Below are 57,671 nucleotides of genomic sequence, written 5' to 3' on the forward strand. Positions count from 1 at the left end.
GCCCTCACTGCTGTGAAACATTATATAGCATTCGGAGTTTGTCAGGAATTGGTAGGCGGTGAAGCCCCCGCATCCAATCAGTAGCTCTACCTCTATATAACTTTATGCACAGCGCTGCACCTAAATGCATTTCGGGGAGTACGAGCTATTTCCGAGTTTGATTGGCCTTTCACCCCTACCCACAGGTCATCCGAAGACTTTTCAACGTCAACCGGTTCGGTCCTCCACTGTGTGTTACCACAGCTTCAACCTGCCCATGGGTAGATCACACGGTTTCGCGTCTAACACTACTGACTAAAGCGCCCTATTCAGACTCGCTTTCGCTACGGATCCGTGGCTTAACCACTTAACCTTGCCAGCAACGTTAACTCGTAGGCTCATTATGCAAAAGGCACGCCGTCACCCCACGAAAGGGCTCCGACCGCTTGTAAGCGTATGGTTTCAGGATCTATTTCACTCCGTTATTCACGGTTCTTTTCACCTTTCCCTCACGGTACTGGTTCACTATCGGTCTCTCAGGAGTATTTAGCCTTAGCGGATGGTCCCGCCAAATTCAGACAGGGTTTCACGTGCCCCGCCCTACTCAGGATACCACTATCTATTACACTTGTTACCCATACGGGACTATCACCCTCTATGGTGCCGCTTTCCAGCAACTTCCGGTTCCTTGTGCATAAAATGTCGTGGTCCTACAACCCCAGCATTGCCGTAACAACACTGGTTTGGGCTAATCCGCGTTCGCTCGCCACTACTTACGGAATCACTTTTGTTTTCTTCTCCTCCGCCTACTTAGATGTTTCAGTTCAGCGGGTTTGCCCACCTATCGGTGTACTATGTCTTCAACATAGTGGGTTGCCCCATTCAGGTATCTGCGGATCAATCGGTGTGTGCCCGTCCCCGCAGCTTTTCGCAGCTTATCACGCCTTTCATCGCCTCTGAGAGCCAAGGCATCCCCCATACGCCCTTATTTTGCTTATTGTACCAATCATAAAATCAATTATGACCGTTTTTTTTGTCTTTTACAATAAATTGTAAAAAACGCTTTCTACTTTTTATTATTTTCTTATCTCAATATGTCAATGAACTTTATTTAGTCGAAGCTCAAAAGTCAAAAGTCGTCAAGTGAATCACTTTGGACTTTATAACTTTAGACTTTATGACTAAAATCGTGGAGAATAACGGAGTCGAACCGTTGACCTCCTGCGTGCAAGGCAGGCGCTCTAGCCAGCTGAGCTAATCCCCCATTTTTCAATCTTAGATTGTAGAATTCAGATTTTAGATTTCTTGAGTTCTTCTCTAATTTCCTGTGGTGAATCCCAACTTCCAGAATTTCCTTTTTTAAGCTTAACTTTAAATCTAAAATCTATAATCTTAAATCTAAATTTTAGTAGTCCCGGGCAGACTCGAACTGCCGACCCCTACATTATCAGTGTAGTACTCTAACCAGCTGAGCTACGAGACTCTGTTTTACTTAAAATTTATTATTTGAACTAACAGCAAGAGTAAAATAGCCTTGAAATCAAAACCCATAAAGCTTCTTCTTTTTTCCCCAGCGTGTGTTTCCACTAACACTAAGGCTCTAGAAAGGAGGTGTTCCAGCCGCACCTTCCGGTACGGCTACCTTGTTACGACTTAGCCCTAGTTACCAGTTTTACCCTAGGCAGCTCCTTGCGGTCACCGACTTCAGGCACCCCCAGCTTCCATGGCTTGACGGGCGGTGTGTACAAGGCCCGGGAACGTATTCACCGGATCATGGCTGATATCCGATTACTAGCGATTCCAGCTTCACGGAGTCGAGTTGCAGACTCCGATCCGAACTGTGACCGGTTTTATAGATTCGCTCCTGGTCGCCCAGTGGCTGCTCTCTGTACCGGCCATTGTAGCACGTGTGTAGCCCAAGGCGTAAGGGCCGTGATGATTTGACGTCATCCCCACCTTCCTCACAGTTTGCACTGGCAGTCTTGTTAGAGTTCCCGACTTGACTCGCTGGCAACTAACAACAGGGGTTGCGCTCGTTATAGGACTTAACCTGACACCTCACGGCACGAGCTGACGACAACCATGCAGCACCTTGTAAATTGTCTTGCGAAAGTTCTGTTTCCAAAACGGTCAATCTACATTTAAGCCTTGGTAAGGTTCCTCGCGTATCATCGAATTAAACCACATGCTCCACCGCTTGTGCGGGCCCCCGTCAATTCCTTTGAGTTTCATTCTTGCGAACGTACTCCCCAGGTGGGATACTTATCACTTTCGCTTAGCCACTGAAATTGCTTCCAACAGCTAGTATCCATCGTTTACGGCGTGGACTACCAGGGTATCTAATCCTGTTCGCTACCCACGCTTTCGTCCATCAGCGTCAATCAATTAGTAGTAACCTGCCTTCGCAATTGGTATTCCATGTAATCTCTAAGCATTTCACCGCTACACTACATATTCTAGTTACTTCCTAATAATTCAAGTCTAACAGTATCAATGGCCGTTCCACCGTTGAGCGATGGGCTTTCACCACTGACTTATTAAACCGCCTACGGACCCTTTAAACCCAATGATTCCGGATAACGCTTGGATCCTCCGTATTACCGCGGCTGCTGGCACGGAGTTAGCCGATCCTTATTCTTACGATACCGTCAAGCTGCTTCACGAAGCAGTGTTTCTTCTCGTACAAAAGCAGTTTACAATCCATAGGACCGTCATCCTGCACGCGGCATGGCTGGATCAGGCTTGCGCCCATTGTCCAATATTCCTCACTGCTGCCTCCCGTAGGAGTCTGGTCCGTGTCTCAGTACCAGTGTGGGGGATCTCCCTCTCAGGACCCCTACCCATCGTTGCCTTGGTAAGCCGTTACCTTACCAACTAGCTAATGGGACGCATGCTCATCTTTTACCGTTGTGACTTTAATAGTTCAGCCATGCGGCCGTACTATACTATGAGGTATTAATCCAAATTTCTCTGGGCTATCCCTCTGTAAAAGGTAGATTGCATACGCGTTACGCACCCGTGCGCCGGTCTCTAGCTCCGAAGAACTATACCCCTCGACTTGCATGTGTTAAGCCTGCCGCTAGCGTTCATCCTGAGCCAGGATCAAACTCTTCATCGTATATTGTTGATCTCAATTAATCAAGATCGTATTGTTATTCGAATCAGTCTCTATCGGTTCTTTTTAATCTCTCGATTATCTTACTCTTATTCTTTTGCTCTAACATCTCTGTTAAAGCGGCTGTCAATTCAATATGTCTACGAACGTGTATTTCTTTTTAGTCTCGCTTGTGTTTCAAAGCGGGTGCAAAAGTAGAAAACTTATTTCTTACTGGCAAATGTTTTTTGAAGTTTTTTTTGAGAAATTTTCATTCCCTTTTTCCTTCCCAAACCTTACCAATCTATCAATGAACTTTCCGTGTTTTGCGGGGTGCAAATGTAACATCTGTTTTCAAATCTCACAAGCTTTTTTTAATCTTTTTTGAAAATAAATTTTCCTTCCGATTGTATTTGCCTGCCAGTATTTCAGTGAACGCCCGTCGTTGTTGCGGGTGCAAAAGTAGCACCTTTATTTACATTTACAAGCCTTTTTTTTATATAATTTCAATCTTTTTTATAACTCGCTGGTATAACGTTTTTTACAACCCGAAGTTTTTTTATGGCTATCCTGCTTTTGACGGGGTTTGCCTGTTTTGGGTAGTTTGCTCGCAAAGGCGCTAAAACGCAAAGTTTGTTTTTACTGGGTTTTATGAATCGCGCAAAGGCGCAAAGTCGCCAAGTTCTGCTTTTTCCTGCTCTTTATACTAAATGTTTCTTCTCAAAACCGCTGCCTGGCCCCGATAGTCCCGAAGCTTCAGAAGGAAATCCTTTTGGTTTTTTCTTTAAAAAAGCAAAAAATTGAAACGGATAGCGGGAAATGGCTCCTGATTCAAATTATAATAAATGCGTATCAATAGTAAACCCGACAGGTTTTAAAAACCTGTCGGGTTTGGTAAAGTAATTTGCTCCTAATTATAGTAGCAAAATGTACCTTATATATAGGTAGGTTATTTTTTGTTGAGCGTTTTTGCTTTTTCTTCCCAATGATTCATTAAATCATCATAGTTAACCGGTTTTGCAGGTTTTTGATTTATTAATCTTCCGGATTCAAATGCCCTAACCAAAATTGTCTCTATTAAATAATCTTCGTTGACTTCATAAGGTTTATATTCTGTCTTTAAACTTATATCAAATAAATTCGCCGTCGTATTTGATACGAAAGCCTTGAAACCACTTTTTAAAGTTCTGATTAATTCATAGGTTGTAATTCCGGTTTGGCGATGAATTAGCTTTACAAGAATCTGACCTTGCTTTCTGGAGAGCTTTTTAAGTCTTTCTTCGAATTCATTATTAAGGTAGTCTTCTACAATTTTGAAATATTTCTTTTTTTCACGATTGGTTTTTAAACGTGCCATACCCTGATTTAAAGCTGTCAATCTATCTGATGCTAATTTTGCATACGGATAGGTTTTATAAACCCTGTTTTGAAGAATCAAAAATTGCTTTTGCGTTTCGGGATCCAGCTTTTCTTTAGATATAATAATCTCAGGCAACTCGATTGTATCATTGAGGATAGAATCCTGTTCGGTTAATTTATAACCCATTTCCTGATTTTCTTTGGGAGTAACCTGGGCTTGACTTGTGAAAGAAATCAATATAAAAAATAAAACAAAGCTTGTAAATCTCATAGAGTCATAATTTAAATGTAAAATTATATATTTATACACAACTCTAATACCAAATTTATAAATTAGCGCAAAAATATTTTTATGAGCACAAAATCTATCTTAAAAGATACCTCTATTACTTTTCTTGAAAGCTACCTAAATAATGCCTCTCCTACCGGTTACGAAAGTGAAGGTCAAAAACTTTGGATGAATTATCTAAAACCTTATGTTGATACTTTTATTACGGATACTTACGGAACGGCTGTTGGAGTGATTAATCCGGATGCTCCTTTTAAGGTGGTGATTGAAGGACATGCTGACGAAATTTCGTGGTATGTAAATTATATTACTGATGATGGCTTATTATATGTTATTCGCAATGGTGGTTCTGATCATCAGATTGCGCCTTCTAAAAGGGTTCATATTCATACTAAAAAAGGGATTGTAAAAGGTGTTTTTGGATGGCCGGCAATTCATACCAGATTACGTGATAAGGAGGAATCTCCAAAACTTAGCAATATTTTTATCGATTTGGGCTGCGAAACTAAAGAACAAGTCGAAGCAATGGGCGTTCATGTTGGATGTGTGATTACATATCCTGATGAATTTATGATTTTGAACGAGAATAAATTTGTCTGCCGCGCAATCGATAACAGAATGGGCGGTTTTATGATTGCAGAAGTTGCCCGTTTATTACATGAAAACAAAAAAACGCTTCCGTTTGGATTATATATTGTAAACTCAGTTCAGGAAGAAATTGGTTTACGTGGCGCAGAAATGATTGCACAAACGATTAAACCAAATGTCGCCATTGTTACAGATGTTTGCCACGACACCACTACTCCAATGATAGACAAAAAAGTAGAAGGTGATCTTAAAATGGGACGAGGCCCGGTTATCGCTTATGCGCCTGCTGTTCAAAATAAATTACGTGATTTAATTGTAGATACTGCCATAGAAAATGAAATTCCATTTCAGCGTCACGCAAGTTCAAGAGCTACAGGAACTGATACTGATGCTTTTGCTTATAGTAATGGCGGCGTAGCATCGGCACTGATTTCTTTGCCACTGCGTTACATGCATACCACTGTAGAAATGGTACATAAGGAAGATGTAGAAAATGTGATTCAGTTGATTTATGAGTCATTATTGAAAATTGAAAACAATGAAACTTTTTCTTATTTTAAATAAGAAATAATTTAAAACGTCGGTTCAGCTATTTATTAGCCGAACCGACAAATAAAAAACAGCATGAAAATTTTACTACTCGAAGACGATTTTACTTTATCTAAAGAAATCTCAACATTCTTTACCTTAAAAGAATTCGAGTGTATTCCTTATTATGATGGTTCATTATTATTGAAAAAATACTTTCCTTATGAGTATGATTTAATCATTCTTGATATAAATGTTCCCGGTATAAACGGAATTGAGGTTTGCAAAGGCATTCGTGAAGTCGACAAAAAGACTCCTATTATTATGTTAACCGCTTTTAGTGAGATTGAAGATAAATTAGCTTCTTTTGATAATGGTGCCGATGATTATTTGGTTAAGCCTTTTCATTTTGAAGAATTGTATGCCCGAATTTCATCTCTTTTAAGACGAAAAGAAATTCCGCAGCAAACAGACAACAAAATTGTTCTTGAGGATTTAGAAATTCTGGAGGATGAAATGAAAGTATTTCGCTCTGGTGAAGAAATCAAATTAACACCAAAAGAGTTTAAACTCATTTTAATTTTAGCTCACGCCAAAGGAAAAGTATTGTCTAAACAATTTATTGCCGAAAAACTTTGGGATTATCATATAGAAACCAATCAAAATACAATAGAGGTTTATATTAATTTTTTAAGAAAGAAAATTGATAAAGACCATGAAACAAAATTAATTCGAACAAAAATTGGTTACGGATATTATTTAAGCGATCAGGAATGACATTAAAAAATCGAATATCACTTTTAGTAAGTTTATTATTTACAATCCTTTTTGGGTTGGCTTCGACATTGATATTTGTTTTATACTCGAATTTTAGAAAAGAAGAATTCCGGGATCGGTTAGAAATTAAGGCACTTTCAAATATAAAGCTTTTAGTAAATGTAAAAGAAGTCGATGATGAGCTTTTAAAAGTGATTGATCAAAATTCGATTAATAAATTGTATGATGAGAAAACATTGGTTTTTGATTCTCATTACAAACTTATTTATAGCAGTATTGATGATGCTAAAGTTAACTGGTCGATTGATGATTTAAAATATTTAAAGAAAAACAAAACCTTCTTTAAACAACAAGGCGATTATGAAGTTTATGGTGTTTTTTATGATACTAAAGACAAAGATTTTTATGCCCTTATATCTGCTACAGATAATTATGGTAAACGAAAATTGCTTTTTCTTAGATATACTTTAATTATATCGTATATCTTTTTTACCTGTATTTGCTGGGTTCTAACTTCATTTATGGTAAAAAAAGCAATGAACCCTTTAAATGTATTTCATCAAAAAATTAAAAATATAAACGAGAATAATCTAGACACTCGTATTGCATCCAAAAGCAATAAAAATGAAATTGACCTAATTGCAAATGAATTCAATTTTATGATGGATCGTATCGAAATCTCCTATCAAAAACAAAAAGAATTTACTGCACACGCTTCACACGAACTTAGAACTCCCCTATCGCGAATTACTTCTCAAATTGAGAATACAATCAACGATCCTGCAACATCTATAAAAGGCAAAAGCTTTTTAAAAACGATTTTATCTGATGTAAATCAATTAACAGAATTGATTAATTCACTATTGATCCTGTCTAAAATTGACAATAAAAATCAGGAGAATCATGAAGTTCAAAGAATGGATGAAATTTTATTTTCTGCTATTGAGAGTTTAAATAAAAGTTTTCCTGATTTTGTTATTCTTTTTGAAATGGAAGAAAATGAAAATCTGGATACAGCTTTAGAAATAAAAGGAAATAAAAACCTGCTTGAAATTGCAATAAGCAATGTTTTAAAAAATGCCTGCGTTTACTCTGATAATAAACAAGCTAATGTAAAAATCAGTACTGAAAACGACAATCTTGTTATTTTAATTTCTAACACAGGAAGGACACTAACTGAAAACGAGCAAAAAAATCTATTTCAGCCATTTATGCGTGGCAAAAATTCAAAAGGAACTTCTGGCTTTGGGCTTGGTTTACGTATTGTTCAGCGTATTCTTAATCTTCATAACGCATCTATAACTTACAGTATTCCAGATATTAACACGAATTTATTTCGGTTATTTTTTCATTCGTAATTATTTTTAAGCTAATTTTAAGGTAGATTTTAAGGTGTCTTAAAGTCTGCTGATAGCATATTTGTACAAATTAAAATTGATACAATGAAAAAACTATATGCATTATTGTTACTTGCATTATTCAATCAGGTAATTATGGCACAAAAAACAGTTACACTTCAAGACTGTGAAAGCCAATTTCTTAGTAAAAATCTTTTTTTGTTGGCATCTCAATATAATATAGATGCTTCAAAAGCATTAACGATTCAAGCCAGAATTTGGGATAATCCCACAATTACTGCCGAATTAAATGCTTATAATCCTGAAAGAAATCAATATTTTGATATTGGAAAAGAAGGACAAAAAGCATTTGGTGTTGAACAGCTTATTTATTTAGGCGGGAAAAAACGCAATGAAATAAAGCTCGCGCAAACCAATGAAAAACTGGCTGAATTACAGTTTAATGATCTTTTAAGGACACTGAAACTTCAATTGCGCAAAAGTTTTTATACTGTTTATTACAATACAAAAAGCCTTGAAACGACAGATAACCAACTTACTCATATCGAAGATTTAATCAATTCATATACCGTTCAGGTACAAAAAGGAAATCTTCCGCTAAGAGATCTTGTGCGCTTGCAATCGCTTTATCTGAATTTTAAAAATGAACGCATGGAAGTTGTCAATGATAATATTGAAGAACAGGGAAATCTGAAATTATTACTGAACTCACAAGAAAATGTGGTTCCTGAAGTTTCAAAAGAAGAATTTGATAAATACCTAAAAACCATTCCTTTTGATCTTAAAGCATTTGAAGATGAAGCTATTGTAAATCGTCCCGATTATTTAGCCAAACAAAAAGATATTGAAGCAAATGAATTGAATGTAAAATGGCAAAAATCACTTTCTGTTCCTGATATTACTGTAGGCGCAAATTACGACCAACGAAGCGGCGCTTTTAATAAAGAAGCAAACTTAACACTTGGAATTCCGTTACCACTTTGGAACAAAAACAAAGGAAATATTAAATATGCTCAAACTATTTTAGAACAGTCGAAAGTTGAAAAACAAAATTTTGACCTGCAATTGCAAACCGAAATCACATCGGCATGGAATAAATGGGATGAATCCCGTAAAAACTACATTGTTATTAAACCAACTGTAAATTCAGATTTTGAAGCTGTGTACAACGGAATTTTAACCAATTTTCAAAAACGAAATATCAGTTTACTGGAATTTACAGATTTTATGGAAAGTTATAATCAGGCAGCTGTTCAGTTAAACGAACTCAAGAAAAAAGTAGCACTTTCCGGCGAAGAATTAAATAGTACAATCAACAAAGACTTATTTTAAAACTAAATAAAATGAAATATAAACTAATTATAGGAATTGCTCTTGTGAGTTTATCAATTACAAGCTGTAAAAAGGAAGTTGAAAATCCTGAAACCAGTACCTCTTTTGCATTAAGTGACGCCATGCTAAAAACCACTACAACGGCTGTAGCACAAACGCAGCCCGTAAAAAATGAATTAAGTTTTTACGGAAAAATTACAGCCGACAATAATAAAATGATTGATGTATACCCGCTTGTAGGCGGAAATGTAGTAAAAGTAAATGTAGAACTTGGAGATTATGTACGTAAAGGACAAGTTCTGGCTACCATAAAAAGTACTGATATTGCTGATTTTGAAAAGCAGTCTATTGATGCAAAAAGTGATTTATTAGTAGCAAAAAATGGTTTAAAAGTAGCTCAGGAATTATTTGACGGAAAATTAAATTCAGAAAGTGATGTACTTCAGGCAAAATCAGAAGTGAACAAAGCACAGTCTCAATTGAATAAAATTCAGGAAACCTATAAAATCTATAATATTAAAGCCGGATCTATTTATGAGGTTACGGCCCCAATTAGTGGTTTTATCATTCAAAAAAGCATCAATCAGGATATGCTTTTAAGAAACGACCGCTCTGAGAATATATTTGATATTGCAGAAATCAGCGAAGTTTGGGCATTGGCTAATATTAATGAAATTGATATTAACAAAGTAAAATTAGGAATTGATGCTGATGTAACCACTTTAAGTTATCCGGATAAAGTTTTTAAGGGAAAAGTAGATAAAATCTTCAATGTTATTGATCCGGAAACAAAAGCAATGCAGGCACGTATAAAACTAAAAAATCCGGATTTTATGCTAAAGCCGGACATGAATGCCAATATAAAATTGTCATTTAATGAAAATCAATCCATGATTGCAATTCCAAGCAAAGCCATTGTTTTTGATAAAAGTAAAAACTTTGTAATGATATTTAAAGACCGTCACAATATCGAAACCAGACAAGTTGAAGTTTACAGACAAGTTGGTGACGTAACTTATATTTCCAGCGGATTAAAAGAAAACGAGAAAGTTATTACAAACAATCAGCTATTTATTTATCGCGCTTTAAACGAATAAGACATGAACAAATTCATACGAAATATTATTGCTTTTTCACTAAAGAATAAAGCATTTACCTTCTTTTGGGTTGGATTATTGGCTGTTGCAGGATTTATTTCTTTTAAAAATATGCCTATTGATGCATTTCCTGATGTAACGAATACTCAAATTATTATCATTACACAATGGAACGGAAAAAGTGCCGAAGAAGTAGAACGTTTTGTTACTTCGCCTATAGAAATCTCTATGAACTCGGTACAAAAAAAGACCAGCGTTCGCAGTATTACCATGTTTGGATTATCCGTAATTAAAATCATTTTTGATGATGGTGTAGATGATACTTTTGCACGTTTTCAAGTAAACAATTTATTAAAAAATGTTTCGCTGCCAGATGATGTCGAACCGGATGTTCAGCCGCCTTACGGACCAACTGGTGAAATTTTCAGATATATTGTGAAAAGCAACAGTCGCGATAGTCGGGAATTATTAACGTATCAAAACTGGGTTATTGACAAACAACTTCGTTCAGTTCCGGGCGTTGCCGATTTAAATGTTTTTGGCGGTCAGACAAAAACGTATGAAGTTGGAGTTGATCCTATTAAATTAGCAAAATACAATATTACACCACTTCAGGTTTACAATGCTGTCAATGCAGGAAACTTAAATGTGGGTGGAGATATTATCGAAAAAAACGGACAAGCTTTTGTTGTGCGTGGCGTGGGACTTTTAAAATCGATTCAGGATATCGAAAACATTATTGTAGATGATGCCAACGGAAATCCAATTTTAGTAAAAAACCTGGCTTCTGTTTACGAAAGTTCAATGCCAAGAGTTGGACAAACTGGTTTAGGCAATAATGATGATGCCGTTGAAGGTATTGTTGTCATGCGTAAAGGAGAAAATCCGCAGGAAACACTGGCTTTGATAAAAGATAAAATAAAAGATTTAAATGATAATGTTCTCCCGAAAGACATAAAAATTGAAACTTTTTACGATCGTGATAACTTAATGAATTTCACGACAGAAACAGTAATGCATAACTTATTTGAAGGCATTATTCTGGTTACATGCGTCGTATTTCTTTTTATGGCCGACTGGAGAACCACTTTTATAGTTTCAATTGTTATTCCGTTATCGTTATTGTTTGCCTTTTTGTGCCTGAAAATGATGGGAATGAGTGCAAACCTATTGAGTTTAGGTGCAGTCGATTTCGGAATTATTATTGATGGTGCGGTGGTGATGGTCGAGGGATTGTTTGTCGTTTTAGACCACCGTGCACATCAATTAGGAATGACGGCGTATAATAAAATTGCAAAAGGCAGTTTGATTAAAAAAACCGGAGCTGAAATGGGAAAAGCCATTTTCTTCTCTAAATTAATTATTATAACGGCTTTATTACCAATTTTCTCCTTTCAAAAAGTAGAAGGAAAAATGTTCTCGCCTCTCGCCTATACTTTAGGTTTTGCATTAATGGGAGCATTACTTTTTACTTTGACTTTAGTTCCGGTTTTATCACATATTCTTTTAAACAAGAATGTAAAAGAAAAAAACAATCCTTTTGTTAACTTCTGGGATCGAATTGTGGGTAAAAGTTTTGCCTGGACATTCAAACATAAATCAAAAACATTAATTGCCTCAATAGCGGTTTTGGTAACCGTATTTTTCTCGGCTACGTTTTTAGGAACCGAATTTTTACCACAATTAAATGAAGGTGCTTTATGGGTAACGGCAGAATTGCCAATGAGTACTTCTTTGCCTGAAAGTGTAAAAACAGCGGCAATGATTAGAAAAGATCTCGAAAGTTTTCCGGAAGTAAAAAATGTTCTGTCGCAAACCGGTCGAAGTAATGACGGAACTGATCCGAATGGATTTGGATTTATACAGCTTCAGGTCGATTTAAAACCAAAATCTGAATGGACCCGAAAAATTTCAATGGATGATTTGATCAATGAAATGGATCAGAAATTAAAAGTGCATCAGGGAATTACTTATAATTATTCGCAGCCTGTAATTGACAACGTTGCAGAATCTGTTGCCGGTTTTAAAGCTTCAAATGCCGTCAAAATATATGGCGATGATCTTGATAAACTGGATGAATTATCAAACGAAGTTTTAAAACAAATCAAAGATATTCCGGGTATTAAAGATGTTGGAATTTTACGAAATGTTGGACAGCCTGAAATTAGCGTAATTCTGGACAGAGATAAAATGGCTGCTTACGGAGTGACGTTAAGTGATGCCCAAGCGGTTTTAGAACTTGCCTTTGGAGGAAAAACAGCAACAGAAAAATATGAAGATGAAAAGAAATTTGATGTAAGAGTTCGTTTTTCTAAAGAATATCGTAAAGATGAAAATGATATTGCCGAACTAAAAGTGCCAACAATTAGCGGCATTAAAATTCCGTTGAAAGAAATTTGCGATTTAAAAACAATTACCGGTCCTGCTTTTATTTACAGAGATAATACCAAACGTTTTATTGGCGTAAAATTTTCTGTTCGTGATCGCGATTTGGGAAGTACAATTGCCGAAGCACAGGCAAAAGTTGCAAAAATGAAACTTCCGGCAGGATATACTGTAGGCTGGACAGGAGAATTCGAAAATCAGGTTCGTGCCAGCGCACGTTTGGCGCAGGTTGTACCAATAAGTTTAATCGGGATTTTTGTACTTCTGTTTATTTTATTCGGAAATATTAAAGATTCATTACTTGTTTTGGCGAATGTTCCATTTGCTATTATTGGCGGAATTATGGCGCTGCACATTACAGGAATGAATTTTGGAATCTCGGCTGGAGTCGGTTTCATTGCCTTATTAGGAATTTGTATTCAAAATGGTGTGATTTTAATTTCAGAATTTCATCATAACCTGAAAGCAAAATTCTCCCTCGAAGAATCCATTTTTAGAGGCGTAAAAGCAAGAACAAGAGCAGTAGTTATGACAGCACTTATGGCGTCGATTGGTTTAATGCCGGCAGCAATTTCAACAGGAATTGGTTCTGAATCCCAAAAACCATTAGCAATCGTAATCATTGGAGGATTAGTTACAGCAACTATTTTAACGCTTTTAGTATTCCCGATTATCTTCTGGGTATTCAATCGCAAAAAACATGTTCCTATAGAATAGTGATTTTAAAAATAAATTAATTGATTGGTTAGATTAATTTGGTTTGGTTTTAAAAGAAAAAGCATTCACCGCGGTGAATGCTTTTTTAATTCTATACTTTACGATTTATCATAAAATAAAAAAAACGACCTTCTGCTCAAAGAAGATCGCTTTTATATACTAACTCAAACTTTTTTTAAACTCTTATTTTAAATCTTTCAAAAGTGCAATAGCTTCTGTTGCATTTGATAATTGTGCATATTTTAAAGCTGTATATCCTTTTTCGTTTTTGTCACCAGGACGAGCGCCGCTAGCTAATAAAACTTTGATGATTTCAACTTTGTTGTAACGTGCTGCAGTCATTAAAGGAGACATATCGTCTGACTTTTCATTTACATTAGCACCATATTCAATAAATTTTTTAACTACTTCGATGTCACCTTTACTAACAGCAACATTTAGCGGAGTTGCGTCCCAAGCTGAAACTTCAACTGGTTGTTTTACTACTAATTGTTGATTTGAAGCCATTGATACATTTGCAAATGCTACTAAAGCTAATCCTAAATAAATTACTGAATTTTTCATAATGATTTTTTGTTAAATTGATTGATAAATATTTGATTGATAATGGGTTGTTCTAAATTCTTGTACAAATGTAAATTAAAATTCGATACTTTGCATTACAAGGTACTATGTTTTAACCAATTATTAACGTTTTGTTAATAGACTCATAATATCAAGAACGTTTAATTGATGTTTCCGTATAATAGACGCAGCAAAAGTAAAAATGTTACACTTAATTGAATATTTTATCAAAAATTAATCTCAAAATCTTCACAAAATCCAAAAGCAATCCTCTACCTTTTTAACTTTACTTTAAAATTAACTGTAGAAAAAGCCCGAAAAATAAATTAAAACCAAATAAATAGGCTGGAAAATATAAATTAACAATCTAAATATGTCAATTTAAAAGAAAATACAAAAAGAAAGAAAATACATCTGTTCTTAAATTGATATTTTAACATTTTTAAAATAAACAGCAAATAACAACATTAAGGAATACACTTTTAACCAAAAAGTAACTAACAAATGATCTTGAATTGGAGAATCATAAGCATTAGAAAACGTCAAAAAAGATTTTAGAAAGAGAGAATAAAAAAAGCCACAGATTACAAGATTAAAACGATTATTAAAAAATCAGGTTAATCAGGCAATCTGTAGCTTAAATATTTTTTATTTATTTTTAAGAAGAATCTCTAAAATAAAATAAAGTACTTATTTTTTAGAACTAAGATATTCTACCACATTTTTTTCAATACGCTGATCAATATTAGCGATATCAGCTTTCACAAATTTTTCTCCTAAGATATTCTCGTATAATTCAATATATCTTTCAGAAACCGACTCAATATAAGCGTCTGTCATTTCCGGAATCTGCTGTCCTTCCTGACCTTGAAAACCATTTTCGATCAACCAGCGACGAACAAACTCTTTAGACAATTGTTTTTGCTCCTCCCCTTTTTCCTGTCTTTCCTGATAACCGTCAGCATAAAAATAACGAGAAGAATCAGGCGTATGAATTTCATCAATTAAAACAATAACGCCATCTTTTGTTTTACCAAATTCGTATTTAGTATCAACTAAAATTAAACCGCGAGAAGCAGCAATTTCAGTTCCTCTCTGAAACAAATCACGAGTAAATTTTTCTAAAACGATATAATCTTCTTCAGAAACAATTCCTTTTGCTAAAATATCTTCACGAGAAATATCTTCATCATGAGAACCGTTATCCGCTTTTGTAGTTGGTGTAATAATTGGCTCAGGAAATTTATCGTTTTCCTTTAAACCTTCAGCCATTGTTACACCGCAAATTTGTCTTTTTCCAGCAGCATATTCTCGTGCAGCATGACCAGAAACATAGCCACGAATGACCATTTCAACTTTAAAAGGCTCACATAAATGTCCCACAGCAACGTTTGGATCCGGAGTTGCAATTAACCAGTTTGGAACAATATCTTCTGTTAATTCCATGAATTTTGTCGCAATCTGATTTAGAATTTGTCCTTTGTATGGAATTCCTTTAGGTAAAACCACATCAAAAGCCGAAAGTCTGTCGGTTGCAACCATTACCAAAAGTTCGTCGTTTATATTGTAAACTTCTCTAACTTTTCCGCGGTAAACTGATTTTTGATTCGGGAAATTAAAATTTGTAGTTGTGATCGTATTGCTCATTATCCTTAGTTGTGTTGTTTTTTATGATTGCAAATTTAAAACTATTTCAGAGAGTTTCATAATGAAAACAAAGAGATAAGTTAAGAAATATCATAATTTGCAGTTTTGTACTCTTTAATTAGAAACAAAAAATCCCAAAAGAAAAATCTTTCGGGATTAAATTATCTGTGTAAACAAAAGTTTATATGTCAATTATGCGACAAATTCTTTATTCAAAATTTTCGATGAAATATATTTTGCAACGCCATCTTCGGCATTTGTTTTTATAACTTCTAAATCAGGCAAAGTTTCTTTTAATAAAGCGGGAGCATTTCCCATAATTAATCCTTTTCCTGATGCCGATAACATTTGAACATCGTTGAAACCGTCACCAAAAGAAACAACTTCATCTAAAGTAAAACCTTCTTTTTCTAATACTCTTTCAATTGCAACTGCTTTATCTATAGATTTATCCATAAATTCTAAACAAGTTGGCAAGCTAAAAGCATGATGCAAATGTTCTGAAGAATTTTCTAAAATTGCATCTTTTAATTTTACTAATTTTTCGTGATCATCACAAGAAAAGAAAATTTTAATTGCTCCAAAATCTTCCAGATTTTTATAATCAACCAATTCCGGATGGTATTTTAATTCAGCCTGAAAAGCATTTAATTTTTCACTGATTCTATTCGTTTGCCAAACATTTTCCTTAAATAAAACAACCGTAATTTCAGGATCAATCTCAACATTTAAGGCTGCTTTTACAACATCACTATCCAAATTAAATGAAAATAATTCTTCTTTTTCCGGCGAATGAATTCTGGCTCCGTTTGAACTTACCAGATAAACCGGCACTTCCAGCGTTTCTATAATTGCCATAGCATCAAGATGATGACGGCCTGTGGCGACAACGATAAGATAATTTTGATTGTGAAGTTCCTGAAAAATTGATTTGGTATAATCGGATATTTTGTGCTGTGGGTTGAGTAAAGTTCCATCTAAGTCACTTACAACAACTTTTATATTCCTAAGTTTTGAAGTCATATTAAAAATCAAGTATTTATGATATGCAAATTTAAGGTTTTAAGCTCAGTTGAGCAAAGAATCAAAGACCTGAAAGCTCGAAATGATGCAAGTTTATTATATATTTAACTATTTCTTCAAAAACTAAATTATTAATAATTTAAACTTTAATAATTCCTGATTTATACAAATTCAAAGCTTTCTGTAAAACCATTTCGATTTTCTCTGTGGGCAAATCTTGTTCAGAATCAAGTAACATAATTTTCATTCTGGAACGGGATTCCTGAATTAAAAATGGCTCATCAAAATATTTTCCTTCAACGATACCAATATACGGCTGTTTGAGTTTTTTATGAATCCATAAATAACAAAACATTTTTCCTTTAAAACAAAAAAACGGCATTCCGTATTTTAGAACATTTGTAATGTCTTTGTCTTGCTTTAGAATAATTTCTTTTAATGCCAAAAGTGCACCTTTTATAGGTTCTTCCTGTTTTAAGTAGAAATCATCTAGTTGTTTCATTTTTTTTGAATTTCTAAGATAAAAAAATATTCGTTTTACACATGTCAATAAAAAGAACATGAATAAAACGAATATTAATAAATGTCAAAACACATTTCACGATTTACATTTGACACTCTATAAAATTAATCGTGATTTTCTATTTGTTTATAAGCATCGATTACCTTTTTCACTAATCTGTGACGCACGATATCTTTATCATCAAGATAAATAATTCCAATTCCGTCAACGTCTTTCAGAACCAAAATTGCTTCTTTCAGACCAGAAATAGTTCTGCGTGGTAAATCGACCTGTCCAGGATCGCCCGTAATCATAAATTTGGCGTTTTTTCCCATACGAGTCAAAAACATCTTCATTTGTGAGTGGGTTGTATTTTGCGCCTCGTCCAGAATTACAAAGGCATTATCAAGTGTGCGCCCACGCATAAATGCCAGTGGCGCAATCTGAATAATTCCTTTCAAAATATAATCTTCGAGCTTTTCATTAGGCAGCATATCGCGCAAAGCATCATAAAGAGGCTGCATATAAGGATCCAGTTTTTCTTTCATATCGCCGGGTAAAAAACCAAGATTTTCTCCTGCTTCTACCGCCGGACGCGTTAGTATGATCCTTTTTACTTCTTTTTCTTTAAGCGCTTTAACCGCCATTGCCACACCTGTATACGTTTTTCCTGTTCCAGCGGGACCAACCGCAAATACCATATCGTTTTTCTTGATGGTATCTACCAGTAATTGCTGGTTAGGCGTCATGGCTTTAATTATTTTACCGCCAACACCGTGCACTAAAATTTTGTCATGATCGTAAGATTTTCTTTCATCCTGACCATCACTCATAATTACACGTTCGATAACATTATCATCAATGTTGTTGTATCTGGTAAAATGAAGCATTAGCCTTTGAAACCTTTTTTCGAATTCATCTAAAACTTCTTTTTCGCCAAACGCTTTCAAAGTAGTACCTCTCGCAACGATTTTAAGCTTTGGATAATACTTTTTAATTATTTCAAGATGAGTGTCCTGAGCGCCCCAAAAGTCTTTTGGAGCGATGTCTATGAGCTCGATTATTCTTTCGTTCAAATGAGGTAGTTTTAAATTAAAAATAAATTTGTTTTTGTAAATCTATTGCTGTCGGGTTGTTTTTTTAGTTTACAGTTTCCTGTCGCAGATATCAGTTCTGTCACCTTTTTTCAAAGACTAAAAACTGAAACTGATTACTGAGACTATTGAAACAGTTACTTTGTTTTAAAAAATGCAAATTGTCTTTTCTTTCTTTCAATTTGTATTTAGTATTACTAGATTTGCATATCTCAAATTTAATGAAAATTAGATTTAAAAACTACCAATAGTTATAAACAAAATTATGTCAATAATTACCCTTACTACCGATTACGGCTTAAAAGACCACTTTGTTGGTTCGCTAAAGGGTAAAATATTATCTGAATATTCAGAGGCTCAAATTATTGACATTTCGCACGATATAGATCCGTTTAATACTGCCGAAGCAAGTTACATTGTTGGAGCATCGTATTTAAGTTTCCCAAAAGGAACCGTACACCTTATTGGTGTTGACATTGAGCGCAATAAAGAGAACCAGCATATCGCCATGCAATGGAACGATCATTACTTTATTTGTGCCGATAACGGAATTTTAAGTATGCTCACGCAGAAAATCGTTCCGGAGAAAATTGTTGCAATTAATATTCACGATCGTTTTCCGCCGGAATCCTCAGATATGGATATTTTTATACAAGTTGCCTGCCATATTGCAAAAGGCGGATTATTGAATGTAATAGGAAAAGAAATTACTGCTATCAAAGAAATAACCGAATTGCAGGCAGTAGTTTCAAATGATGGAAATTCACTAAAAGGATATGTAATTTATATTGATCATTTTGGAAACATTATAACTAATATTTCTAAAAACCAATTTCTGGAAGTCGCAAAAGGGCGTCCGTACGAAATTGTAATGAAACCGAAAAGCATCAAAACGATTCTTCCTAATTATTCTGACATTGCAACTTCTGAGAAATATCCAATTAAAACGTATGAAGGCGAAAAACTAGCGATTTTTAATGAAGCAGGATTTCTTGAGATTGCTATATTTAGAAGCAATCCTTCAAAAGTAGGTTCTGCAAACAGTTTGCTGGGATTAAATTATCGTGATGTGATTACTGTGCAGTTTTTGTAATGATTATAGATTTTAGATTGCTGATTTTAGATTTTAGATTTTGACTTTGATTGTCACTCTGAGCGAAGTCGAAGAACACAAAGTTTGTCCGTTTAGTTTGTCATCCTGAGGAACCAACGAATCACTTGTAATCGATAAAGATTGGAGATTTTCTTTGCGGAGTTCCTGGTGTGATCTCTCCTCCGTCGAGATGACAATATTGTGTCAAAAGCATGAGAAAATAAGCTTATCATAATATTTTAAATTTTCCTAAAAAGAACAATCTATTTTGGTATTTTTGCGCACCTGAAAAGGTTTTCAATCTAAAATCTAAAATCAGAAATCTAAAATTAAAATATGTTTGTCAGAATAGTAAAAATGAGTTTTCACGAAGAAAAAATCCCTGATTTTCTGGAGAATTTTGAATCCGTAAAAGACAAAATACGAAATGCAGAAGGAAATCGTTTTTTAGAATTGTATCAGGATAAAAATGACAAATGCATATTTTTCACATATAGTTATTGGGAAACAGAAACTGATTTAGAAAATTACAGAAAATCTGAATTATTCAATACCGTTTGGGATTTTACAAAAAAGCTATTTAATGCAAAGCCCGAAGCGTGGAGCGTTGACAAAGTGGTTTCTTTGGCATAAATTGTTTCAGGTTTCAGGTTTCAAGTTTCATGTTTCAGGTTATATGACGGGTCTGAAAATTGGAAATGAATTAACCACGAAGAGCACAAAGAATATATTAAAGATTTTAGAAATCGTAAAGGTCGCAAAGCTGGTCGAACCTGAAACCTGAAACCTAAAACTTGAAACAAATAAACAAAGAAACGATTAAACGAATCAAACAAATAAACGATTAAACAGTTCAAACGATTAAACAAAAAATAAATGAAATCAATCATTTTAAGAGAAATAAAGTCCTTTTTTGGTTCTCCTATTGGCTATTTGGTCATTGCTATTTTCTTAATTAGCAACGGACTATTTTTATGGGTTTTTGAAGGAGATTACAATATATTGAATACCGGTTTTGCCGATTTGACTCCGTTTTTCACTTTAACACCGTGGATTTTGATTTTCCTTATTCCGGCGGTAACAATGAGAAGTTTCTCTGATGAAAAAAAACAAGGAACACTTGAATTGCTTTTAACCAAACCATTATCAATTTGGGAAATCGTAAACGGAAAATTTTTAGGTTCTCTATTTCTGATTATTTTAGCAATTATTCCAACCTTTATTTACGTAAAAGTAATTTCGAATTTAGGTTTACCGGAAGGAAATATCGATATGGGAAGCACGATTGGTTCTTACTTCGGATTATTATTTTTAATTGCTGCTTATTCTGCTATCGGAATCTTTACTTCTACCCTGTCTGAAAATCAAATTGTCGCTTTTATAATTGCGGTTTTTTTATGTTTCTTTTTTTATTTTGGTTTTGAAGGTATCGCAACATTAGTTCCTGGTTTCAACAATATTATTCCCGTTTTAGGAATGCAGGATCATTTTAAAAGTATGAGTCGGGGCGTTATTGATACTCGTGATGTTATTTATTTTTTAAGCATCACCGTATTATTTTTGTCGTTTACCGTTTACCAATTAAAATCTTTTAAAGCCTAATGAAAGCATCTAATCAACAAAATATTAAAAAATTAGGTATTACGGTTTTGGTTTTAATCGTTTTAAATCTATTGGGAAGTTTGTTTTTCCACCGCTTTGATTTGACCAAAGATAAACGATATACCTTATCCCAAACTTCTTTAAATATTGTAAAGCAAGTTAAAAATCCATTATCCATAAAAATTTACATGCAAGGCGATTTGCCTGCAGATTTCAGACGTTTACAGCAGGAAACCAAACAATTACTAGAAGAATTTCAGGCGTATAACAGCAATATTGTTTTCGAATTCGTAAATCCAATGGAAAACGAAGACGAAAGCATGGCAGTTATAAAATCACTTTATCAAAAAGGCTTAACGCCAATAAACATCACTGTTGACGATAAAGGAAAACAATCACAAGCAATGGTTTTTCCGTGGGCAGTTGCCGTATATGACAATAAAGAAGTTAATATTCCTTTGTTGAAAAATATTATGGGCGCTTCGACAACGCAAAAAGTTGTGGGTTCTATTCAGCATTTAGAATATTCGATTGCTGATGCGATTAATAAAATCACCAAAGCCAAACAAAAGAAAGTAGCTATTATAAAAGGAAATGGCGAAATAAACGAAATTCATATTGCCAAAATGCTGATGCAAATTCGCGAAAGCTATTATATTGGTCCTTTTACATTAGATTCTGTCGCTAAAAATCCAACAGGAAGTTTAGAAGCTTTAAAGAAATATGATTTAGCCATAATCTCAAAACCAACACAAACTTTTTCTGACGAAGAAAAGCAGGTTTTAGATCAATTTATCATGAATGGAGGAAAAACATTATGGTTAATCGATCAGGTTGCGGCCGATATGGACAGTTTATACAATCAATCAGGAGCTACTTTGGCGTATCCGAGAGATTTGAATTTGAATGATATGTTCTTTAAATACGGTTTCAGAATTAATCCTGATTTGGTAAAAGATGAACAAGGAAGTCCGATAAAATTAGCAACCGGAGAACAAGGAAGCGCAACTCAATATCAGGATTTTATATGGAAATTTGCACCACTGGTTTATCCAACAAGCAAACATCCAATCGTGAAAAATTTAGGCGGAATCAGGTTTGACTTTGCAAGCCCGATTGATACTTTGAAAAACGGAATTAAAAAAACAGTTTTACTGCAATCGTCTCCCTATTCTAAAACAATTGGAACTCCGGCAGAAATCAACCTGAATACGGTAACCGAAAAAACGGCTACACAGGATTATTTAAATAAAGGAAATTTACCGCTTTCGGTTTTATTGGAAGGGAATTTCCATTCGGCTTTTGAGAATCGTGTTTTGCCTTTTAAAGATAATGATTTCATTGCAAAAGGAAAACCAAACAAAATGATTGTTATTTCTGATGGGGATTTAGCAAGAAATCAATTAGATAAAAATATGATGCCGGTAGAATTGGGTTATGATCAACGCACAGGAAACTTGTATGATAACAAAGATTTTATGATGAATTGTATTAATTATTTGCTGGATGATACCGGACTTATTAACATTAGAAGCAAAGATGTTGAGCTGCCTTTACTTGATAAAGAAAAAGTTTACGAAAATTACAGCATAACACAATTCATAACTATCGGACTTCCAATTGCAATTTTATTGGTTTTCGGACTTGCATTTACTTACATTCGAAAAAGAAAATACAGCAAATAGATGTTAATAAAAAAATTGCAAAACTAAGATTGTTTACGATATATTTGTAAAACGTATCTTAGTTGAATAAAAACTAAAGAAAAGAGCAAAAAAATAAAACAAAAGACATGAAATTTATAGTATCGAGTTCGTACTTATTAAAACAATTACAAGTTTTAGGTAGTGTAATCAACAGTAACAATACGTTGCCTATTTTAGATAACTTTCTATTTGAACTAGACAATGATGCGTTGACAGTTTCAGCTTCAGATCTTGAAACCACAATGTCTGCTACATTATCTATCGATTCTAAAAGTAAAGGAAGCGTTGCTGTTCCTGCTAAACTTTTGCTTGAAATTTTAAAAACGTTTCCGGAACAACCTTTAACTTTTACAGTTGAAGATAATAATACTGTTGAAATTAGTTCAAATTCAGGAAAATATGCCTTAGCGTATGCTGCCGGAGAAGAATTTCCAAAAGCTGTACATCTTGAAGATCCATCTGTAACACTTGTTCCTGCTGATGTTTTGGCAACTGCTGTAAGCAAAACTATTTTTGCTGCCGGAAACGACGATTTACGTCCGGTAATGTCAGGGGTTTTCTTTCAGTTTTCACCAGAGGGATTAACTTTTGTTGCAACAGATGCTCATAAATTAGTAAAATATGCCCGTACAGATGTAAAAGCATCTCAGGTTGCAGATTTTATTATGCCTAAAAAACCTTTAAATATCTTAAAAAGTATTTTAGGATCTTCTGATGCAGAAGTAAAAATTGAATACAACGATTCGAATGCGACTTTTTCATTCGATAATTATATTTTAATGTGTCGTTTAATCGACGGAAAATACCCAAATTACGAAGCGGTAATTCCAAAAGAAAATCCAAATAAATTAATGATCGATCGTGCTTTATTTTTAAGCTCTGTTCGTCGTGTTGCGATTTTCTCAAACAAAACAACACACCAAATTCGTTTAAAAATTGCAGGAGCTGAATTAAATGTTTCTGCCGAAGATATCGATTACTCTAACAAAGCCGAAGAAAGATTAACTTGTGATTATCAAGGAGATGATCTTCAAATTGGTTTCAACTCACGTTTTTTAACGGAGATGCTGACCAACTTACAATCAGATATGATTATGTTAGAGATGTCATTGCCAAACAGAGCCGGGATTCTTACCCCTGTTGATGGCTTAGAAGAAGGAGAAACGGTTACCATGTTGGTAATGCCCGTAATGTTAAATAGTTAACATCAAAACTTCTTTTTGTTACAGGGATTTTTTTTAGTTTCAAATTAAAGACATATCATTGTAAAAAAAAACATCGCTATTAACCAACCATTTTTTATACCTGGAAACCGCAATTCTCATAAAGAGTTGCGGTTTTTTATTTTTAACCTTTTTTAAGTCATTGCGAGGAATGAAGCAACCGCATTTGCTGAATCCATAAAGTGTTTTTAAGTGTGGTTGCTTCGTTCCTCGCAATGACAAACTAACTTGACGATGATATAAACCCGACAGGTTTTAAAAACATGTCGGGTTTGGCGTTCAGTGAAAACCTGAAACATGAAACCTGAAACTTTAAACTTGAAACCTGAAACTTTAAACCCAAAACATTTTTTTTCTAACTTTGCAAAATGAAAATAGAAATTTGGTCGGACATCATGTGTCCGTTTTGTTATATCGGAAAAAGACAACTGGAAACTGCTTTAGCTGAATTTCCAGATAATGAATTTGAAATTGAGTGGAAAAGCTTTCAACTTGATCCAACCATTACGCCACAATCAGGAAAAGACGTTTATACGTTTCTGGCTGAGCGAAAAGGTATTTCTGTTGAACAATCAATAGAAATGCATAAAGGTGTTGTAGAACGCGCAAAAAGCGTTGGTTTAGATTATCATTTTGATAAAGCTATTATCTCCAATTCACTTACCGCACATCGCATTATACATTTGGCAAAAGCTAAAAAGCTAGGCGACGAAATGGAAGAAATTTTCTTTAAGGCTTACTTTACTGAAGGAAAAGATTTAAACGATCCTCAAACTTTAATAGAATTAGGCGTAAAAGCAGGTTTAGATTCTAAAGAAGTGCAAGAAGTTACAGAAAATGAAAACCTTTATTTAAGCGATGTAAAAAGCGATATTAGAGAAGCACAGGAAATTGGCGTGCAAGGAGTTCCGTTTTTTGTTTTTGATCGAAAATATGCAGTTTCAGGAGCGCAGCCGGTTGAAGCTTTTGTAAATACGATTAGAGAAGTGCAGAAGTAGTAATTTTAGATTTTAGATTGCAGATTTTAGATTGCAGATTTTAGATTGCAGATTTTAGATTTACACACAATCTTGTCATCCTGACGGAGGAAGGATCTTCGTAAGAGACTCCGCAGAGTTAAAATACAATCTTTGTCGAGCTACTTGTGGAGATCCTTCCTCCGTCAGGATGACAAACTAAACGGTGACAAACTAAGTTAAATCTAAAATCTACACTCTAAAAATCTAAAGTCTAAAGTCTAAAGTCTAAAATCTACACTCTAAAAATCTAAAATCTAAAAATCTAAAATTAAATAACTCCCATTTTCTGCATTAAAAAAGTGGCGCTTTTGTTTTTACAAATTCCGTTACGGAGTTTGTAATCAAAATGGAGTTCGTTGTTTTTAATTTCGACTTCAAAACATTGATTGGTTAAAATATCAGGATATTCATTTGTTGTTAAGCAAACCTCGATATCGTGTGTTGCGATTGCGCCAATTGCTTTTTTTGCAATTATCTTTTTTACTACTTCAATTGTTCCGTTTCGTTTGTCGTCAGAATTTGTTCCTCTTAAAATTTCGTCTAGTAAAACAAAAGCCGGTTTTTCTTCAAGAGCGTCCATAATTTGCTTTAAACGCTTAATTTCGGCAAAGAAATACGATTCGCTATCTGCTAAAGAATCAGATAATCGCATTGAAACTAAAACTGGAAGTGGGTGAATGTTAGCTTTTGAAGCACAAACCACTGAACCAATTCCGCCTAAAACCATATTTACTCCCAAGCTTCTTAAAAAAGTACTTTTTCCGGACATATTGGAGCCTGTTAAAATCATGAAAGATTCAGGATAAAAATGCGTATCATTCCCTACTCTGGTTTCGGGATTTAATAATGGGTGACTCAAATCTTTAAAGCTAATTTTATACTGGGAATTGATTTCCGGAAAAACAAAATCAGGATTATTATAAGCCAGATTTGCTAAACTGTTCAGGGCTTCAAATTCACCAATAATATCGATCCATTTTTCAAGTTCTTCAGAATAGTTTTGTTTCCATTTTAAAAGTGCTTTTAAAACATGCAGATTAAATAGAAAAGTTCCGTTGAACAAAATTGCCGTAACAAAATTGCTAATAGTATCCATTCTCGAAAACAGTTCAGACAGATCTTTTAAATGTTTGCTTGCCGTTGCATTTTTAAAAATAAGCTTTTGCTGCAGATCGATTAATTTTTTGGATTGAAAATTTTCTGTTTCTATTTTCTCGACTAATAAACTGTATTGTCTGATGATTTTATCAACGTTATCTGCTTTGGCAATTTCCGATTGAATTCGTTTTAATGATCTTCCCAAAACAATCATATTTGCAATAAAAATATACGTGAGATACGATAATAAAATTGTTTTTGAAGTAATAAAGTAGGCTGCTAAAAACCCAAAAAACAAAGCAGGAAGAATAATTGAAAGTGCAATTAAAACTTTAGGTAAGGAATTATTTTTAAATGAATTCCAATAGATTATAGAATCATACGATTTTTTAGAATCATTACTAACCATTGCTAAAGCCAAAAAATCCTGTCGCCAGTCTATTTTTGTTTTAAGTTCATGAATAGCTTGCTGATTTTCTAAAATGGTTTCATTAGAAAACTGTTTCAATAATTGATTTGCGAGTGTTTTTTTTCCGACGAAAGTCGCTGTTCTGTTTAAATTCTGAAACAGGGAGTGTTCGCCAAAAATATCTAAATCGTACGCATACGGATGATGAAAATCATTAAATTCGATTCCGTTTTCAAAAGGAAGCTTTTCTCTTTTTAAAAATGAAATTTCATTTTCATTGATTTGTAAAAGTGCTGTTGTAATTTGTTTTTGAAATGATAAACGGGAATGAATTCTCATCAAAAAAATAAAACCAACAAAAGATAGAAAAGCAAAAACTACGTACAGCATTTCATTTGTTCTGATGTAATAAAACATCAAAAATAAACAAAGAAAAACACTTAAAAGCCGCAGTAAACTTATACTATTGTACCTTTTATTGATTTTACTAAAAAGTTCAGAATAATGGGTAATTTTATTTTGATATGAATTCATTTTATTGATTTGATGAAATACAAATATAGCTTTTAGATCATAAAATCAATATTAAAAAAAGACTGAATTTAGTCTTCATGCATGATTAAAACAGGCACAGAAACTTCTTTGGTGATTTTTTTTGTAAAACTGGATTCGAAAATACTTTCAAAGAAAGATTTTTTATGCGTTATGGTTGTTAATATATCAATGTCTTTATAAAGTATAAAATCAAGAATAGTTTCTTTTACTTCATCGCTTGGCAAAACCAGAAATTCTATGTTTTCGCCGGCAAATTCCATTTCCCACTCTTTAACGGTCGCATCAGAAACATCTGAATTTGAAGTTTTAACATACAAACTTTTTACTTTTGCATTTGTTTTCTTTGCGATTTTCAGTACTTTTTTAAGTTCCTTTTTATCCTTATCACGATAACGGGTTGTAAATCCAATTGTTTTAATTTTCTTGAAATTTGCATTTACAGGAACGCATAAAACCGGAACCTGAACTCCTGAAATTACGGAGCTTGTATTTGAACCCAGGAAAAATTTTGTCCAGTCTGAACTGCCTGTTGTTCCCATAATTACAAAATCAATCTGATCTTCTTCAACAGCATTTTTGAGGTTATATAATAAATCTCCATCCATTAAACGGTGTTTTATAACTATATCGCTTAAATTTCGCTCTGCTGCAATGGATCGTAATTTTGGAATTTCATCTTTAAACATTTCAAATTTTGCTAATTCTATCGAGCTATAAATTGAAGCATAGTTTTCAGGAAAAAATTGACTATCGTACACCGGAATCTCAAAAGTATGTAACAAAATAAGCTCGGCGTTCACAATTTTTGCAAATTCTAATGCGTGCACAAAAGCATTTGTGGCGGCATCAGAAAAATCGGTAGGGAATAATATTTTTTTCATTTTGTTTCAGTTTATAAAGTTCTTCTCTCAAATTTACTCATTCTAAAAACAAAACACTCTGATAATTATCAGTAATTTAACATTTAATAATTTCTCAAAATAACGATTGTGCACGCACTTCTGTCTTCGGAAATTTGTGCCTTTTTTTATACCTTTGCAACATGATAAATCAAGATTCTATAGTTGCATTAGCAACGCCATCGGGAGCCGGAGCTATTGCTATAATTCGAATTTCAGGTTCTGAAGCAATCACTATTGGAAATTCGGTTTTTAAATCCATCAAAAACAAAGATTTAACCAAACAAAAAACGCATACTTTGCATTTGGGTCATATTATGGATGATTTAAAAACGCTTGATGAAGTTTTGGTTTCTGTTTTTAAAGGTCCAAATTCTTATACCGGCGAAGATACTATCGAAATCTCCTGTCACGGATCATCTTATATTCAGCAGCAGATTATTCAGTTATTATTGAGAAAAGGCTGCAGAATGGCTGATGCGGGTGAATTTACGCTAAGAGCTTTCCTGAACGGAAAACTTGATTTGTCGCAGGCAGAAGCTGTTGCCGATTTGATTTCGTCAGATAATGAAGCTTCTCACCAAATTGCGATGCAGCAAATGCGTGGAGGTTTTAGTAATGAAATTGCTAAACTGCGTGAAGAACTTTTAAATTTTGCTTCTTTAATTGAATTAGAATTGGACTTTGCCGAAGAAGATGTGGAGTTTGCAGACAGAACTCAGTTTCATGAGTTATTGAATCGGATTGAGTTTGTTTTAAAACGTTTAATCGACTCATTTGCAGTTGGAAATGTGATTAAAAACGGAATTCCGGTTGCTATTGTTGGAGAACCAAACGTAGGGAAATCGACTTTGCTAAACGCTTTATTAAATGAAGAACGCGCCATTGTTTCTGATATTGCCGGAACAACCCGCGATACTATTGAAGATGAATTGGTTATTGGCGGAATTGGTTTTAGATTTATTGATACTGCCGGAATTCGCGAAACTAAAGATGTTGTTGAAAGTATTGGAATCAAAAAAACTTTCGAAAAAATAGATCAGGCGCAAGTTGTTATCTTTTTGTTTGATGGTTTCAAGTTTCAGGTTTCAGGTTCTGACTATATTCTGGAAATTGAAAAAGTTAAAAATAAATATCCTTTAAAACCGATATTAGTTGTTGTAAATAAAGTTGATTTGTTAGGCGACAATGAGATTAAAAAGATCAATGAAAAACTTGAAACTTTGAACCTGAAACTTTTAAAAATTTCAGCGAAGGAAAATATTGGAGTTGATGATTTGAAGAATGAATTACTTTCTTTTGTAAATACCGGAGCTCTTCGTAATAACGAAACTATAGTCACAAATACAAGACATTATGATTCGTTACTTAAAGCTTTAGACGAAATTACTAAGGTAAAATTTGGACTTGAAACAAATCTTTCAAGCGACTTAATTGCTCTTGATATTCGCGAGGCTTTATATCAATTTGGTCTTATTACGGGTCAGGTTTCTAATGACGAATTGCTGGGGAATATTTTTGCTAATTTCTGCATCGGAAAATAATACTATAATTTCAACATAAATTAGTTGATTTTATTTTAAAACTACAGCTTTAAATTTTCTAATAAGTATTCAAAACTTACAATTGCTATTGTATCCAATTGTAGCTTGAAGCAGAAAATTTAAAGCCGCTTTCTTAATATTAAAAAGACAATAGTGATAAACTAAAGTTTACATAAGGAACAGTTTTATTGTCTCCTATTATTGAAGCATCATTATAGTTTTCTCCGTCATTAAAAATCCTGGAAGAGAAAAAGCTGTTAACTCCACCGCTTACGCTTAACATAATATTTTTTGCAAAAAGGTATTCAAAGGCCGGACCACTCTTTAATTCTATAGTATTGTAACTTATTTTACCGTCTAAGTAAGCATTATGCTTATCGTAAAAAATACTATAAGAACTTTGATTAGATCCAATCATAACCCAGGCATTTTTAGCAATTTGTTTTTTTAAATTAATACCTGTCGGAATATCTACAATTAACTCAAGTCCTGATGAAGTAAATTTGTGATAGTAATTTATAATAGGTTCAACAGGCACTGGCGAAGAAGGGTCAATTAATACTAAAAGACCAACAGAAAATGAGGTATTTGCTGTTCTTTTTAGTGGTAAACTGAAACTTCCGTTAAAATTAAAACGACGAATACTGTTTAAATTATCCGATATACCTCTCACTACCAATGAATAAATAATGGGGTGATTGAATATACTATCTGATCTGGAGTAATTTAAAGCCACATCAATAGTGCTTTTGTCTGAGGTTAAAGACATTAACTGCTTCTCTGGCAATTCATTTGTAATATCTTTTAATTCTGTAGAAGTGTACGTATAATTGATGGTTGCTGATAACGAATTACTTTTCCATTTAAAAGCCGGTGTATTGTAGAAAGAACTTATCCTTTCGGTTTTTATCTTTCCGCTGGCAAAATTCGCATCATCAAGTTTTGAAGTAAAATCGCTATAACCAAAACTATTTACGGCGACATTAAATTGCCTTAAACTTGGATAACGAATAGCAAGCTCTTTTTTACTTGCGCTTGTAGTGTCAGCTGCGGGATGCAAAGAAGACATACTGATCATGTTTTGTGCCTGAATGCTGCACGACAGTATTAAACTCAACAGAATAATTTTTATTTTCATCATTTTTATTTTAGTTATTTTTCAGAAGATGCCATGTCCGGTTCAAAATCAAGACAAATAGAATTCATGCAGAACCTTTTATAAGTGGGCGCCGGACCATCATCAAATATATGTCCCAAATGGGCGTCACATCGTCCGCAGAGAACTTCGGTACGAACCATACCGTATGAGTTGTCTCTTTTGTAGCTTACACTATTTTTTGTGAGCGGCTCATAAAAACTAGGCCAGCCGCAACTGCTGGCAAACTTGGCGTCTGATTTAAAAAGCAGATTTCCGCAGGCTGCACAATAATATTTTCCTTTTGTACTGCTTTTCCAGTATTTTCCCGTAAATGGTTTTTCGGTATTTTGTTCTCTGGCTACTAAATAAAGATCAATTGGTAATACTTTTTTCCATTCATCGTTAGACACGTTCAATTTTTTAGTGTCAGTTACAGAGTAATACGGATTGTTTTCATGTCCTTTATCTGATTTCTGATTTTGGGCATAACTAAAGCCCGCAATTAAGACGAGCATATAGCTAAAAATGATATTTTTCATTGTAATTAATTATGGTTTAAGTTTGTTTTTATTTGCCGTATGCTTCTTTTGCAAATTCAAGTAATCCGGTGCCATCTACATATCCGATGTGATTCGCCATAATGCTGCCATTTTCATCAAGAATAAGAAGTGTTGGCAAACCTTCAATTTTCCATGTTTTAGCCAGTTTAACCCCCTCGCCTTTTTCGACATCTATACTGATGTTTATGAAGTTTTTATTGAAATACGCGGCGGCTTTTGGGTCTTTAAATGTTGTTTTTTGAAGTTCTTTGCAAGGCGCACACCATTTTGCGTAAGCATCTACAAATACTTTTTTATGTTGGGCTTTTGCAATTGCCGGCACATGTGTAAAGTCTTTAGTGCTGAAGATTATTTCCATTTTTCCTGAAGGTTTTTCCTGTGCAGTAACCGTAAATACAGAAAAAACGGAAACTATAAATAAAATAATACAGGAATTGATTTTGAAATTTTTCATACAAATTGAATTGATTATTAGAATGCTGATCATTCTATTGACAAGACAAAATTGCACTACAAAAAAGGAAAGGCCTTTGTTTATTAGACCAACTATTTGGTAATTTAGTTCAATACTGAATTCTCAGACAGTATATATTTGTTACGGGTATTTATTTAAAATTTTCAATTCCTTTTTGTAAAAATCCTGCATACGTTTTTGCATCAGGTTCGTATGCTACCGGTTTAGATAGCGTATTTCCGTCATTATCCATCAATACATAATAAGGCTGTGAATTAGTTTGGAATTTAGCCGTTTGAAAATCGCTCCATTTGTTACCAACTGTTTTTATTTTTTTGCCTGTTGTTTTCGAAATTATCTGTTCATTTTCAGGTAACAGGCTCGTATCATCTACATATAGGGAAATCAATACATAATTGTTATTTAATTTATCCCATACTGATGGTTCGCTCCACACATTATCTTCCATTTTACGGCAATTAACGCAGCTCCAACCTGTAAAATCAAGCAAAATAGGTTTGTGTACTTTTTTAGCATACGCCAGCCCTGCTTCATAATCGTGAAAACAGTTTAGATTTTGCGGGCATGTTTGGGTATTTTTTTCTGTTGCAGTACTGGTCATATTTGTCGCAGTATTTGCAGTATTTTGATTCCATTCCTTATAAAAAGAAGGTGGCAAAAATCCGCTGACTAATTTTAAAGGAGAACCCCAAAGTCCGGGTATCAGATATACCACAAAACTAAAAATCAGAATAGAAGATATGAAACCGCTTATTGAAACTTTTGACGTGTTTTCCTCCTCCTCTTCAAATTTTAATTTTCCAAGCATATAAAGTCCAAACATTGAAAAAATAACAATCCAGACCGCTATAAAAATCTCTCTTTTTAATATTCCAAGTTTGTACACCAAATCAAAAGTAGATAAGAATTTTAGAGCCAGAGCTAATTCCAAAAATCCCAAAATAACTTTTACCTTACCAATCCAGCTGCCTGATTTTGGTAATTTTTTCAGCATACTCGGAAAAGCGGCAAAGAGCATAAACGGGATTGATAATGCAAGAGCAAATCCAAACATTCCGATAACGGGACCTGTAATACTGCCGCCAATTGCAGCTTCTACCAAAAGACTTCCAATAATAGGACCTGTGCATGAAAATGATACGAGTGCTAAAGTAAAAGCCATAAAAAATATGCCAATTAATCCGCCTTTATCCGCCATACTATCTGATTTATCAACCCAGCTATTTGGCAGCGTTATTTCGAATGCTCCTAAAAAGGAAATTGCAAATACAACGAATATCAAAAAGAAAATAAAGTTGACAATACCATTGCTTGCCAGCGCATTAAGAGCATCCGGACCTAATGTCAAAGTAATCGTTAAACCAAGAGTAACATATATAATTACAATGGATGCAGCATAAATTACTGCTTTTTTTACGCCGCCGTTTTTGGTAAAATAACTAACGGTAAGCGGTATCATAGAAAATACACATGGCGTAAGCAGTGCTAAAAACCCACCCAATAATCCTCCTAAAAAAACCAGTGCTAAATTACTTTCTTTTGCAGGTAATGTATATTGTTTACTTGCAGAAACATGTTGTGGTTTGTATTTTAAAGTTATTTCTTTAGTATCTGGCGGCAGGCACATTGTGCTGCTGCACGACATATAGGTTATCGCTGCTTTAATTGTAATACTGTCAGTTGTTTTCGGTGTTATTTTCTGTATAAAAATGGCTTCATTCTCAAAATAATACAGGTTCTGATTGTTATATTCTTTTGCTGCACGACTAAGTGGTTTTTGCTCCAGTACTTTTCCTGCCACAGTATATTGATCTGATTTTTCAAAGTCAAAAACCGTTGGTAAAGGTCCGTCCTGAATGGCGTTGAATTGACTGTTTATGTGCCAGCCTTTTTTTATCGTTGCTTTTATATTGACTAATAACGTATCGCTGTTTCCCTTTTCAATATTGATTTTCCATTGTACGGGATTTTCCTGTATCTGACCAAAACAATGAAATATCGATAGCCAGGTGAACAGTATTGTAAAAGGAACTATTCTTTTTAATATAGACATATTCTTAATTTATTAAGTTAAAAAAAACAGCCCGGCTTATTTTTTGCCGGGCTGTCTTAAATAGTATAAAATCAATTATTTACCCATTTTAAAATAACCCATAGCTTTACCAATATCTTCACTTGAAAGTGACATGATTAATTGATTTACAGGCTTTTTAGTTTTGGCATCAAACAAATAAACTACGCCGGTTGCCATATACGGTTCCATTAATTTAGTAAGTCCCAATTTTTCAATTTCTGCTGTCGACTTTTTTGCCGTTTCTGCACTGGTAATATTGTTAACTACAAATTGGTAAGCTCCGTCTTTATTGTTTTCCGTAAGGGCAGCCATTGCTCTTTCTTCATTGGCTTTGCATACGCTGCACCAGCTTGCAGTTTTTACTATTCCTATTATTTTAGCTGAATTTTGAGCGTAAGCTCCTGCTGTAAATACGATGGCAAACATGGCTGTTGCCAATACTTTCTTTAAACTTTTCATTTTCTGTACAATTTGTTATGTCATTATTGACTATGCAAATTTGAGATATAAAAGACGAGCGGGTTTTGAGAATAAGACCAGTTATTTGGCAATTTGGTTCAAAGTGCATGCTTAACATATTGATTCAACTTCTAAACAATATTCTTTCATCGTTTAGAAATTATTGAAAACTTTAATCGGAGAAATTGCTAAAGTTTTATGAGAAGAATCACAAGAAAGTGTAATGATATTTAAACAGATAATAAGAAAGAAAATCTCTGTTTTAATTAGGGTTTGCAGAAGTTTATGAAATTAGAAACACAAATTAATTTTAGTAAGGATAATTATTTATTATTTACTTTCAAGCGATAATTTGTAGGCGTAACGTCGTATTTATCATGAAAACTTTTGGTGAAATTTGCCAGATCATTAAAACCACAATCAAAGGCAATATCTGTAATTCGAAGTTCAGAAACAATCAGTAATTCTGCTGCTTTTTCAAGTCGTTTGTTTTTAATATAATTGGCCGGAGTATCATTATATAATTTAGTAAATTCTCTTTTAAATGAAGATATGCTTAAATTAACGTGTTGTGCCAGTTCATCAATTGTTAATTGAGAAAATAAATTTGCTTCAATAATTTGTTTGAAACTGTAAAGTGCCGGCGAAAAAAGTTGTGATAATATAACTTGTATTGCTTCTGCGTTTTGCGTTTGAGAGAGTAAAAGTATAATTTCCTTTACTTTTAAAATCAAAATTTCTTCATTTACCAAAGATGGATTTTCGAAATAAAACAAAAGTCCTTCAATATACTTTTTGATCAAAAAATCATTGTTTATTCTTTCAGTGGACTGATTGGATATACTGTTTTTTGGTTTTTGAAGCAATAAAGGAAGTTCTTTTTCATAAATTTTCTTTAAGGTATCAGGATGAAAACTTATAACAACTATTTCATTATGAGTACTCGATATAGAATTGCTAATTTTTTTTCCGGTGTTTAAGCAATTTAAAAGTAATGAATAGTTACTGGGAACAACAAACTGATCTTCATCTGCATGAAATTCTATTTCGCCTTCTAATGAAAATAAAAAACAAGCATTATCTGATATTGGAAAAGGAAATTCAAAAGGTGCGTCTAATATTACTTTCTGAATTAAGGTTTTCCCAAATAATTCAATTTTTTTATAGTCAGTAACCATTTCTTTTTATGTTTTTTCGTTGCTAATTGTAAGTAATAAAACCTAACATGTTTTCCAGTGCATAAGACACAAATACCAATTCAGCATTATTTCCCAAATATAGGGATAAATGCTGAATGACGTACTGTAAGCTCTTATTAGCCTAACTGTGTTATTAATCTGCAAGATGCGCTTCTGAAGTGATTTGTACATTAAGCGCTTTAGAGATCAGGCAGTTTTTCTCTGCATCTTTAGTAATAGCTTCAAATTCTTCTGCGGTAAATCCCGGTACAATACCTATAATAGAAAGATGTATGGATTTGATAGCAAAACCTTCCATTGATAATGTCGCTTTGGTGTTTAATGATGCCCAGTCTAAACCTTTTTCGGTTAATGCAAAACTCACAGCCATTGTAAAGCATCCTGCGTGCGCTGCTGCTAAAAGTTCTTCAGGATTTGTCCCTTTTTCATTTTCTTCAAAACGGGTTTTAAAACTGTAATTTGTTTTGTTTAAAGCTTCGCTTTGACTCGTTATTGCGCCTTTACCCTCTTTTATATTACCAATCCATTGTGCTTCTGCTGTACGTTTCATTCTATTTGTTTTAAAAGTGAATGTCATTATTGACCATGCAAATTTGCGATACAAAATAGAGTGGCGTTTTGTTAATTAGTTCAATTATTTGATAATTTAGTTCAAAATAGCGATCAAAAATCTGTCGATTTAGAAACCTTTTCCCAGTCAGACATTTCCTGATTCAATTGTGCAATCTTACTTTTTGCCCTGTTAAAAGCATCGCTGCCCAAAAACAGGTTTACCGGAGGATTACCGCTATATACCAACTCTAAAAAAGCATCGGCAATTTGATCCGGATTTCCAGGTTGTGTTCCATCCATGCTGTTCATTTTTTCATGATATTCACGCAGGTAATTGTACTCTGCCATTTGGTTTTTATTGTAGGCAATTGAATCCGGTTTTGCAAAACTTGTTCTAAACCATCCCGGCAAAACATTTGTAACATTTATTCCCAATGGTTTTAAGTCATTTGCAAGTGCTTCAGATAAACCGCTTAGTGCAAATTTTGCAGCACAATACATGGACCAGCCCAATCCCGGAGCAAAACCGGCTATCGAAGAAATATTAATAATATGTCCGGAACGCTGTTCTCTTAGATACGGCAAAGCATTTTGAACAACTCTTACGGCCGCAAAAAAATTCACTTCAAAATTTTCGCTTATTTCATCAGCGGTAAGTTCTTCCAACGCGCCTCCTAAACCATAACCTGCGTTATTTACAATTACATCGACCCTGCCAAACTTTTCAATCGTTTTTTTGAAAGATAATCCAATCGATTGCTCATTCTTTAAATCAACTTCTAATGCGAGAAACCTGTCTCCAAATGCTGCAAATTGTTCAAATGCATTTACCGTTCTCGATGTAGCTGCAACGCTGTGACCTTTAGACAATAGTTGTTTTGTTAAGGACAATCCCATTCCTTTAGAAGCTCCCGTTATATACCAAACTTTATTTGTGCTCATAATTTTTTATTTTGAGACAAAGGTAAAGGAGATAAATAGTGTGATTTTGTTAAACCAAAACCATTTTTTGTCAAATTCAAACCTTTCTAATGGATGACGGGCTATTATTGGTTTGCTTTTTAAAAAAGTTATTAAAATGTGCCTGATCTTCAAAACCGAGTGCATGGCTAATTTCTGCAATACTCCAATTGGTATATTTTAATAATGCTTTTGCTTCAGTAGTTAGTCTTTCAAAAATATGATCTGTGGTAGTGCGCCCTGTTGTTTTTTTAACTGCCCGATTAAGATAATTAACGTGTATAGAAAGTTTTTGCGCTATATCCTTAGGAGAGCGCAACTCAAAACGCTGTGATGTTGATTCAATAGGAAACTGTCGTTCGAGAAGTTCTGTAAATGCGGCTGTAATTCGAGAACCTGCATCATTTAGCCGGAAAAGGTCTTCAGCGGGATGCAGCTCCAAAGCTGTATAAATTAACTCGCTAACATGGCTTTTAATTAATTCATACTTATAGATATAGTCTTTTTCAATCGTTGCAATAATCTTTTCAAAAATGGTACTGATTTCACTATATGCTGTATCACTAAGTTTATAAACAGGATAAGATCCTGCTGAAAAAAGCGGTAAATCGGTTAGATTAATACGGAAACTTTCCTGAAAAAATTCTTCTTTAAATACACAAAAACATCCTTTAGTATCTGGCTCAAGCGTTTCATAAGTATACGGTACTTTCGGATTAAAAAATAACAATGTATTACCGTTAATTGCAATACTTCTGTCGCCATAATGAAACACATTATTACCCGAAAACAGCATAATTTTAAAAAAATCCCTGCGAATATAAGTTACCGATGTTGTATTTGCTGCAATGCGATCTTCAATTCTAAAGACATTAAATTGTCCGCTATGTCTGGAGATATTCTGTGCTAAATCGTTGAATTTATGTTTGTAAAATTCTTCGAGAGATTCTGTTGATTTTGCCATAAGCACTATTTTTTGCAAATTTCAAACTTTTTATTGTAAAGTGCATTACTTCTGCTAAATATTTTAAATCATATCTGAATATATAAATTCGTTTTGAACCAAATTGCCAAAAAATTGAACCAATTGACATAATCCCTCTTTCTGTTTCCAGATACTTTTGTAACGTCAAAATGACAATTAATTTTAAACTGAAATATTATGGGATTATCAAATTTAGGAATTTTTCATACCGTTATAGGCGTTGTTGCCATTATTGCTGCACTTATAGCATTTGTAAAGTATGGTAAAATTGATTTAAGCAAACTTACCGGCAAAATTTATTTTTATTGTACATTAGTTACTTCGTTAACGGCATTAGGTATATCTAAGCACGGAGGATTTAATCCGGGGCATGCTTTTTCAATTTTAATTGTCATTTTTATAGGGATAGCATATTTACTTTATTGGAGAAAGAAAGGAAATATCAGGGCTCGACATTTTGAAAACTTTTTTCTGTCTTTCAGCTTTTTTTTATCGCTCGTTCCAACTGTTAATGAAACCTTTACCCGTGTTCCTGTAGGGCATCCTTTGGCAAAAGATATTAAGGATCCGGTGATTGCCAATACACTGCTAATTCTTTTGATATTGTTTATTGCGGGCACGGTATATCAAATCATAAAACAAAATAAAATAAACAGAACTGTGTCTCTTTAAAAGGTTTAAATTCTGAAAATGACAAAATTATAATATATTTAAACAATGGAGAATGCAAGGAACTTCCTGCATTAACTTAACCTTACTACAACTTACCTGAGTAAAGATCATTTCTAATTTATAAAACAAACTAAACCTTTCTTCATCTGAAATAATTATGCTATTTTGCAGTTTATAAAATTGTCAAACGGTACCAATGTTTATTCCCTTTGGATGAAGAAATTTGAAATTAAAAAAGCAGAATTGAACATTTGGATTGTTTTTCATAACGAATTTCCAAAATTCACCTGTCAGTTTGAAGATAAAAAGTTTAATGTAAGCAGGACAATAAATGGGCTTGATGATCCTATGGGCGATCCTAAAGAAGTAAAACTGCTTCAAAAAATGGAACAATGGCTGCTGCAATTCCATAAAGACAAAATCGCATAAATGGTTTCAACTACAACTATAATAAAAAAAGCTAAATCTTTCGATTTAGCTTTTTATGTTTTGTGATGTATGTAATACGTTTTAAATTCACAAAACGCATTGCTTATTCTCTATTCGGTTTAATTTGCATCAAACCATAATTTTGTTGTAAGCAGGTCTTTTCCCTGAACCGCTATTGCAGCCTGATAACTATTTCCGTTTAACGATTGTTCTGTACCCGGATAAAAGAAACGCGAAGGAATTTTACCGTCCAAAACCGTAGCCGGACCCGCTGTTAATACCGGATAATCAAGTCTTCTCCACTCTACAAAAGCATCAAGGCCTTGTCCGTAAAATGCAATCCATTTTTGAGTACCTATCGATTTAGCATAATTTGTTGCATCGTATTTTACCGTTGCCTGATCAAGGTAAGTAGCAATAGTTGTTGCGTTGGTAATACCAAATTGATTGAACGATGCCGTAATGGCATTTTTATAAAGCTGTTCTGCATCTCCTGCAATATAACCGCGAGCTACTGCTTCTGAAAGATTAAAAAGTGTTTCAGAATAAGAAGCAATTACAGCCGGTGAAGTCGAAGTCAGGAAATATGTACCCGGTTTTGATGTTTTAGCAAAACCCTGACTATTCGCATCACTATTTGATAATCCGTTAGCAGCGCCAACATATTTACCTACGGTTACATCTGATGGCAATTGCGCATAAACCGGTAAACGCGGATCTGCGAACTCATTTAATTTATCAACCATTGTTTTCGAAATACGGTAATCATCACGCGTTTCAAACCATGCCGAAGCCGGATTTTGCTGTGGCGAACTGATGTAAATAAACTGAAAAGTATCGCTATTGCTGCTCAATACTCCCGCAGCATCAGTCGTTGCATCAATCGCAGCTTGTTTTGCCAAAGCAGGTTCTTTGTCTGAAATTCTTAACGCGATACGCAAACGAAGTGAATTTACAAGTTTTTTCCATTTTGAAATATCACCTTTGTAAGCCAAATCACCAACAACAGCGCCACCTGATGTATTTAGTAAAGACTGCGCTTGTTTTAAATCTTCAAGTAATCCCGTGTATACTTCTTTTTGAGTATTATATGCCGGAGTTACTTTTTGACCTGCTTCTTTATAAGGAATACTTCCGTAAGCGTCTGTCAACAATAAAAATGTCCAAGAACGCAATGTAAGTGCAATTCCTTTATAATTTGAATTTGCCTGTTCAGCAGGGAAATTCAGAATCGTGTTCAAATCTGTAATTAAAGTTGCATATCCTTTATCCCACAAAGTAGTAAACGAAGTGTTCGACACATCGTATCTGTCCGGCTCTGTATATTGGATTTTAGCCCAATGCTGAGCAAATAATAAAGACGAGTCAAAGTTACTTGTTGACCCCCAGTATAAATCAGCGCCTTGTTTTAAGGATCCTGTTAACAGGTAAGGTGCCAACGGTGTTTCGGTTGCATTTGGATTTTTATTAATATCATCCAGGGCATCACTGCAAGATGTCAGTGACAATGCAAATAGAGTTATATAGGCTATTTTTTTTAGCATGATTCCGTGTTTTTAAAATTTAAGATTAACATTAAGACTGAAATTTCTGGTCGTTGGCAAAGCTAAACTCTCCAATCCCTGTGCATTTCCTGTAGTGAAAGCTGTTTCAGGATCAATATTAGGCGCATCTTTATAGATAAACAATAGATTACGACCAACGGCAGTAATACTTGCACCGTCTAATCCAAGTTTTCTAACAAATGCTTTATTAAAATTGTACGCCAGTTTTACTTCTCTAAGTTTTACAAAAGTTGAACTGTAAATATAAGCTTCGCTAATATTGTACGATGCTTTGTAATATTCCTGCGCACTAAGCACTGAAGTATTTGGAGTTCCATCAGCATATACACCGTTAAAAATCATTCCATCATCATAAACCACTGCTCCGCCCGGAACATTACCGCCAGAAACCAACGTTTTTGTAGTTCCGTTTACATAGTAATTTAATCCGCCATTTGCAGCATCACGCCCCGGAAGTGTTTGCTCTAATACTCCGGTATAAATACCAGTTCTGTTCGTTCCTGAAAAAAGTTCTCCGCCTACACTGGCATCAATAAGAAATGAGAATTCAAGATTTTTGTACGTCAATGTATTAGTAACACCTGCTAAATAATCAGGAGTATAATGTCCTAAAACCTTCTTCGTTGGGTCAGCTTTTGGCAAACCGTTAGCGCCTACAACAATGTTTCCATTGGCATCACGCAAATACGCAGTACCGTAAAGAGCTCCGTAAGCTTGTCCTACAGATGCTAAAACATCAACACCTCCAGAAGTACCAATCGTGTAGTTTTGAATCTGTTTGTCATAATCAAGAATCTCAACCTTACTTATATTCTTAGAATAATTTACACCAATATTCCATTTAAAATCCTCCGTTTGAACAGGAGTTCCGTCGAATTGAACTTCAATACCACGATTGTTTATTTTACCTGCGTTGATTAATTGGGTATTATAACCGCTTGAAGTTGTTGTTTTTATTTCTAAAATCTGATCAAAACTATTCGTGTTATAATAAGCTACATCAAAATGCAATCTGTTTTTCCAGAAAGAAGCCTCAAGACCAAGTTCTGTAGAACGTGTTGTTTCCGGTTTCAGGTTCTCATTAAGTTTTCTTTGAGAAGAAGTTTGAATCGGATTTCCGTCAAAAGCTGTTTGAAAATTATAAACCGTAGACAATTGATAAGGATCTGCATCGTTACCAACTTCTGACCATCCGCCACGTACTTTTAAGAAATCAAGCGTATTGCTTTTCAAATTTAAAGCTTCAGACAAAACTAAACTACCATTAACAGATGGATAAAAATAAGATCTGTTGCTGCTTGGCAATGTCGATGACCAGTCATTACGAGCCGTAAGGTTTAAATAAGCATAGTTTTTATACCCAAATTGTGCCGAAGCATAAGCGCTGTAAACTCTCAATCTTGATAATGTGTTTGATGACGTTAACGGATCTCTCGAATTTGTTAATGTATACAAATCAGGCACAGCCAAACGCGGTGCTTTTTGATAATTGTTTGCATCGCTGTGGTTACGAATATTGAATCCCGCAAGAGCATCTACAGTAAAATCATCGTTCAGTTTTTTAGTATATGTAAAAATACCTTCTGTATTTTGTTCGTTTACAGTATAAGCATCTTCTGCATACGACCCAAAAGGCGTTCCGTTTGTACCATATTTAATCGTGTATTTTCTTCTGTCGTTATAATAATCAACTCCTGTACGGAATTTAAAATTAAGACCTTCAGCAAGTTTTGCATCCAAATGAATATCACCAATTATACGATTACGCTGCTGGCTTGTCGTGTTATAATACGCATTCCAATACGGATTGCTGTAATAACTGTTATTCCAGTTAATATTTCTGTTATTTTTAAGATCATTAACATCAACCTGACGTCCGAACCAAAGAAACTGCAGCATAACACCTGCAGCACGTCCACCATTAGGACCACCCGGAAGCGCCGGAGCATTCGTAACTATATAGTTGGCATTTACACCTACTTTAATACCTTTTGTTATTTGATAATTGGTGTTAACCGTAAAGTTTGTTTTGTTCACTTCACTATTAGGCACAACTCCTGTTTGTTTTTGATTGTTTACACCAAGTCTGAAATCTGATTTTTCATCTGATTTCGCTACCGAAATACTATTATCATATGTAATACCAGTATTAAAGAAATCCTTTACGTTATCAGGATGAGCCACAAAAGGCACCGCTACCCCATTTGAATTAAATTGAGGAATAAGACGTCCGTCCATTTTAGGACCCCAGCTTTCATCAACACCATCATTAACACCGCCACCTTTACCGTCTACATAACTAAATTTTCCGTTAGATCCCTGACCAAAAGTATTTTGGTATTTTGGCAAAGTAGCAACCTGAGAAATCGTGATACCTGAACTAAAACTAATACCAAGACCTTTTTGACTTTTTCCTGATTTTGTAGTGATTAAAACAACACCATGCGCCGCACGAGATCCGTAAAGAGCCGCAGCATTTGGACCTTTTAATACTGTAATTGTTTCAATATCATTTGGATTTAAATCGGCAATTGCATTTTTAAAATCGCGGGAAGCACTCGCTCCTCCAACAGAACTCAATTGTGAATTATCTACCGGAACACCGTCTACCACAAATAAAGGCTGATTGTTTCCGCCAATAGAAGTTTCACCACGAATAATAATACGGGAAGATCCCATATCACCCTGCGAATTCGTGATACGTACTCCGGCTAATTTACCCGTCATACTATTTAAAAAGTTCGTTTCTTTTGTGTCTGACAATTCCCTGCCTTTAAGTGCCTGAGTTGTATATCCTAAAGATTTTTTTTCTTTTGTAATACCAAGTGCCGTTACCACTACTTCAGAAAGTGCATTTTGTTCCTGAGTAAGTTCAATAACAACCGGAGTTGTATTAACCACAACTTCTGCTTTTTTATACCCCATATAACTTACTATAAGTGTATAAGGCAATTTTTGTCCTGTCTGGAAGAAAAACTTCCCGTCAAAATCAGTCTGAACACCGTGGGTCGTTCCTTTAATGTTTATTGAAGCACCAATAATAGTTTCCTTTGTAACAGCATCTACCACTGTTCCTTCAAGTTTAGACTGTATTAATGGCGTAGTTTCCTGAGCTTTTACTCCTATGGAAATCAATAAAATACATAACCATATATAGCTATTTAATTTTTTTTTCATTACTTTGGTTTGGTTTAATAAATAAGGCGGGCCGAAAACGGATTTATTCCATTATCGCTTCCTTATAGAGAGATGAACAATTTCTTTAAGCTTCACCATTTCTGCTGCAACAGAAATGGTTTTTTTATTTATCTACACATTCGTTTTTTCATTTCTTTTTTTATTTGGGATTATTATTATTTGAATTTGTCTGTACAAGATTTGAAACTTTAAATCAAGTATTCATCTTGTTAAAAATTTGTATAAATTAGAGATTCAGATTTTTTTTTAAGCGATAAAATCATTCGGCTTAAATTGTAAATAATTCTTACCAGTTCAAAAATAAAATCTACCTGATAGGTTGAACCTCTGTGTTTTCAGCTTGTTTTTAAATTCTACCAGTTTGATAGAACAAAGGTAAATTAAATATTTTAACTCAAAAACTTTAATCGTTTTTTTTCCAAAAAAAATGTTAACTACATCGATTTCAAAAATTTAAATTTCTAAAACCAAGACAGTTAAAAAATATAGTTTTTTTTCTAGTGTGTAAGAAATTTTCTAATCTGAAAGGATTAAATTAGAAATAAGCAGCTAAAAAGTGCTTTAAAAATAAGAGAAAATGAGAATTTCTGGCGGGTTTTTAGCCACAGATTGCACAGATGAAAAGGATTAAAAATTAAAAAATTAGGACGGATTTTAATCCGTTAAAGGGTAGAAAAAAAATCCCATAAATCTGCGTGAAAAAAACACACAGAAGCCACAGCACTTAGTTCAAAGAATTGAAATTGAAATTGAGATTGAGATTGAGATTGAAATTTGAAATTCAAAATCTATTGCTTTTCAAAATAAAGATAACTCGTATTAGTACTTACATTACGTAATCTTATTTGCGAATTATTAAACTCAAACAACTTCCAGTTACTATTTAATTTACCCATTAAATCTGAACTAAAAGTTAATTTTAATTCCCTAACGCCGCTTTGCATAGAACTTTCCCATTGTCCCGTTTCGGTAATTGCGCCTTTGGTTGCCACTACAGAATAATCATTTTTAAAAACAAATGAATATCCGGCATACGAAGCCGTTTTATCAGAATCAACAAAAAAATACGGAATCTCCCAGGAACCATTTGTTATTGTTTGCACAAAGTTAAGCGATACAATATTATTTTCCGGACAATAATCAATCGCATATTTAATAGCATTTTCGAACTCTAAATTATTCGTAATCGATTTATTCTGAGAATTATAATCGGTAATCGAAATTGGATATTGTAAAGCAATATACTGACTGCTGTTCAGGTTTTTTATAAAATTAAAAAACGCCTGATCACTTATAATCGATACCGAACTTGCAATTTGGTTTGCGCTGTTATAGATATTAATTGTGATAGGATAATTGATATTTAGACCGTTAATTTTGGATAAAAGATCAGGATAATGATTCCAATAATCAATCAAAGCATTAAAATCAGATTCTTGCGGAATAAATTTTTCAACGTAATTATAGTAAACCATCGTTACCGGAAAAACTATTTTTACAACATCATCATCTGTAGTACTTGCGTTGATATTATCGATTACTTTTTGATAATCAGCAGTAGTATTTACAGCAATTGTTTCGTTGTTAACCGTAACCGTATATGGAAGTTTGATCGTACAATAACTAGAGCGGTCAATTACATTATCCTGCACCGTTTTAACCATTGCAACCCTTTGCAGATAAGTAGTTAACGGAGAGGTATTTGTAACTGTTCCCTGTGCCGTATTATCTTGCTCATCTATTTCATTTTGACAAGATAATAAGAACAATAAAACGACTATTGATAAATATTTTTTGAAAGCCAACATATTTATATTTTTACAAAGGTAAATAAAATTTTAGATTTAAGATTTCTGATTTGCTGTGTTGATTTCTTTTTGTGTATGAAATCTAAAATCATCAATCTAAAATCTAAAATCAATTAATTCATCTATAAAACAATCAGCTTTACTTTTACCCTACTTAAAAAAAAACAAATACTTTTGTTACGTACAAATTGAAAATCCAAATGCCAAATAAAACCGAATCAAATACTTGCGACGAAATAATTTTTTCGTCTTTTTTTAAAAGTCAGATAAAAGGGCTTCGAAATTTTCTTTTTTACAAGTTTGGCAATTTAGATCAGGCAGAAGATGTGGCGCAGGAAGCTTTTGTAAAACTTTGGCAAAACTGTGCTTCGGTACCGCTCGAAAAAGCAAAATCATATATTTATACGATTGCAAATAATAGCAGTCTCAACGAAATTGCACATCAGAAAGTGGTTTTGAGATATGAAAAAAACTTCACCGGTTTGGATAAAACAAATGAAAATCCAGAATATATTCTGGAAGAAAAACAATTTCAGAACAAACTTTTAAAAGCCATCGAAAACCTAAACGAGAAACAGCGCGTTGCCTTTTTGATGCATCGAATAGACGGAAAAAAATACAGCGAAATTGCCCTCGAGTTAAACATTAGCGTAAAAGCTGTAGAAAAACGCATTCATCTCGCTTTGTTAAGCTTGCGTAAAGAAATTGATATATAAAAGTAGGGTAAATTCAGTTCCAATTGTTTTAATTATATAGTACTATACAATGAAAAAAAATCGCTTATTAGCAAAATGGCTCAACAATGATTTATCTGCGGATGAATTAGCTGCATTTGAAGCAAGCCCCGATTTTGAAAAATACCAAAAGATCAAACAATATACAGATCATTTGGAGGTAGCCGATTTAGACGAAAACGCTATGTTGTCGAACATTCTTAAACAGAAAAAAGCGACTCCAAAAGTAGTTCCTTTATATAAAAAATGGGTATTTCAGGCAGCCGCAATCCTTGTTCTGGCTCTTGGAATCACCTTTGCAATGCAATATTTTGTGCATGAAACGCAAACGGCAGATTTTGGAAAAAGAACCAATTTTTCATTACCCGATAATTCTGAAGTAGTACTAAATTCAGGTTCTGAAATAAGCTATAAAAAATGGAATTGGGACAACAACAGAACTTTAGAATTAAAAGGTGAAGCCTATTTTAGGGTAGCCAAAGGCAAACGCTTTGAAGTGCACACAAATCTCGGTAAAGTAACCGTTTTAGGAACTCAGTTTAACGTTAAAGCCCGAAAAAACAGGTTTGATGTGATTTGTTATGAAGGACGCGTAAAGGTAAATTATGCCAATACTCAAATTTTATTAACACACGGACAAGGCGTTAGTTTTGAAAACGGAAAACAGGTTAAAGTCGAAGTACATACATCAAAACCGGAATGGATTGACAATCAAATTAGTTTTTATAAAGAAAATATCAGAACAATTTTAGACGAAGTTGAAAGGCAATATAATATAAAGATCGAATTAAATACCAAAGATACAATCTCCTTATTTACAGGAAAATTACCCGCTAAAGATTTAAATGTAGCCTTGCAGATTATTAGTACAACGTATCATTTAGAGGCTAAAAAAGTCTCAGACAATAAAATAATTTTTGACGAAAAATAAATGTTGCTCCCCAAACAATTTCATTTTTTGTTTTTCATAATTTTCCTTGTCCTGAACCTTAATGCTCAGGACAAAGGAAAAGGTATGCCTTTTAAAAAAATCATAAATGATATTGAACAGCAACATCAGGTTATTTTTAATTACACCGAAGATATTATTGGAGATCTGCAATTAAATCCGCCAAAAAAATCACTTTCTTTAAATCAAAAACTGCAATATCTGGCAAAAAAAACCAATTTGTCTTTTGAAAATATAGGAAACAGATACATCAATATTTATAAAAAAGAAAACCAAACCCCCATAATTTGCGGATACGTGTTTTCTTATCCGGATAATAAACCCATTGAAAACGCCAATATTCATTTACCAAATAACACGCAGATTACAACAGATTCAAACGGATATTTTGAATTTGAAAAAAGTGCAAAAAATATCTTTTCAATTAGTCACGTCGGATATATAAATCAGGAAGTTACGACCGATAATTCAGATTCAGGAAATTGTCTTCAGATACTTTTAGAACCTGAAATTACACAACTTGAAGAAATCAAAACCAATGCTATTCTGGCGTCGGGAATTTCTAAAAACAACGACGGTTCATTCGAAATTAAACCCAAAAAATTTGGTATTCTCCCCGGACTTATCGAACCCGATGCTTTACAGACGATGCAGCAAATTCCAGGTGTAAACAGTATCGACGAAAGTGTTTCGAGTATTAATGTTCGCGGCGGTACGCATGATCAGAATTTATTTTTATGGAATGGAATACGAGTGTTTCAAACGGGACATTTTTTTGGTTTAATATCCGTTTTTAATCCAAATTTGGCGCATACGATTTCTATTTATAAAAACGGAAGTTCGGCATTTTACGGCGAAAGTGTATCCAGCGTAGTCGCTATTTCTTCTACTCCCGAAACTGCAGAAAAAAACTCGTTTAGCGCAGGAATAAATATGATTAATGCTGATGTTTATGCAAAATACAATCTTTCTAAAAAAAGTTATATCGAAGTTTCGGCACGTAAATCGATTACTGATTTTGTAGAAACCCCTACGTATAAAGAATATTTCAATAAAGTGTTTCAAAACACGACCATCACTGATTTTTCAAAAAACCAAAATGTCAATTATCATAGTGACAAAAAATTTGGTTTTTACGATGCTACACTTAAATATGCTCAAAAAATTGGAACTAAAGATCAAATTGTACTCGATTTAATTACCATTAAAGATAATTTGGAGGTTTTTCAAAGTGCCACGGTATACGACATAAACCGATCGGAAAATAATGTTTTACGCCAGCAAAATTATGGCGGAAACTTGTCCTGGAAAAGAAACTGGAATAGCTTTAATACCACTAAAATCAATGTTTATAATTCGGCATACGAACTTTTGGCGAATCAAAATAATACCATCGACAATCAAATCCTTATTCAGGAAAATGTAGTAAACAATAATGGTATTAATTTAGAAAATAATCATATTATTACCTCTAAATTTAGTTTTAACGACGGATATCAGTATAACGAAATTGGTATTACGAATTTAGAGCAGGTAACAAATCCTGATTTCTATCGAAAAATTAAAGACGTGCTTAGAACTCACGCTTTAATCTTGGAAGGAAAATACAACGATACGCTTTCCAGAATTTATTTTAAGGCAGGAACACGAGTTAATTATATTGAAAAATTCAGGAAATATATTGTAGAACCGCGAATGCAATTTAGCTACGGAATCAATAAAAACCTGAATATTGAATTATTGGGCGAGTTAAAAAGTCAAAACTCCCAACAAATTATTGATTTGCAGAAAGACTATTTTGGTATTGAAAAAAGACGCTGGATTATCTCCAATAACACCACAATTCCTATTCAAAAAAGCAAACAATTATCCCTGAACTTATTCTATAAAAAGAATGACTGGCTACTTGATATAGAAAATTTTTATAAAAAAGTAAGCGGAATCACCACTTCAAGTCAGGGTTTTCAAAACCAGTTAGAGTTTGTTCGCACAACCGGAGATTATGTAGTTTGGGGAACAGAAATGCTGGTTCAGAAAAAAATGAATCATTTTCTAACCTGGTTGAGTTATACATATAACCATAATGATTATCATTTTTCTAATTATGAATACTCAAGTTTTCCCAACAATTTTGAATTAATGCACACTGTTTCGTGGGCAGGTATTTATGAAAAAAATAATTTTAAAATTGCATTAGGAACAAAATGGTCTTCGGGCAGACCAAAAACTTCTCCCGATCTTTCTCAAATCGATCTTTCAGATCCTATTTTGGTTTACAACAAACCAAACAATACCAATCTGCATATTTTTTCGCAGGTTAATATTTCCTCCACTTATAAATGGGATACTGAAAACGGAATTCAATACAAATTGGGAATATCTATCTTAAATATCCTAAACCGAAAAAATGAAATCAGCGAATATTACCGGGTAAGTTCGTTGACAAATTCTATCGAAGAAGTAGAAACATTTGCATTGCAAAGAACTCCAAACCTGAGTTTTAGAGTTTCATTCTAACCTTATTCCTACAAGGTTTACCATTAATTTTTTTCTTTCTTTTAATTTTTTTTTCAAAAATAACAATTCTTTGGTAGGGTAATCTGCACTAAAGCTGTTTTACTATTGAAACCTATTAAAAGAATAAAAATGACCTCTTTAAAAAAATCAATACCAGATCATCTGGCTTATTCTTATGACAGTTCATAAGATGTACTACGCCTTTTTTGCACCCGGATGCTCCATAAAATCAAGAATAAATTCTTGATAGCAAATTATTACAATACATACTTTATAAAACCATTAAAGTATATTTTTTCCCTTTTTCGATATTAATCTAATTTACAAAACAATGAAATTAAAACAAATCAAATTCGCTTTAGTTGCCCTTGCTGCAACAACATTTTTCGTAAGCTGTAGTAGTGATAATGGTGGCGACACTCCAGAACCTCCTGTTACTCCGGAAGTAAAAATGGACGTTAAACTTGCTACAAGCCCTACATTAGGTTCTTACCTTACAGATAAAGACGGAAGATCGTTATATTTTTTCGCAACAGATGCAAACGGACAAGTTTCTTGTACCGGAGGATGTGAAGCAGTATGGCCTCCATTTAATGTAGACAATTTAACAGCTGATAAATTAGGCGCAGGATTAGCATTATCAGATTTTGGAACTGTTACTAACGCCTCTTCAAAAAAACAATTAACCTATAAAGGATGGCCTTTGTATTACTATGCGCCAGGTACAGGTGATGGATATGGCAACATAACCAATACTCCGGAAGCGGCTGGTCAAACCACAGGAGACGGAATTAACGGTACTTGGTTTATAGCAAAACCGGACTATTCTATCATGATTGTAAGAAGCCAGCTTTTAGGACATGATGGTAAAAACTACAAATCAGATTATACTGTTGGAGATGGACAAACTACCTATTTTACAGATGCTAAAGGTTTAACATTGTATACTTTCAAAAATGATAATTTCAAGAAAAACAACTATACAAAAGAAGATTTTTCGAACAATGCTGTTTGGCCAATCTATGAAACAGATAAAATTGTAGTTCCTTCACTTCTTGACAAAACTAAATTTAGTGTTATCACCGTATTTGGTAAATCTCAATTGGTTTACAATGGCTGGCCTTTGTATTATTTTGGACAAGATGCCAACGTAAGAGGCGCTAATAAAGGAATTAGTTTCCCTGCTCCTGCCGTTTGGCCAGTACCGGTAAGAGATATACCTCTGGCGATATAAACTTATCTAATACCCTACTATTTCAAATTAGTCCAAATTCTATTGGACTAATTTGAAATTATAAAATCGAAAACCACATCTGCTAAAACAAAAACCAAATCAAAAATCGACATGAATAAGACAAGAATCAAGATTCTGATAATTTTATTAGTGATAAGTTTTGGTCCTTATTATATCTATCAAAATATTTTATACAAAGATGCCCGAAACATCGAAAATGAAAAATCAATAGTTACAATTACTGCCTCAAATTTAGAAAAAGAATATGCTTTAAATCCATCAAAAGGAGACTCTAAATATTTAAATAAAACAATAGAAGTTAAAGGAATAGTTTCAGAAGTTACTGATTCGTCAATGGTAATAGATCATAAAGTATTTTGTAAAATGAACGAAAAAGTACAAAAGACTTTAATGAACAAACAAATCAATGTAAAAGGAAGATGTATAGGTTTTGATGATTTATTCGCAGTAGTAAAATTTGATCAATGCAGTATTCAACAACATTAAATATGAAAAAGAAAATATTCCTAATAATCGCTTTTTTAATCTGTTTTTATAGTAATGCCCAGGATGATTTGCTCTCTGCGCTCGACTCGACACAAGTGGTTGATAAAAACGTAACGGCAACATTTAAAGGCTTGCAGATTATAACCTTACAATCTACAAAATTAGCTGCCAAAAATGAATTTTACATCGTAATATCACATCGATTTGGTACTGTAAAAGGCGGAATTTCCGAATTTTTCGGGTTTGATGACGCAACAACAAAAATTGGCGGAATTTACGGCGTAACCGATTGGCTTTCTTTAAGTGCATCACATCATACTTTGCTAAAAATAAATGAAGCATCGGCAAAATACAGGCTTATAAGACAAAACGAAGACTTTCCTGTTGATATTGTTGGTTACAGCACCATAGATTTTAATAGTGGTTTAAAAAAAGACGATTATCCTAAAATTGAATTTTCTGACCGATTGAGTTATATCAATCAGGTTTTGATTTCAAGAAAATTCTCTGATAAATTATCGCTAGAATTGGTTCCCTCCTATATCCATAAAAACCTATATAATCCTGATATAGAAAACGATAACCAATTTACTTTCGGTGCGGGCGGACGATTAAAATTAACCAAAAGACTTTCTCTTAATCTGGAATACGCAGAGAATTTTAACAAACCCGGCTTTTATAATAATCCACTTTCCGTTGGCTTGGACATAGAAACCGGAGGTCATATTTTTCAATTGCTTTTTACAAATTCGCAATCAATGACCGAAAGCGGTTACTTAACAAGTGCTGCCGGAGATTGGGGGAAAGGCGATTTTTTCTTTGGGTTTAATTTATATAGAGTTTTTTAAAAGTATAAAATATGAAAAAATATATTTACTTATCCGGTCTTATTCTATCATTATATAGTTGTGAATCTACAACTTATGAAAGTCTGGAAGAACCAACTGTTATAGTTGAAGACGTTACTTACACCGCAAATGTGAAATCTATTATTGATGCAAACTGCATTGCCTGCCATGCTGCAGAATCTACGCTTAGACCTTTAGAAACGTATGATCAGGTAAAAGATGCTGTTTTAAATACGGATTTATTAGATAGAATTCAGCGACAAAACGGAACGCCCGGACAAATGCCAAAAGCAGGAAGAATGCCGCAGGATAAAATAAATCTAATTCTGCAATGGAATACGGACGGATTATTGGAAAATTAAATCAACACTAAAATGAAAAAAATAATTGTACTGCTATTTTTATTTGTTGGAATATCGCAGATTTCAGCTCAAAAGTATATCACAAAAACCGGAAGCTTAAAATTTGAAGCTTCTGTTGAATCTTTTGAAGAAGTTGCTGCAGAAAATAAAAATACATCGGCCATTTTAGAGTCGGCAACGGGAGATATTGCCGTTTTGGCTCTTATGAAAGGATTTCGTTTTAAAGTTGCCTTAATGGAAGAACATTTTAATGAAAATTATGTAGAATCCGATAAATTTCCGAAGGCAACATTTAAAGGAAAAGTCGACGATTTTGATGTATCGAAACTGTCTTCAACAGCCAAAATAGTCAAGATTTCAGGAGATTTGACTTTACACGGAAAAACCAAAAAAATAACCGCAAACGCTAAAATTTCAAAATCCGGTGATAAAATAACGGTAACAGGAAATTTTGATGTAAAACCGGAAGACTTTGACATTGAAATCCCAAAAGTGGTTAGCAAAAAAGTAGCCGATAAAATCAAAGTAAATTTCAATTTCATGCTTACAAAATTGTAAAATGATTAAAAAAAAATCTGCTCAATCTGCAAAATCTGCGTGAAAAAAAATTAAAACATACATTAAAAGCCGATTTCTGATTTAGTTAATTACAAAAAAAATCTCCTGCCAGAAAACAGGAGATTTTAATACTCTAATGCAAAATATAACTAACAATCAATTTAAAAACGCGCTTTTATTTAGAAAACTCAACAGTATTTAATTTCTGCCAGCCTCCACGTGTAAAATCCGGAATTTCAACCGGAGCCGAATTATTATCTAATGAAATCTCCGTTAACGGACTCAAACAAGACCATTCTGCTAAATCGTAAACATCCATATCCAGCGGAAGTCCTTGCTGTAAACAATGAAACATACGGTAATCCATAATAAAATCCATTCCGCCGTGACCGCCTACTTTTTTTGCCATTTCTTCAATATCTTTCACGATCGGATTTTTGTATTTTTCCATTAATATCTTTTTCACATCTTCAGATACAAATTCTTCGGCATTTAGATTTTGGTAATTTTTTGAGATCTCTCCTCCTGCTTCTTTCGCATCAATTGCATAACCTTCTACAGGATATTTATTGGCAAAACCTTTAGTTCCTGTCAATTGATACATTCTGCTATACGGTCTGGGGCTTGTAACATCATGCTGAATCTGGATTGTTTTTCCTTTTTCGGTACGAATCATGGTCATCGTGTGATCACCGTTTCTAAAATCAGTTACGACTTCTCCCGTTTTTTCCTTAATAAAAGCAGGATTTCCAACCGCTTTTGTATCCATCGAAACTAAAAAATTCATTTTATCACCTCTGTGAATATTTAGCGCCAGACACGCCGGACCCATTCCGTGTGTTGGGTAAATATCGCCTCTGTGTTTACGGTTATAATCCATACGCCAGTTGTTCCAGTATTGTCCCCAATACGGCTGAAGACCATGAATATAAGAACCTTCGGCATGAAGAATTTCTCCAAATAATCCTTGTTGTGCCATATTTAATGTTGTCAATTCGAAGAAATCATACACACAATTTTCTAACATCATACAATGTTTACGAGTCTTTTCAGAAGTATCAATAACATCCCAAATTTCCTGCATTGTTAATGCGCCGGGAACTTCTACAGCAACATGTTTACCGTCTTTCATGGCTTGTACTGCAATATTAGCGTGATGTTTCCAATCGGTCACAATATATACTAAGTCTACATTTTTAAGAGTCGTTACTTTTTTCCATGAATCTTCTCCAAAAAATACTTCTGCTTTTGGTTTTCCGTGTTTTACCAAAGTATCGTTGGCTGCTGTTGTTCTGTCTTCGAGCATATCACACAAGGCAACTATTTCTACTCCGGGAATATGTGTGATGCGTTCTACAGCGCCCGTGCCACGCATTCCTAAACCAATAATGGCGACATGAACAACAGGAATTGCCGGTGTTGCCAAACGCAAAACATCAGTTTGACCTTTATCTCTTTTGGGTGTTTTTGTTTTTATAATTTGTGCCGATGAATCACAAATTTTCAATAGCAAAAAGGCTATCAGTAAAAATTTTAAAATTGAACTTTTCATTTTTTTTTATTTAGGTAATGTATTGAGGTGAGTTACTCGTAATTTTTTGTTTTTATTATAAAATTTTATGCATGTTTTAAATGTTTTTTTCTCGCAGATTTTGCAGATTAAGCAGATTTTTTCTAATCATTTTAATTTTTCCATTAGTTTGTCATTTCGACCGGAGGGAGAAATCACATTAGAAATTCCGCAAAGTAAAGAACCAATCTTTGTCGAGTTGCGCGTGTGATTTCTCCCTCCGGTCGAAATGACAAACTAGACTTGAATATGATTATAAAATCTACGTGAAAAAAAAATCATTTTAATCTTTTAATCTGTGGCATTATTTATTTTTTACACTTAAAATCTATGTTTCTATGTGTTTAATACATTTTAACAGCCATTCTAAACCTTAATATAAGTCTTGTTTTTATGCATATACCAAAGTATGAAATAAAGGATTCCGAAACCTGCTAAATCGCAAAATGCATCATAATAGGCTCCTGTAAATTGTTCAAAACCAAAAAATATTTGTTTGGCAATCAATGAAAAATTGAAAACATGCGAACCAACATAAGCAGCAATAGCATTAAGACCTATAACCCGAAACGGATAAGCCCATTTGGTATAGCCTTTTACATCGACAATCCAATAAAATAAAGCTAATAAAACAAAACTTATTCCGGATGAGAAAATGACAAAAGAGCTCGTCCATATTTTTTTAATAATGGGGTGCCATAATCCTATAAGTAGCGATACAACGATTCCGGTTATACCGATAAAAAAAAGATACATTGCTGTTTTTTGTCTTGGTTTTGATGATAAAAGCAATTCGCCTGCAAATAATCCCGACATGGTTGTAGCCGTGAATCCTAAGCCGGTTAATAACCACGAATATTGCGTTTGGTCGTAAAAACGTCCAAAAACCTGCTGGTCAATATAAATAGGAAGATTTTTATTGGGTAATAATTCAAAATTATGTCCAAAGAAATTCGGGATTGACAGTAAAACCGCATACAAAACAAGACAGGTTACAAAGAATATATATCTTCCTTTTTGAGATAAATTGAGATAAGCAATACAGGAGAATAAATATCCTACAGCAATGGCCTGAAGCGTGTTACTGAATAGTTGAAATTTTGAAATATCCAAAAAAAGCAAATTTCCCTGAACGATCCATCCTAAAATAAAAAGTATTACAAATCGCTTTAGAATATGGTAATATAATGTAGCATCTGATCCTGATTCGGTACTTCTTTTTCCTAATGAAAACGGAATTACAACGCCAACAACAAATAGAAACAAAGGCATTATTACATCATATAAATGAAAACCAATCCATTCAGGATGTTCAAACTGATCTGCCAAAGTCTTTGTTAAATTGGTTTTTGCCGCTGTATTTAAGTTATAGAAAAAACGATCAGCAACGATTATCATTAATAAATCAAATCCTCGTAGCACATCTACAGACATCAGGCGATTATTGGCTATGATTTTATTCATGTTTGATATTTATAGGCTGTTTTTGATTCAATTTTTGATAAAAATAATTCCGGTGTTTTATATTAAAATTCCCGGAATTATTTCTAAAATTATATAAACTCGATAGCTCATGCCAATAGATTTAAAAAATAATTTCTTCAAAAAACGTTCCCTCTATTGGCATATTTGACAGGTTATCGACGACAAACTAAAGTTGTAATGTCGAAAATTTAGGACCTTCAGGGAAATTGGCAACACCAGCCCAACCCGAAGTCATTTCGGTAATTGCAATACCAATTGAGCTTCCTAAAGTTCCTAATTGCGATTTCGGAATACTAAATTCTATAGCATTTGTTGTATCATTAAGACTTACAATAGCCGACGCTTTTAAATTAGCTCCGGAACCAACAATTTGACCCCAGCCCCATCCTCCATTCGGATCGGTATGTTTATAGAAATCTCCCCAGCCACCTGTTACCATCGGGCCTTCAAATAAAAACTCTGCTCCAGAACCATCCGGCCAGTTCGAATGCAAAAATCCGGTTTGTGTATTTCCATCCGTATTGATATACATATCGACCAATTCCATCAGCATTTTTTTGTTTCCTTCTAAATACACATTTACGTTTGCACCTCCAGCCCAAATTTTAATTTTCTGGATAGAACCGTTTCCAGATGTATTTTGATCTGTAACCGCTACATCATCCCAATCTGTAAACTTTCCGTCGACTTTGATATCTATAATTATAATTCTTGGAGCTGTTATTGTTTTTGTAATAAAGGATTCTTCGCCTGCATCGTTTGTAACGGTTAATGAAACTCTGATTTCACCGCCAATTTTATACGTATAAACCGGATCTTTTTCGCTCGATAAATAATACAAATCGCCAAAATCCCATCTGTATTTTGTAGCATTTTTAGAAAGATTAGTAAACGTAAACGTACTTCCGTCATTCGTAAATGAAAAATCTGCTTCGGGTTTTGTTGCTGAATCCGAAGACGAACTATCGCTCGAACAAGCCGTTAGCAATAACAACGCCATTAGCATTGTTACGTATTTGGTTAGTTTTATTTTTTTCATGGTTTTTTGGTTTAAATGTTTTTATAACTATTTAATGATAACCGTTTGTGATAATTTATTGAATCCTGTAGTCGTTTCCCATAAACCTGTATTAGCAAAACGAATACAATAATCCGGTCTGTCAATTAGTTTAGTTGAACTGTCTTCAATTTTTAAAAGCAATTCGTAAGTACCTGCAGGAATATCTGCTAAACTCACCGTTTCTTTTAAATCAAAAGCAACTCTTGGTACCACTTTTCTAACATCAAAACTTAATTTTTTCTTGTAAATAGTTCCATTTGCAGTCGATCTAAAAATTAAATAAGCATTTTTA

The 57,671-nt window shown here is 33.8% G+C and carries 47 protein-coding genes, 2 tRNA genes and 2 rRNA genes (2 of these 51 only partly in view); 23 read left to right on the top strand and 28 right to left on the bottom strand.

Annotated elements, in window-relative coordinates; translation table 11 throughout:
- From OLM54_RS06545 to OLM54_RS06565, 5 genes are all read right to left on the bottom strand, one after another.
- A 23S ribosomal RNA gene (locus tag OLM54_RS06545) occupies positions 1-979 on the bottom strand (it extends 1,905 nt beyond the left edge of the window).
- 190 nt (positions 980-1,169) lie between these two features.
- Positions 1,170-1,243 (bottom strand) — tRNA-Ala (locus OLM54_RS06550).
- Positions 1,244-1,388: 145 nt separating this feature from the next.
- Positions 1,389-1,462 (bottom strand) — tRNA-Ile (locus OLM54_RS06555).
- A 121-nt stretch (positions 1,463-1,583) separates the two neighbouring features.
- Positions 1,584-3,097, bottom strand: a 16S ribosomal RNA gene (locus tag OLM54_RS06560).
- The 16S and 23S rRNA genes sit together here with 2 tRNA genes alongside, the layout of an rRNA operon.
- A 925-nt stretch (positions 3,098-4,022) precedes the next feature.
- Positions 4,023-4,703, bottom strand: coding sequence for a DUF4294 domain-containing protein (locus OLM54_RS06565; protein WP_264537790.1), 681 nt, complete (start codon positions 4,701-4,703; stop codon positions 4,023-4,025).
- 81 nt (positions 4,704-4,784) lie between these two features.
- Here OLM54_RS06565 and OLM54_RS06570 point away from each other — a divergent pair, with 81 nt between their 5' ends.
- The 6 genes from OLM54_RS06570 to OLM54_RS06595 all read left to right on the top strand — a co-directional run bounded on the left by OLM54_RS06570 (position 4,785) and on the right by OLM54_RS06595 (position 13,503).
- Positions 4,785-5,873, top strand: a complete 1,089-nt coding sequence (locus OLM54_RS06570) for a M42 family metallopeptidase (RefSeq protein WP_264537791.1) — start codon at positions 4,785-4,787, stop codon at positions 5,871-5,873.
- A gap of 60 nt (positions 5,874-5,933) precedes the next feature.
- On the top strand, positions 5,934-6,614 hold the full coding sequence (locus OLM54_RS06575) for a response regulator transcription factor (RefSeq protein ID WP_264537792.1): 681 nt from the start codon (positions 5,934-5,936) through the stop codon (positions 6,612-6,614).
- Positions 6,611-7,972 carry a sensor histidine kinase gene (locus OLM54_RS06580; RefSeq protein WP_264537793.1) on the top strand — a complete coding sequence of 454 codons (1,362 nt, stop codon included), beginning with the start codon at positions 6,611-6,613 and terminating at the stop codon, positions 7,970-7,972. Before OLM54_RS06575 ends, OLM54_RS06580 begins: the two co-directional genes overlap by 4 nt.
- Before the next feature lie 84 nt (positions 7,973-8,056).
- Positions 8,057-9,304: a TolC family protein gene (locus OLM54_RS06585; protein WP_264537794.1), complete on the top strand. Its 1,248-nt coding sequence runs from the start codon at positions 8,057-8,059 to the stop codon at positions 9,302-9,304.
- An 11-nt stretch (positions 9,305-9,315) separates the two neighbouring features.
- Positions 9,316-10,401, top strand: coding sequence for an efflux RND transporter periplasmic adaptor subunit (locus tag OLM54_RS06590; protein WP_264537795.1), 1,086 nt, complete (start codon positions 9,316-9,318; stop codon positions 10,399-10,401).
- A 3-nt stretch (positions 10,402-10,404) separates the two neighbouring features.
- A complete protein-coding gene (locus OLM54_RS06595) occupies positions 10,405-13,503 on the top strand; it encodes an efflux RND transporter permease subunit (protein WP_264537796.1) in 3,099 nt (1,032 codons plus the stop codon).
- A 183-nt stretch (positions 13,504-13,686) separates the two neighbouring features.
- On the opposite strand, the gene OLM54_RS06600 is transcribed toward OLM54_RS06595, so the two are convergent.
- The 5 genes from OLM54_RS06600 to OLM54_RS06620 all read right to left on the bottom strand — a co-directional run bounded on the left by OLM54_RS06600 (position 13,687) and on the right by OLM54_RS06620 (position 18,315).
- Positions 13,687-14,067: an ankyrin repeat domain-containing protein gene (locus OLM54_RS06600; protein WP_264537797.1), complete on the bottom strand. Its 381-nt coding sequence runs from the start codon at positions 14,065-14,067 to the stop codon at positions 13,687-13,689.
- 690 nt (positions 14,068-14,757) lie between these two features.
- Positions 14,758-15,714, bottom strand: coding sequence for a phosphoribosylaminoimidazolesuccinocarboxamide synthase (locus OLM54_RS06605; protein WP_264537798.1), 957 nt, complete (start codon positions 15,712-15,714; stop codon positions 14,758-14,760).
- Between the two features lie 192 nt (positions 15,715-15,906).
- Positions 15,907-16,737: a Cof-type HAD-IIB family hydrolase gene (locus tag OLM54_RS06610; RefSeq protein WP_264537799.1), complete on the bottom strand. Its 831-nt coding sequence runs from the start codon at positions 16,735-16,737 to the stop codon at positions 15,907-15,909.
- Between the two features lie 139 nt (positions 16,738-16,876).
- Positions 16,877-17,239, bottom strand: a complete 363-nt coding sequence (locus OLM54_RS06615; RefSeq protein ID WP_264537800.1) for a DUF1801 domain-containing protein — start codon at positions 17,237-17,239, stop codon at positions 16,877-16,879.
- 125 nt (positions 17,240-17,364) lie between these two features.
- Positions 17,365-18,315 (bottom strand): PhoH family protein, encoded by a 951-nt coding sequence (locus OLM54_RS06620; protein ID WP_042566466.1) that lies wholly within the window; start codon positions 18,313-18,315, stop codon positions 17,365-17,367.
- 283 nt (positions 18,316-18,598) lie between these two features.
- On the opposite strand from OLM54_RS06620, the gene OLM54_RS06625 reads away from it, so the two are divergent.
- From OLM54_RS06625 to OLM54_RS06650, 6 genes are all read left to right on the top strand, one after another.
- On the top strand, positions 18,599-19,426 hold the full coding sequence (locus OLM54_RS06625) for an S-adenosyl-l-methionine hydroxide adenosyltransferase family protein (RefSeq protein ID WP_264537801.1): 828 nt from the start codon (positions 18,599-18,601) through the stop codon (positions 19,424-19,426).
- A 336-nt stretch (positions 19,427-19,762) separates the two neighbouring features.
- The gene (locus tag OLM54_RS06630) at positions 19,763-20,059 is read left to right on the top strand and encodes a putative quinol monooxygenase (protein WP_264537802.1); all 297 of its coding nucleotides are present in this window, start codon (positions 19,763-19,765) and stop codon (positions 20,057-20,059) included.
- Positions 20,060-20,302: 243 nt separating this feature from the next.
- Positions 20,303-21,028, top strand: a complete 726-nt coding sequence (gldF, locus tag OLM54_RS06635; protein WP_264537803.1) for a gliding motility-associated ABC transporter permease subunit GldF — start codon at positions 20,303-20,305, stop codon at positions 21,026-21,028.
- Positions 21,028-22,713 (top strand): gliding motility-associated ABC transporter substrate-binding protein GldG, encoded by a 1,686-nt coding sequence (gene gldG / locus OLM54_RS06640; protein ID WP_264537804.1) that lies wholly within the window; start codon positions 21,028-21,030, stop codon positions 22,711-22,713. The genes gldF and gldG overlap by 1 nt, the downstream gene beginning before the upstream one ends.
- 107 nt (positions 22,714-22,820) lie before the next feature.
- Positions 22,821-23,939, top strand: a complete 1,119-nt coding sequence (gene dnaN / locus OLM54_RS06645) for a DNA polymerase III subunit beta (protein ID WP_264537805.1) — start codon at positions 22,821-22,823, stop codon at positions 23,937-23,939.
- 386 nt (positions 23,940-24,325) lie between these two features.
- A complete protein-coding gene (locus OLM54_RS06650) occupies positions 24,326-24,955 on the top strand; it encodes a DsbA family oxidoreductase (RefSeq protein ID WP_264537806.1) in 630 nt (209 codons plus the stop codon).
- A 289-nt stretch (positions 24,956-25,244) separates the two neighbouring features.
- Here OLM54_RS06650 and OLM54_RS06655 read toward each other — a convergent pair whose 3' ends face one another.
- Together OLM54_RS06655 and OLM54_RS06660 are read right to left on the bottom strand one after the other, a co-directional pair.
- Positions 25,245-27,017 carry a MutS-related protein gene (locus OLM54_RS06655; protein ID WP_264537807.1) on the bottom strand — a complete coding sequence of 591 codons (1,773 nt, stop codon included), beginning with the start codon at positions 27,015-27,017 and terminating at the stop codon, positions 25,245-25,247.
- 68 nt (positions 27,018-27,085) lie between these two features.
- The gene (locus tag OLM54_RS06660; RefSeq protein ID WP_264537808.1) at positions 27,086-27,919 is read right to left on the bottom strand and encodes a universal stress protein; all 834 of its coding nucleotides are present in this window, start codon (positions 27,917-27,919) and stop codon (positions 27,086-27,088) included.
- A gap of 161 nt (positions 27,920-28,080) precedes the next feature.
- Here OLM54_RS06660 and mnmE point away from each other — a divergent pair, with 161 nt between their 5' ends.
- Positions 28,081-29,481 (top strand): tRNA uridine-5-carboxymethylaminomethyl(34) synthesis GTPase MnmE, encoded by a 1,401-nt coding sequence (mnmE, locus tag OLM54_RS06665; RefSeq protein WP_264537809.1) that lies wholly within the window; start codon positions 28,081-28,083, stop codon positions 29,479-29,481.
- Positions 29,482-29,620: 139 nt separating this feature from the next.
- Here mnmE and OLM54_RS06670 read toward each other — a convergent pair whose 3' ends face one another.
- The 9 genes from OLM54_RS06670 to OLM54_RS06710 all read right to left on the bottom strand — a co-directional run bounded on the left by OLM54_RS06670 (position 29,621) and on the right by OLM54_RS06710 (position 37,862).
- The gene (locus tag OLM54_RS06670; RefSeq protein WP_264537810.1) at positions 29,621-30,622 is read right to left on the bottom strand and encodes a hypothetical protein; all 1,002 of its coding nucleotides are present in this window, start codon (positions 30,620-30,622) and stop codon (positions 29,621-29,623) included.
- Positions 30,623-30,633: 11 nt separating this feature from the next.
- Positions 30,634-31,158 carry a peptide-methionine (R)-S-oxide reductase MsrB gene (gene msrB / locus OLM54_RS06675; RefSeq protein WP_413614465.1) on the bottom strand — a complete coding sequence of 175 codons (525 nt, stop codon included), beginning with the start codon at positions 31,156-31,158 and terminating at the stop codon, positions 30,634-30,636.
- A gap of 28 nt (positions 31,159-31,186) precedes the next feature.
- A complete protein-coding gene (locus OLM54_RS06680; protein ID WP_264537811.1) occupies positions 31,187-31,633 on the bottom strand; it encodes a thioredoxin family protein in 447 nt (148 codons plus the stop codon).
- Positions 31,634-31,784: 151 nt separating this feature from the next.
- Entirely contained in the window at positions 31,785-33,707 is a 1,923-nt protein-coding gene (locus OLM54_RS06685) for a protein-disulfide reductase DsbD family protein (protein ID WP_264537812.1), read from the bottom strand.
- Between the two features lie 75 nt (positions 33,708-33,782).
- Positions 33,783-34,187 carry a hypothetical protein gene (locus OLM54_RS06690; RefSeq protein ID WP_264537813.1) on the bottom strand — a complete coding sequence of 135 codons (405 nt, stop codon included), beginning with the start codon at positions 34,185-34,187 and terminating at the stop codon, positions 33,783-33,785.
- 323 nt (positions 34,188-34,510) lie between these two features.
- Positions 34,511-35,365, bottom strand: coding sequence for a helix-turn-helix domain-containing protein (locus OLM54_RS06695; protein ID WP_264537814.1), 855 nt, complete (start codon positions 35,363-35,365; stop codon positions 34,511-34,513).
- A 154-nt stretch (positions 35,366-35,519) separates the two neighbouring features.
- Positions 35,520-35,936, bottom strand: coding sequence for an OsmC family peroxiredoxin (locus tag OLM54_RS06700; RefSeq protein ID WP_264537815.1), 417 nt, complete (start codon positions 35,934-35,936; stop codon positions 35,520-35,522).
- Between the two features lie 113 nt (positions 35,937-36,049).
- Positions 36,050-36,880, bottom strand: a complete 831-nt coding sequence (locus OLM54_RS06705) for an SDR family NAD(P)-dependent oxidoreductase (protein ID WP_264537816.1) — start codon at positions 36,878-36,880, stop codon at positions 36,050-36,052.
- 76 nt (positions 36,881-36,956) lie between these two features.
- Positions 36,957-37,862, bottom strand: coding sequence for a helix-turn-helix domain-containing protein (locus tag OLM54_RS06710; RefSeq protein WP_264537817.1), 906 nt, complete (start codon positions 37,860-37,862; stop codon positions 36,957-36,959).
- Between the two features lie 198 nt (positions 37,863-38,060).
- On the opposite strand from OLM54_RS06710, the gene OLM54_RS06715 reads away from it, so the two are divergent.
- Together OLM54_RS06715 and OLM54_RS06720 are read left to right on the top strand one after the other, a co-directional pair.
- Complete coding sequence (locus tag OLM54_RS06715) at positions 38,061-38,555, top strand: hypothetical protein (protein ID WP_264537818.1); 495 nt, start codon at positions 38,061-38,063, stop codon at positions 38,553-38,555.
- Positions 38,556-38,768: 213 nt separating this feature from the next.
- Positions 38,769-38,984, top strand: a complete 216-nt coding sequence (locus OLM54_RS06720) for a hypothetical protein (RefSeq protein WP_264537819.1) — start codon at positions 38,769-38,771, stop codon at positions 38,982-38,984.
- A gap of 119 nt (positions 38,985-39,103) precedes the next feature.
- Here the strand turns inward: OLM54_RS06720 and OLM54_RS06725 are convergent, their stop codons facing one another.
- The 3 genes from OLM54_RS06725 to OLM54_RS06735 form a co-directional block, all read right to left on the bottom strand.
- On the bottom strand, positions 39,104-40,528 hold the full coding sequence (locus tag OLM54_RS06725) for a SusD/RagB family nutrient-binding outer membrane lipoprotein (protein WP_264537820.1): 1,425 nt from the start codon (positions 40,526-40,528) through the stop codon (positions 39,104-39,106).
- 12 nt (positions 40,529-40,540) lie between these two features.
- On the bottom strand, positions 40,541-43,726 hold the full coding sequence (locus OLM54_RS06730; protein ID WP_264537821.1) for a SusC/RagA family TonB-linked outer membrane protein: 3,186 nt from the start codon (positions 43,724-43,726) through the stop codon (positions 40,541-40,543).
- 809 nt (positions 43,727-44,535) lie between these two features.
- Positions 44,536-45,555, bottom strand: a complete 1,020-nt coding sequence (locus OLM54_RS06735; protein ID WP_264537822.1) for a hypothetical protein — start codon at positions 45,553-45,555, stop codon at positions 44,536-44,538.
- Between the two features lie 200 nt (positions 45,556-45,755).
- Here OLM54_RS06735 and OLM54_RS06740 point away from each other — a divergent pair, with 200 nt between their 5' ends.
- The 8 genes from OLM54_RS06740 (at position 45,756) to OLM54_RS06775 (ending at position 53,264) form a co-directional block, all read left to right on the top strand.
- A complete protein-coding gene (locus OLM54_RS06740) occupies positions 45,756-46,271 on the top strand; it encodes an RNA polymerase sigma factor (protein ID WP_264537823.1) in 516 nt (171 codons plus the stop codon).
- 49 nt (positions 46,272-46,320) lie between these two features.
- A complete protein-coding gene (locus tag OLM54_RS06745; RefSeq protein WP_264537824.1) occupies positions 46,321-47,220 on the top strand; it encodes a FecR family protein in 900 nt (299 codons plus the stop codon).
- A 27-nt stretch (positions 47,221-47,247) separates the two neighbouring features.
- Positions 47,248-49,755 (top strand): TonB-dependent receptor, encoded by a 2,508-nt coding sequence (locus tag OLM54_RS06750; protein WP_264537825.1) that lies wholly within the window; start codon positions 47,248-47,250, stop codon positions 49,753-49,755.
- Between the two features lie 331 nt (positions 49,756-50,086).
- The gene (locus tag OLM54_RS06755) at positions 50,087-50,989 is read left to right on the top strand and encodes a hypothetical protein (protein ID WP_264537826.1); all 903 of its coding nucleotides are present in this window, start codon (positions 50,087-50,089) and stop codon (positions 50,987-50,989) included.
- Positions 50,990-51,100: 111 nt separating this feature from the next.
- Positions 51,101-51,496, top strand: coding sequence for an OB-fold putative lipoprotein (locus tag OLM54_RS06760; RefSeq protein WP_264537827.1), 396 nt, complete (start codon positions 51,101-51,103; stop codon positions 51,494-51,496).
- A 2-nt stretch (positions 51,497-51,498) separates the two neighbouring features.
- Positions 51,499-52,344, top strand: a complete 846-nt coding sequence (locus OLM54_RS06765; RefSeq protein WP_264537828.1) for a DUF5777 family beta-barrel protein — start codon at positions 51,499-51,501, stop codon at positions 52,342-52,344.
- 11 nt (positions 52,345-52,355) lie between these two features.
- Positions 52,356-52,706 carry a cytochrome c gene (locus tag OLM54_RS06770; protein WP_264537829.1) on the top strand — a complete coding sequence of 117 codons (351 nt, stop codon included), beginning with the start codon at positions 52,356-52,358 and terminating at the stop codon, positions 52,704-52,706.
- Between the two features lie 12 nt (positions 52,707-52,718).
- Positions 52,719-53,264 (top strand): YceI family protein, encoded by a 546-nt coding sequence (locus OLM54_RS06775; RefSeq protein ID WP_264537830.1) that lies wholly within the window; start codon positions 52,719-52,721, stop codon positions 53,262-53,264.
- A gap of 175 nt (positions 53,265-53,439) precedes the next feature.
- Here the strand turns inward: OLM54_RS06775 and OLM54_RS06780 are convergent, their stop codons facing one another.
- From OLM54_RS06780 to OLM54_RS06795, 4 genes are all read right to left on the bottom strand, one after another.
- Entirely contained in the window at positions 53,440-54,816 is a 1,377-nt protein-coding gene (locus tag OLM54_RS06780; RefSeq protein WP_264537831.1) for a Gfo/Idh/MocA family protein, read from the bottom strand.
- Positions 54,817-55,200: 384 nt separating this feature from the next.
- On the bottom strand, positions 55,201-56,298 hold the full coding sequence (locus OLM54_RS06785) for an acyltransferase family protein (protein ID WP_264537832.1): 1,098 nt from the start codon (positions 56,296-56,298) through the stop codon (positions 55,201-55,203).
- A 187-nt stretch (positions 56,299-56,485) separates the two neighbouring features.
- Positions 56,486-57,358 (bottom strand): PKD domain-containing protein, encoded by an 873-nt coding sequence (locus OLM54_RS06790; RefSeq protein ID WP_264537833.1) that lies wholly within the window; start codon positions 57,356-57,358, stop codon positions 56,486-56,488.
- A 27-nt stretch (positions 57,359-57,385) separates the two neighbouring features.
- A protein-coding gene (locus OLM54_RS06795) for a DUF4832 domain-containing protein (RefSeq protein WP_264537834.1) crosses the window boundary here: on the bottom strand, positions 57,386-57,671 show its final stretch. The gene runs 1,079 nt beyond the window's last position; 286 of the gene's 1,365 nt are visible here — the last part of the coding sequence; the start codon falls outside the window, past its right edge; the stop codon is at positions 57,386-57,388.

Source organism: Flavobacterium sp. N1736 (assembly GCF_025947065.1).
In the GTDB taxonomy this organism is placed as follows: Bacteria; Bacteroidota; Bacteroidia; order Flavobacteriales; family Flavobacteriaceae; genus Flavobacterium.

Coding starts and splice junctions, on each gene's coding strand:
- msrB (WP_413614465.1), bottom strand. CDS start 31,158: ATGAAAAATATCATTTTTAGCTATATGCTCGTCTTAATTGCGGGCTTT.
- OLM54_RS06700 (WP_264537815.1), bottom strand. CDS start 35,936: ATGAAACGTACAGCAGAAGCACAATGGATTGGTAATATAAAAGAGGGT.
- OLM54_RS06570 (WP_264537791.1), top strand. CDS start 4,785: ATGAGCACAAAATCTATCTTAAAAGATACCTCTATTACTTTTCTTGAA.
- OLM54_RS06755 (WP_264537826.1), top strand. CDS start 50,087: ATGAAATTAAAACAAATCAAATTCGCTTTAGTTGCCCTTGCTGCAACA.
- OLM54_RS06720 (WP_264537819.1), top strand. CDS start 38,769: ATGAAGAAATTTGAAATTAAAAAAGCAGAATTGAACATTTGGATTGTT.
- OLM54_RS06765 (WP_264537828.1), top strand. CDS start 51,499: ATGAAAAAGAAAATATTCCTAATAATCGCTTTTTTAATCTGTTTTTAT.
- gldF (WP_264537803.1), top strand. CDS start 20,303: ATGAAATCAATCATTTTAAGAGAAATAAAGTCCTTTTTTGGTTCTCCT.
- OLM54_RS06710 (WP_264537817.1), bottom strand. CDS start 37,862: ATGGCAAAATCAACAGAATCTCTCGAAGAATTTTACAAACATAAATTC.
- dnaN (WP_264537805.1), top strand. CDS start 22,821: ATGAAATTTATAGTATCGAGTTCGTACTTATTAAAACAATTACAAGTT.
- OLM54_RS06770 (WP_264537829.1), top strand. CDS start 52,356: ATGAAAAAATATATTTACTTATCCGGTCTTATTCTATCATTATATAGT.
- OLM54_RS06650 (WP_264537806.1), top strand. CDS start 24,326: ATGAAAATAGAAATTTGGTCGGACATCATGTGTCCGTTTTGTTATATC.
- OLM54_RS06610 (WP_264537799.1), bottom strand. CDS start 16,737: ATGACTTCAAAACTTAGGAATATAAAAGTTGTTGTAAGTGACTTAGAT.
- OLM54_RS06705 (WP_264537816.1), bottom strand. CDS start 36,880: ATGAGCACAAATAAAGTTTGGTATATAACGGGAGCTTCTAAAGGAATG.
- OLM54_RS06630 (WP_264537802.1), top strand. CDS start 19,763: ATGTTTGTCAGAATAGTAAAAATGAGTTTTCACGAAGAAAAAATCCCT.
- OLM54_RS06565 (WP_264537790.1), bottom strand. CDS start 4,703: ATGAGATTTACAAGCTTTGTTTTATTTTTTATATTGATTTCTTTCACA.
- OLM54_RS06580 (WP_264537793.1), top strand. CDS start 6,611: ATGACATTAAAAAATCGAATATCACTTTTAGTAAGTTTATTATTTACA.
- OLM54_RS06715 (WP_264537818.1), top strand. CDS start 38,061: ATGGGATTATCAAATTTAGGAATTTTTCATACCGTTATAGGCGTTGTT.
- OLM54_RS06615 (WP_264537800.1), bottom strand. CDS start 17,239: ATGAAACAACTAGATGATTTCTACTTAAAACAGGAAGAACCTATAAAA.
- OLM54_RS06590 (WP_264537795.1), top strand. CDS start 9,316: ATGAAATATAAACTAATTATAGGAATTGCTCTTGTGAGTTTATCAATT.
- OLM54_RS06760 (WP_264537827.1), top strand. CDS start 51,101: ATGAATAAGACAAGAATCAAGATTCTGATAATTTTATTAGTGATAAGT.
- OLM54_RS06695 (WP_264537814.1), bottom strand. CDS start 35,365: ATGGTTACTGACTATAAAAAAATTGAATTATTTGGGAAAACCTTAATT.
- OLM54_RS06790 (WP_264537833.1), bottom strand. CDS start 57,358: ATGAAAAAAATAAAACTAACCAAATACGTAACAATGCTAATGGCGTTG.
- OLM54_RS06735 (WP_264537822.1), bottom strand. CDS start 45,555: ATGTTGGCTTTCAAAAAATATTTATCAATAGTCGTTTTATTGTTCTTA.
- OLM54_RS06690 (WP_264537813.1), bottom strand. CDS start 34,187: ATGAAAAGTTTAAAGAAAGTATTGGCAACAGCCATGTTTGCCATCGTA.
- OLM54_RS06605 (WP_264537798.1), bottom strand. CDS start 15,714: ATGAGCAATACGATCACAACTACAAATTTTAATTTCCCGAATCAAAAA.
- mnmE (WP_264537809.1), top strand. CDS start 28,081: ATGATAAATCAAGATTCTATAGTTGCATTAGCAACGCCATCGGGAGCC.
- gldG (WP_264537804.1), top strand. CDS start 21,028: ATGAAAGCATCTAATCAACAAAATATTAAAAAATTAGGTATTACGGTT.
- OLM54_RS06625 (WP_264537801.1), top strand. CDS start 18,599: ATGTCAATAATTACCCTTACTACCGATTACGGCTTAAAAGACCACTTT.
- OLM54_RS06575 (WP_264537792.1), top strand. CDS start 5,934: ATGAAAATTTTACTACTCGAAGACGATTTTACTTTATCTAAAGAAATC.
- OLM54_RS06655 (WP_264537807.1), bottom strand. CDS start 27,017: ATGAATTCATATCAAAATAAAATTACCCATTATTCTGAACTTTTTAGT.
- OLM54_RS06725 (WP_264537820.1), bottom strand. CDS start 40,528: ATGCTAAAAAAAATAGCCTATATAACTCTATTTGCATTGTCACTGACA.
- OLM54_RS06680 (WP_264537811.1), bottom strand. CDS start 31,633: ATGAAAAATTTCAAAATCAATTCCTGTATTATTTTATTTATAGTTTCC.
- OLM54_RS06785 (WP_264537832.1), bottom strand. CDS start 56,298: ATGAATAAAATCATAGCCAATAATCGCCTGATGTCTGTAGATGTGCTA.
- OLM54_RS06775 (WP_264537830.1), top strand. CDS start 52,719: ATGAAAAAAATAATTGTACTGCTATTTTTATTTGTTGGAATATCGCAG.
- OLM54_RS06780 (WP_264537831.1), bottom strand. CDS start 54,816: ATGAAAAGTTCAATTTTAAAATTTTTACTGATAGCCTTTTTGCTATTG.
- OLM54_RS06740 (WP_264537823.1), top strand. CDS start 45,756: ATGCCAAATAAAACCGAATCAAATACTTGCGACGAAATAATTTTTTCG.
- OLM54_RS06745 (WP_264537824.1), top strand. CDS start 46,321: ATGAAAAAAAATCGCTTATTAGCAAAATGGCTCAACAATGATTTATCT.
- OLM54_RS06595 (WP_264537796.1), top strand. CDS start 10,405: ATGAACAAATTCATACGAAATATTATTGCTTTTTCACTAAAGAATAAA.
- OLM54_RS06670 (WP_264537810.1), bottom strand. CDS start 30,622: ATGATGAAAATAAAAATTATTCTGTTGAGTTTAATACTGTCGTGCAGC.
- OLM54_RS06730 (WP_264537821.1), bottom strand. CDS start 43,726: ATGAAAAAAAAATTAAATAGCTATATATGGTTATGTATTTTATTGATT.
- OLM54_RS06585 (WP_264537794.1), top strand. CDS start 8,057: ATGAAAAAACTATATGCATTATTGTTACTTGCATTATTCAATCAGGTA.
- OLM54_RS06600 (WP_264537797.1), bottom strand. CDS start 14,067: ATGAAAAATTCAGTAATTTATTTAGGATTAGCTTTAGTAGCATTTGCA.
- OLM54_RS06660 (WP_264537808.1), bottom strand. CDS start 27,919: ATGAAAAAAATATTATTCCCTACCGATTTTTCTGATGCCGCCACAAAT.
- OLM54_RS06685 (WP_264537812.1), bottom strand. CDS start 33,707: ATGTCTATATTAAAAAGAATAGTTCCTTTTACAATACTGTTCACCTGG.